The following is a 51,828-nucleotide window of genomic DNA, read 5'->3' as shown; positions in this document are numbered from 1 at the left end:
TTGAACCGCCTCGATATGTGAGCCATTACAGAAATGAATATCTGTCTTGCTCCCTAAACTATTGTTCATTGTTGGTTTAACCTCCTTAAACGTTCAACTTCAGCAACTAGCCATTCTGCTCACCTTGGTCGATTTAAATTGCCGAGACATTACTTCAACAAATTTCTTAACTTCTTCAAATTCAATTTCTTTCATTGAGTTTATCCCTTCTAAATGAAATCAACATTTTATTTAAACTATTCTCAAACAACCTAGCTCGTTTGTTCAGACTCCCTTTTAATCTTTACTGCTTTAGTTAGTTCATTTTTATGATCTTCTTTTTGTACATGCATACTTCTTACCAAATTCATAAATTCAGAGAACTCACCATACCCCTGACTTCCCCACTTAAAGTCATTTAATAAGCGTTCATTTGTTTTTGATAAATACTCATCTAGTTTACCCACGCTACCCCTCTTTTCTGAATAAAAATAGAATTTTAATTCCTCTTACCTTAAATTAATAACATCAACTTTTGGTATATCTCTTAACCTTGATACGCTATCGTGATAAACAACTCCAACAGTTTCATCTTGAAATTGCTTACCAATGAAATCTTCAACCTTCTTGAGTGCCACTCTAAAATTTCCTTTACGCAAAAAGCGGAATTCGATTTGTCTTGAACTTACAGTTAGAAATAAACCAATGTCTTCCTGTACCCCAGAGGAGAATTCCAATACTGGTTTACCCAATTGCATTTTGAAGTCAATTTCACAAAGTTTAATTAACATTCTTAAGGGAAGCTTCTTGTTAAGAATTAATGAAAATGAATGTGACAATATGTATCCCCCTATCTAAACCGATGATATAGTACGTGCAAATTTATGCTCCATGGCCAATAGACATTAAAATCACCCTCTCTTTGTTAAAAAGTGTATAATCCCTGAAAAAGTCTCCATAATATGATTCAAACAAGCTTGTTTTCATTACACTTTAGGAGATGAATAAGATGGCTCAACAAAGTAGATCAAGATCAAACAACAATAATGAGTTATTAATTCCTCAAGCAGCTTCAGCTATTGAACAAATGAAACTTGAAATAGCTTCTGAGTTTGGTGTTCAATTAGGCGCTGAGACTACTTCTCGTGCAAACGGTTCAGTTGGTGGAGAAATCACTAAGCGTTTAGTTCGCTTAGCACAACAAAACATGGGTGGTCAATTCCATTAATCACATGAGGGGTTCACTCCCCTCTCTTTTTATGCCCCTCTTCCAAATCCGTAAAGAAGTAATAGCAATGTATTCACCTCAGAAACTCTCATATAACCACCTCGATCATCAATCTAAAGCCTACAACATTCTTCTCTCAGCCATTTATAAATTTTTTCTCCGACCTCTGTGTCATTCCATCCCCATTCTTCTGCTAATAAATGAATATCTCTCGGCAGGTGTTTATGTATTTGAACCACAGATGTTGGGTCTGGTTTTTTGCCATAAAAATCATAATAACAGTCGTGAATCTGGTCATATATTTCTTCGTCTATCCACACATAATGACAAACTGCACACCCTGAAATTCCCTTTGGGCAAGGTATTTTAATTCTATACCTGCCATTGATTTTCTCCATAGCTCGTGACTCCTCTTCATAAAATACAGATTTCATTTAGAATATATCCAGCGCTCCGTCACAATAAGGACATTTGCCACTCCCCTCTTCACATGTACACATATATTTCACCTCCAATTTCGCTACCGTCAATTGACAACTCCTCATATCTCATTTAATTGTAGTTTCAATTCAAAGAATTCATCATGAAGAACTTTAAATTTATCCTTATTTATGTATGCTTTGTCATCATTAAGATCAAACAGATCTAAATACTTTCTTTTATTTCTTCTAATAATTTGTAAAGCAATCATGCAGCTTACCCATTCTTCATCTTGCAATTGGGTTAACACTTCGCTTAGCTCGAATAACAATTCAAGCTTTTCTTTGTTTTGCTGAGTTTCAAGTCTTAAAAGATCCCTCTGTTTTTCAAGTAACTTAGTTTCGATATGATATTTCTTTTGCTCTAAGGTTGATATTTGTTCGTTGGTGCTATGTATTCCATTTCCCTTAACCAATAAATCACCTCCTTAAAAGTTTAAAAAGAGAAATTTACACTTTGTTCAGAGACTTCACCATAATTTCACAACATTCACCATTTTTTTCAAGATTAACTGCTATAATAAAGAAGTATCATAATTTTCTAATAAAGGGAGATGTTTTTGGTGAAGAAAACAGCAATTGCTTTATTAGTTTCAACTATCGGTCTTACTGGTGCAGCTGCCTCAGCCGATGCAGCTACTAAAAGTGAGCCAACTTCCTTACCTCAAAATAATCTAGTGGCATCAGCAAGTACTGGTAGCTTCCATGCGCTAGGTTCAGCTACAGCAGTTAAAAATGGCATCGGTGAGGCTTATTTAGGATCATCTAAATCTGGCAGTTTGTCTTACAAGACAGTAGTAAATTCATTTACACCAAACAATGTTACTAAAATATCAATAATGGGATACCAATGGTCAGCAGGCAATGGAAGCAGTTCTGCTAACGTCACTTACATCTTACGCAAATCCAATGGAACTGAAGTTGCTCGAGTCACGCCAAGTGGTGGCAACTATATAAGTAGCCAGTTCTACAAAGTGTTTAGCGTTAACCTGTCTGATGTGTCAGGTAAATCACTTTACGTGGAAGCAAAAAATAACGATAGCAACGCTGGTGTAACAGTTAATGTGGATGTTTACTGGGACTACAATACTTAATGATCTGAGAGGGCTCCCCTCTCTTTTTTGTTTTCTGGATAAAATATTAGTTTTATTCAAATGCATATTTTTTGTTTTTGTAGTTTAAATAAAAAACTGTTATTTCTCCATCTTTCTATTATCATATTATACATATTATTTGTATTTGTCTATAGTTATTTTATTTTCACTCTTAAATCCATTTACTTAATCCCTCTGTTCATACGAAGATGTTTTAATAACCCGTTTAAAATATAAATTATTTTGACTTTTCTGTAATTTTATTCTATCCTTAACTTACACTATATATAGGAGGCTTTATTTATGAAAAAATCATTTTTATTCTTGTTCTCCTTTTTGTTGGTATCTTCAGTATCATTATCTGTCTCTACTGAAAATGCTCAAGCAGCAGATTTTTCAACCCAAAACAACAAGTGTAATTGTATACTTAACTAAAATAATTAAAGGTTGTTGAGAGAGTTTATTTCAACAACCTTTATTTATGAATACAAATTGGTTAAACCGCTACCTCAAATAAAAGCTTGTCGCCATGCTTATAGTTGATTAACTTGAAATCATCAATTGTAAAGTCATAAAAATCTTTGACTTCGGGATTGATCCATAATTCAGGTGCTTCAAACTGTTCTCTTTCGATTTGAATTTTCAAATTGTCTATATGACGTGTGTACACATGGCAATCCCCAATGTTAAAGATATATTCACCAAGCTCATAGCCTGTGACTTGAGCAATCATGCGCTGCAACACATTATACTGAAATACATTGAATGGATTTCCCAACGCCATATCATTGCTCCGTGCTCTTACCTCCAGATGGAGTTTCCCTTGTTTAACGTACCATTGCGTCTCGTATACACATGGTGTTAAGGCCATTGAGTCTAATTCATCAGGATTCCAAAGCATTGTAATGTGTCTCCGTGAAGATGGGTTGTTCTTTAATTGATGCAGAAGATAATCAACCTGATCCACTTTTTCTCCATTTAGATTTCTGTTTTTCTTCCCTAACTGAAATCCATATGCATTCCCGATGGTGCCGTCTTCTTGTTTCCATTGATCCCAAATGCGTACGCCCATTTTGTTTAAATCATTAACATTGTTCGATTTCAGCTGCCAAATCCAGAGCAGCTCTTTAATCGCTGTCTTCCAGGCAACTTTTTTTGTCGTTAAAATCGGAACCTCTGCGTTATCGAATCTCATTTGCTTACTAATCACGCTTAGTGTATGAGCCGGTGTTCCATCTGAATCCCACTTTGTTCTTACTTGAAATTCTTCGTCTGAGATTCCATTATTTATAATGTCATTTATGATTGAGTTGTATTGTTTATCGAATTGAGTCATTTAAAATTAACTTCCTTTCATTTACACACTTTGGTAAGATATTCTTAGTTATAAATTGGAAAGGGATGGTCAGTTATGCCTGTTTATAAGTATAAGCCGGAGTTTGTTAGCAAAGTTATTGAGTGTAAAACTGAAAGATTAACAGATTCCATCGAAGCTAGGTACTATTTATCGATAAAGTTAAACAACTCTTTAGACTCCTCTTTTGTTTATATGATGTTAAATCCAAGTATAGCAGGCAGGGATGTTTCTGACCTAACCATAAATAAGCTTTGTAAATTCAGCCACACCCTTAACGAAGTAGGTACAATACATATTGCCAATCTGTATCCCTTTTATGAAACCAATTCTACAATGTTATCTTCTCTAATTAAAAACTTACAACACGAAAATACAAATTTATTTGATACAGTAATGGCAACTAATCGGCAGGTATTGAGCTCCCTTGTAAGAGACTCAAAAAAAGTCGTCTTGGCTTGGGGAGATTGCCCTGATTTATTTGATAAGCAATTCCATATAAAACAGTGTAATGACTTTATGTTGTTGCTTAAAGAAGCGAATCAGAATCAGGTTTATGTAATAAAAACTCATTTTGACAAGCTTCTAACTGTGAAAAACTCTCCAAGACATCCTTCAAGACCTATGCTAAAAGGGCTTGAGCCGTATAATGAGTGCAGCTAAACACAATTTCACATTATATGAAAAATAATACTCAAAGTAAATATAAGGTTCCCAAAGACATAAGCCAAATAAATATATCTACTATGGCTTACTGTTTCGCCCTCCAGCACGTCTAAAACCTTAAACATGCTTAGGACTGTGTATATAACTGAAAATGCTGTCCAACAGAGTATAAGGATATTTTCATGCATAATTAAACCGTTATATGCCAAGGGGATGATTAAAGAAATCCCCTTAAGCAAAATAAACAGGTAAATTAAATTCTTATTTCGTTTCACATCTTCTGGAGTTGAATTATCAAGTACACTCTTTACTTTTATATACATATTGCTTTCCCCTCGCATAATCAACCTGACCTCATTAATGTTTAATACAATTAGATAAGCTGCTAGAAATAAAGTTACATATGTTATAATAAACATCTCCTTATTTTATATTTGTGTTTGATTTAACTACTGCTCTATCAAGAGATAGCTAAGCATTTAGGCGAGTCATGGAAATCATAATCCCCTACTTTAAATAAATTAGTCGGTCTTAATTTATTCACTCGGCTAAGCTGTTCAAAGTTTCTCATTAATAATTCATCTTGCAGCATATTCTTATATCCCTGTAAATTGATCAATTCGTTTATTTCTTCGGGTGTACCTTCAAATTCAACACCATTAATATTTGCTTTCATTCGAATAGCTCCCCTTTAATATCATTCACTTGATCAGCAATACTTTCTCTAATTGTATGTGGCAACTGATCAATCCCTTTTCCAATTCGTTTCTGACCAGTGTTCCTGATTTTTGTAGTCATATCTTTAAAACAATCTAAAGCATTATCTGCGATTTCATCATATAGCCCTTGAATTTTCACTAATACACTTAAATACTCTTCATCACCTTCTTCAAATAGTGCCAACGCTTCTTCAAGTTTATTGATCTTTTCAATACTCTTTATTATTTTATTTTTATCCTTAAACAATTAATCACCCGCCCAGTTTATTTTGGTCATGTATCTTAATGAAGTTAGCCGCTGCCTTTTTGTATCTCAGATCTTTCTCGTACTTAGCGACTTGTCTCATATGTTCAATAAATTCATCTTCAAGTCCTTGCAACTGAAGAAATCCAAGGCAAAGACCGTTCCTATAAAGCATGTCGTCATATTTTGCTTGTAAAGCTCTTTCTTTGTTGTTAATGATCTCTTTCCTCCTTATTGTTTTTTAGATAAAAGTATTCTTTTATTTAAATGCTTAATCCATCGACACCTGTATCCTAAATGTGGTAAAATCGATGTCAATTATTAAATCTGTAAAAATAAAGAAAGGAAGTATTGATATGTATTTGAGTATTATAATTTTAGCATCCATGCTTTTATGGGGTGCAGTTATCCATGAACTAAGTAAACCTTCAAAAAAGCAAAGCACAAGAAAAATTGTTTCTTTGACATCTTTAGGTTCTTTATCGACTTTAGTTATTACTATTTCACTTTTTCAAAACTTCCCTTTTTAAAATTTGTTTTTAATTAAATCCTTCGTATTAAAATACTCATTTTAAACATAATATTTATATGTACCTTGGCTGAAACCTCCATTGTTCAGATCACAGCATGAAAACAGCCAAGGTTTTTAAATTTGCTTATTTCGTTCCCGTAGAACCGTGCCCTCCTCGGTCATCGTTACCTAGATGATCCACCTCTACCAACTCAATGGCCGGCATTTTCTTCATAATTCTAAACTGGCAGATCCGATCTCCCTTTTTAATCTTTGTATCACGCAATGCATAAGCAGGAAAGAACCAGAAATCGTTGTCTCCTTTGTATGACTCATCGATAACACCCATTGAATTTGTTTGAATAACACCAAAGTTCTTATATGTGCTTGAACGAGGAACGACATGTGCTTCATAACCTTCAGGCAATTCCATGGCCACTCCTAATGGAACAAGTTTAAATTCATCTTTTTTGATCGCTACATCTTCAGCTGCACGAAGGTCAATCCAATCACCTTGTTCAATTTTGCTGATTCTTGTTTGTGTTTCATCTAAATATTTGATTTTAATTTGCATTATGTATTAGCTCCTTTTGTTTTTAATGTATGTACGTTCTTTTATTGTCATCTTCAGTTAAACAAACAACTCATTAATGTTCGAACTTTGCTCTCAACTCTTCATATAGTTTACGATCACTCTCTTTTTTCTCTTTGAGATACTTTTCTCTTTCAGCATCTTGCTTCTTTTTTAGCTCATTTTCATACTCTTCCCACTCTGTTTCATTGATCACTCCTTTTTCATGTAACTCTCTTTTCAGAGGGTGTAAGATCTTCTTTGCTTCATGTGGGTATAAAATTCTTGTCTCATAGCCTTCATCCCAGTCAGCTTGTTGACAAGCCATAAACACGCCTCCATCCTTAGTAATAATTGTTGTTTGCTCACAAAACTGATTTGCCCAAACATAAGCAACTTCTTTTCCGATTAACCCTTCCTGATTTTCAATGAAATACATTTATTAGCTCCTTTAAATTTAAGTTTGTTTAAAATTACCCTTTTATTGACTATTCAAGATCAATTTTATATTCCTTGGTCACAGTATTTTTCGGTAAAAAGAAATCATATGAGCTATCCTTAAACAGCGGAGATTCCCCAAACATGAACCTTACAAATTTATTAGTATATTCATAACCGTACTTTTTCACATATGGAGTTTTATAGTCTCCTTCTTTTACTCTAGAAGCTTCTGCTTTAACTTTATGTACTGATTTGAACCCTTCCTTTTCGCTTACGAAATAGAAATATTGGGTATCGTCAATTATTCCTGAACCCAGTACAAAATTACCGCTGACATTCGAGGAGTCTTTAATTGAATAAACATTTACCTTTTCTTGTAATACTGCGTGGTTATCAAAGGGGAAAAACACCGCAATTAGCCCAGCAAAAAATAGTACAACAAATGCAGCAACGAATCCACAGATTATAGATAAAATCAATTCCCCGTATGTATCTATTAAAACAACTATTGTTGTTATAACAAGCACAATTCCGGCCAATATCAATAATCCCATTATTGACCCCTTAAATCATTTATTAAGGCATCTAACTCATCAGGCTTAAAGCCAATACTTCGTTTTACTTCCTCTCCTTGATCACTCAGCAGAATGGTTACCGGCACTCCCATAACACCAAATCTAGATGCTACTTCTGGTTCCTGTGTAACGTCCACTGTCTCAAATTGAATATCTGCTTGTTCTAAGTAATTGGACACCATTTTACATGGATTGCAATTAGGCTGCTCTAATTTAATCAATCTCATTGAATACATCCTTTCTCGGTAAAAATGAAATCTGAATCCTTTAATGGTTCAACCGTTGCTTTTTTGTACCCATTCCCTTTAGTTGAAAAGAAGTCATGGGATTTGGTCTTTGTGCTTAACCCGTTGATAACAATTGGGTTAACATCTTCTTCCTCAAACCAATGATCAAAACCCAGGTTGTTTAAAGCTTTATTTGCGTTGTATCTGATGAATTTCTTCACATCTGGAGCTAAGCCAACCTGATCGTAAACATCTTCTGTATATTCCAATTCGTTTTCATAAAGCTCTTGGAGCAAATTTAAAGCCCATTCGTGCATTTCCTTTTGCTTCTCTGGTGTTTGCTTCTTATAAATCTCCTGAGCTAACAATCCAACATAAGTTCCGTGAATCGCTTCGTCACGGATAATTAAATTTATGATCTCTCCACTTTGCATTAATTTTCCCTGTCCATAAAAATAAAGTGGGTAATAAAATCCAGAGTAGAAAAGGAAACTCTCTAGAAACACAGAAGCAACCATTCCTTTAAATAAAGAGATTTCGTCTTTTTTCTCAATTGCTTTATAAATTGAAACAATTAGTCGCGCTTTCTTTTGAAGAAACTTATTGTTTTTTACCCATTCAAATACTTCATTGATCTGCTCGGTCGGAGCCAATGTTAGAAAGATGTTGCTGTATGACTTTGCATGGACAGCGTTCTCCATCATCGCCATAAAGTTCAGCACCGCTTTCCGCTGATGTCCATCTACATGTTCAGCAATGATTGGCATGCCAGTGTTACCTTGTTCTGTATCCAACAACGTCAAACCAGCTAAAACTTTCATATAAGTGTCTTGCTCGTTTTTTCCGAGGTACTTCCAAGTGAGGAGATCGCCGTTTAAAGCAATCTCTTCCGGAAGCCAGAACTGTTTCACGTTTTGGTTATAGAACATTTGGGTAAAATCATCTTCATGCTTTGACCAGTTTGCTGCGGTATACAGCTTATTTTTGTTTAGTTGTGACAAAAATGTGACCTCCTGAATATTTTTCCTCCCTCGCAACATGTAAAAAGAAGGAAATATTTTATAGATGTTGTAAATTTTATAATGCAACATATTCACTATTAAGGGAGGATTATAAAATGAAAAAGAAACTAATTATTGGTGCTTTAGCTTTAGGGCTAATACCTGCTATTGGTAGTCCTACTGTTTCAGCTAAGCCGCTTCAAAATCCTGAGAAAGTCGTAAATCCTTTAGCAGATCCAAGATGTAAAGGCGGTGGCACTTTAATTTGTGAAACTGGTAATTTTTCAGCTAAAGGAACCTTTTTCTTCGATTATTATGGAAGTGAAGACGACCAAATCAGAATTTATATTGCAAATGATGGGGCCTACCCTTTTGAGTACAGAATTACGAACCCTGATGGCAAGAGAATAGCAGACGGTATTACAGTGAAACCAGGAAAGTTCACAGAATCAACCTTTTACGTAAAAGATATAGAAGGTACTTATAAAGTCCGTGTAACAAATGATGATGGTGAAGATATCAAAGCGTTTGTTAAAGCAAGAGGACTTTAATTTAGAACCCAGGAGTCAGGCAGCATTAAAGAGTGCCGACTCCTCTCCTGTTTAAACAACGCAAGACAAGCAACCTTCTTGGCCTGTATCTTTTGTCCTCGCATAGTACAAGGTCTTTATCCCTTTATGATGAGCGTAGATATCTATTCTGTTTAAGTCTCTCGTTGTCATTGTATCCTTCAAGTACAGGGTGAATGAAATTCCTTGATCGACATGCTGCTGAATCGTTGCAATTAAATCAACTACGTTAAACATATCCATGTCATACGCTTCCTTATAGAAGAACCAATTCTGAGCCGATAAACCAGGCATCGGATAATAAGTCTTACTGTTTCCGTATGTACGTTCCTCAATTCTCTCCATAATTGGCATTACACCGGCTGTAGAAGATTGAACATATGAAATACTTCCGGTAGGTGCAATAGCCTGCCTATACGAATGGTACAGACCATATTTCATCACATCTTCTTTAAGCCTCACCCAATCTTCAATATTAGGGATATGTTGATCTCCAAATAGCTTTTTAACCTTTTCATACTGAGGGCTATAATCATTTGTTATGTACTTTTCGAAATACTCACCTGATTTGTAAGTTGAACCATCAGACTTGTAGTATGTCTCCCCTGTTTCTCTTGCAATTTCCATTGAACGCTGCAGGGAGTAGAAGTTAACCATCATAAAGTATGTATTAACAAAATCCTTAGCTTCTTCACTTTCATAAGCAATATTATTTTGAGCTAGGAAACCATGAAGGTTCATTTGGCCTAAACCAATTGATTTCATTAATGTGTTTGCTCTAGCAACTGCTGGTGCATTTGCGATGTTTGTTTTCCTTGTCACAGTTGTCAACGAGTCAACTGCTGTTTTGACTGTAGCAGCAATTGATTGATTACTCATTACATTTACAATGTTCATTGAGCCAAGATTGCAAGAGATATCTAATCCAATTTCATCTTCTTGATCGTAATCTGTATAGACTGATACTTGTGATGATTGTAGGACTTCAGAACACAAATTCGAAAATTTCACTTTTGAAATATGTTCATTAGCATGAACCTTGTTTACATTGTCAGCGAACATAATATACGGATATCCAGATTCATAACGAAGAATTGCTAGCTTCTCTAATAGCTTTCGAGCGTTTCCTTTTGCTTTTCTAACCCTAGGGTTTTCAATAAGCTCGTCATACATTTCATCGATGCTCATCTCATCAAGATACTGTCCATATTCCTTGTATACTGAATGCGGATAGAACATGTAATAATCCTTGTCTTCCCTTGCCAGTTCAATGAACTTATCAGGAATAACTACACCAATAGATAGTGTTTTAACTCGGACATCTTCATCAGCACTTATTTTTTTGGTATCCAGGAAGTCTGTAATGTCTGGATGGAATACACTTAGATAAGCTGCTCCTGATCCTTGTCTTTGTCCCATCTGGTCTGCATATCTAAAAGCATTATCCAATAGCTTCATAACACCTACGACACCCTTAGTCGCATTCTCTACGTCTTTAATCGCTTCACCTTTGGCTCTTAGTTTGTTTAGATTTAATGCTACTCCTCCTCCTAGCTTAGAAAGCTGCATAGAGATATCAATAGCTCTAGAGATAGCATTCAAACTGTCATCCACTTCAAGTAAAAAGCAGCTTACCATTTCTCCTCTTCGCTTACGTCCAGCATTAAGGAAAGTAGGTGTTGCCGGCTGATACTCTTGTTTCATCATAGTATGTACTTCCTCAACTGCTTTCTCGTAATCACCGTCAGCGCAATACAAAGCTACAATTGAGACACGATCCTCATATCTTTCCAGAATCTTTGTTTTATCATTTGTCTTCAATGCATAGTCATTGTAGAACTTAAACGCACTCATAAAAGATGGGAATCTAAATTTGTAACTGTAAGCAATCTTATAGATTGACTTAATCTGTACAAATGTATATTGATCTAAGAATTCTTCTTCGTAATAATCATTTTTAATCAAGTAGTCCAGCTTCTCTTTTAGATCATGGAAAAAGACTGTGTTTTGATTAATGTAATCAACAAAGTAACTATGTACGGCCTCCTTATCCTTTTCGAATTGATACTTCCCATCTTTCTGAATCATGATCTCATTATTGAGCTTGATCCACTTTGGTATTGTGTTTGTCAATAATTTGTACCTCCTGAATGATCTTCTGTAAGTCTTGTTTCGTTCCACTAAGTTCAAACTTTAATAACAATGGTGTTTGGAACTTAGCTGAAAGCTTGTCTCCAGCTAAACCATAGTTATCACCCCAAACCTTGTTACCACTAACAGCAACTCCTCTTATTTTATTTTTATTCTTATTGATAAAACTCAAAGTCCTTTCAGGTACTTCCCCAAAGCCTATCGTATATGTAATATGTATGAACTCTTGATTGATGATCGTATCATCAGTTATTTCAATGGTCTCAATATCTAATTTGTGTTGCAACGCTTTTACAAACCTTCTTACATTGCCAGTTTTACTCTCATATGTAATGATCACTTATTGTTATATACACCTGATAGTAAATCTGTAGTCACTGTTTCAGATTCATTTTCAACATGGTAAAATGCTTCTGATATTTCACGATTAATGTCGCCCATTTCCATGTAGCCCTGTGCCATACTTTCATATAAGGAACTCTTCTTTTTTTCAGCAACAGGAACGTAATCATCTAGATTCTTTTCTAATTCAACAAATTGATTTCCCTGTTGGTCAGTTGCAATAATCTCTCCTTTTAATACAGGAAAAGATTGCCCATCAGCTAAATGAATATGTGTGTTCTCAGTGGCTATTGTAAAGTTAATAATGTTCTTCTTTTTTACATATGGTTGAGTTGGATCAATACGTCTAGCTGCCCCCATTTTACATCTCCTTATTTTTTGTTTTTTTATTTAAAATAAAACTGTGATTTTATCTAGAATCGAGCCGTATCTATTCTTGGATCGTCCATCCGTTCAATCTTGCGTACTTTAATTTCCTTGAATACCTACGTTTCCACTCATCCCAGTCCTTCTTCTCTTGACCTGACGTTAGTGAGCCTCTGTACTGATTTTGTCTTCTTTTCTTGTCTAACTCTAGTATATCGCCAACCCATCTAGGAACTGACGGCCTATAGTTATTTTCCGACATCTATTCGTCCTCCAATTGTTTCTGAATAAATTTCTGTATCTTCCTTTGTTATTGTTTAGGACAGCCTTCGCCAAGAAGCTTTTTAGCCTCTTCAACATCAGTAAATCTTTCAATCTTGTGTCTATAATCATCGATCCATCGGTAACACATACTGCATTTTCTTCAACTTTCATGACAGTGTACTGCTGCATAGGATCTTCTAAAAGGTGAAGTTTCTGATCTTTATAAAATCCTAGAATCATATAATATCCTCCTCTTATTTTTATTGAATTTCTCTTACTTCATGCGGTACTCCGCTTTCTTCTTGAGCATATACAGCATCATTATGAGCCTCAATTGCATCATCATAAGTATTAACAAGTGATCCCATACAATAAAGTCCATATTTCATTTTCATCATCCTCTTAATTTATTTTTATTCTTTAAAGTAAACTTCCGTCCATAATCAAAACTCTTTTTTCATTACTTTGAAGCTCTTCGAGAACATCAGATATTGGGGGCAGCTCTTGATCCTCGGTTACTGTTCGACTGTGTTTAACAGCAGCATATAACATGCCTACTTCTTTGATCTCATCACTTAAGTGTCCATCATCATCTGCAACTTCTTCTGTGTATAGCTTTATTGCCTTTTCCTTTATGTTTGCTTTAATTAATGCGTAATATGGGTCACACACTTCAAAATACTTCATACAGGGTTTTTCAACTTCCAACTCCTCAATGTAATCGCCTTTAATTTTCACATCATCAACACCGTTTTCGAGCAAATGATCTACTATGTCCTTGCCTAGTTGTTCTAACGCAGCCCCTTGAACAGATGGACTTTCGTTATTAAATCCCTCATGAGCGTAACAAGTTGCTTTTATTTCAAAAACTGCTGCTTTAATTCCCATAGCACAAAGCTCCTTTTAATTTACTTATATTTTTGAATCTCTAATTCTCGTTAAAATCATCCTTTTAACTTAATACTTCATCTAACATTAAAGAGTTATTTAAGTACAAAACTTTCATAATCTTGATTTCCTTGTTCATTACAATGTCAATTTGTTCATCTTTTAGCGAAAGAAACAAATCAAATATTTCCACGTTGTTCTTTCTGTCTTGAAAGCAATATCGCTTAGTTTCAAGAACTTTCTTTCCAGAATGATAGCTCCAACTAGTAAACTCATAAAGGAATTTAACAACCCCTTCAAATCCATTCATTTTCAAATAATATGTTATTTCCTCCATTAGCCTTTCATTCAAATAAAACTTTTATTTAAACTTATTGTCGTTTTGCAAAATGATGTCAGCAGGTAAAGTTGTAACTTTCATTTCGCCGACTATTTCACCAGTTGATTTCTTTTTGAAAATAATCTTTGCAGCATTATCATTACTCATCTTGAGTGCCTCCTTAGATAAACAATGTGCTAATATACAGGACAATCAATGCGAATGCTGAATGAAATAAAGACTTACCGGCTTTCTTGAAAATGTTCTCATCTTTTTCCTGATCTGACCGTTTTACACCTTTGACAAATACGTTGAGTAAAACACCAATAACAAATGCATGAGGTAAAATGACATGGACATTTTGAATATTGTATGTATCAATAAGTAAAGGGTTTAACACGTGATTCAATCCGTAGTAAACAACCAATGACATTGTCAGAGCTTCAACAAAAATAAGTAATCCAACTACAATTAACGAACCTGACCCAATAAAGAAACCGCTCCAAATATCTTTTGTATCCTTATTTAATAAAAATCTCTCCTTTAATTTTTAGTAATTAGTCTCTTCCACCAGGAAGTTTTGCGATTGCCATTTTGTTCTTTAACACATTGATTCTCTCGTCTGACATGTTGCTGCCATTCTTCTTCAAGTTTCGTTTGCTCTTGAATGGCTCTTTCAAGGCTTTCTTTGTCTTCAATTGTTTTAATGATCTTATCAGTCTGATACGTCCATTCATTATTGGTGTTCCGTTGCCTATCAGTAACAACTACATATTCATTAAAACCAGGGATGTATACTTTGCCCCCAACTTCAATTGGATCTAAGTCAATGATTCCTTCGAAGAAACAGTTGTACTCCACTTTTTCCTTTTCAGAAAAACGACCGAGTGCGTCCAATCCATATGATTTATTGATTATCTTGCCTTCAAACTTAGCTTGATGCCTCCCCACTTATTCACCTCCTTAAATGTAGCTCCCCATTTCATATTCTGTTATGATTCCTTGTTCAATAAAATTAGCCATAATTTCTTGCACTTTATCATTAGTAACATATGCGAATTCAAGTTCCTCTCTTGTGCAAGCTTTCATATAGTATTGATAATCATATGGCTGTAAGTATCTTTCATCTAATACGTCAATTTCACCCTTGAGACTCTTTTTATGTATTGTTAAATTAAATGTGATGTTAGGTTGAATTGATTTTATGAAGTACCACTTTGATTTCACGTGATCCGTAAAACCAATATCCCTCATTTGTTTATCTTCAAGAATATGAAACTTCATTATCTTCCCTCATTGATGATTTTCTTTAATGCTTTTAGAAGCATATTTAGTGATTTCTTGTCACCCATTTCATCCCGATTGACTTCAATAAAGTGAACTGCTGACGTTAATTTATCCTGCATTTCAGTTGCTCCCTTCACGATAAAAATTGAATTTTATTTAGACATTACTGATAATCAATAAAACCAAGCCGGCTATGAATGACATTCCAGCTATAACTAATAATCCAAAAGCAATTTGAGGTTTTATTCTCCTTTTCGATCCATATGTATCTATTGATACAAGCCCAATCAACAAAAGACCGATGATTTCAAGGACATTAATTGCAAATTGCACTGTGCCACTCCTTATTATTTGTTTTGATTTGTCACATCCTGCGCTTACCCGGGAAATTATGAATATTTTCTTCTGACTATTTCCTCTTTTATAAGTCCACCAACAGCAACCCGTCTAACCCATACACTCTATCTCTTTCAGTTAACTTTCCGTTTTTTCTCATTGTCTTCAATGCATTTTCTGCTTGTTTTCGATTTGAGTAAATATGTGGGTGGTAACCATAGAGATATTTCCCTTCACTCTTTGCAGCAATTACGAACATGTTCATTGCTCATCTCTCCATTCTGGATAAAAGGAATATTTTATCCACTTATTTTGTATTTGTTGTTTAGCCTTAAATATTCTAATGTCTTTTTAACGCTTAAATTGCTGCATTCCTTCTTCACTTTCTCGGAATAACCCTTTGCACAACCTTCACAACAGTTGAAGTCTACATAAGTTTTATCATCGCTGATTCTAAGACAAATTGTTTTTCCGTTTATGTACTCTTTACAGATGTCACATATATGATTCATTAACCCTCTCCCTTCGCTCTAAGTTATTTTAATTATATACATATTATTTGTATTTGTCTATTGTTTTTTTTTATCTTTTTTTCAAGAGTAGGAGAGTTTCCTCCCCTACTGTACAATACGGCTGCTGCTAATGGTCTTCAGTTCGTTTATGAAATACACGAACAATTATTGCCGCTATGAAGAATAAGGCAAACAATCCAAAAGCAATTGATCCATTCTTTAAAATTATCCCAAAGATCAACAATGCACAACCAGACAAAATAAATAGTATTTTACTTAAGATATTGATCATTTACACTTCTCCATACAATCAAAGAATGCATTTACACCAATAATACCAGCAGTATTTACACAAGCATAGCAAGCAGTTCCTGCTGTTGCTGGAACACCAGCTGTGCATGCAGCTCCACATAAAATAGCTAAACCAGTGATTGCCCATTGGCTAATATTCTTATCACCTAAGCAATCTGATACACATCCAGTCCAACTCTGAGTACTCATCATGTTAGATGAGCTTGTTTGATCTTCTGAAGATTTTTCTGTTTCAAAGACACCAGACTTGTCTTCATCCTTAACACCATTAACCCAATAGGTCATTTCGTTTTGAGTGCTGCTGATTTTCTTCATATCAACTTCATAGTATTCTTCAATATTCATATCGCTATCAAATGAAACATTGAATGAACTAACTCTATCTACTTTTTCAGTGTCCACGTATAAATAAGAAACTGAATAAGTTACTATACCATCATCATACTTGATAGCCCTAACTGATGCATTATCAAATACTTTTTCGTTTGATTTATGATACTTAATGTCTCCGTCTTCAATTGCCTTATTTGCCTTTGAAAGAAGTTTTTCCTTAGTTTTTTTGCTCACATCAATAGTGTGATCTGCAATAAATTCTGCTTCTGATTTTACCTTACCCTTGTCAATATTATCTGTTGAGATTGTACTCTTTGCATCACTATTTTGAGGAAATGTTGCAAAGGCCAGCACAAATACGGCAACTAATGCTAGTATCGTTCGATAAAAAGACTTGTTCATTAAAATAACCCCTTTGTAAAAATAAAATTCTCATCTGGCACCAATACTTATCAAACAGACAATCTCATAAATCACCTTCTTTCTTTAATAAATGCTACCAATCATATAAATAATTGTTAAGAAACAAAGGCGATTTTGAATAATAAGTATCACAGATGTCATTAACTCAAAGGGATATTGCTCACCTTTATAAACAACTTATGTAATTTTGTAATTCGTTAGATTTAGTAAAAACCTCACCGAATTTTTTGTCTATAGTTTTCCATTGACTTTCAGATGTTGAAGGCAACTCATTTTCAAGGTAAATGAACAACTCATCGATTCTGCTGCTAAGTTGGTCCATATTTTGCACAAGTGTTTCTTTTATTGGATCAGATATATACATGGAGCCGTCCTCCCTTATGAAAAGATGATAATAGCCTTGCCGTTGTCATTTTTTATGTATGGGGAATATTTTCGCTCTAGGTAATTCCTTGACGTGCCTTCTCCCAGGCTTACATTATAAATATCTCTTACCTTATGTAATTCATATGCTTGTTCTTTTGCCTGTTCAGGTGATAGCGCCTCTATAACCAGAGACGCGTTTTCACCTTTGCCATCTTTACATCTTACATAGTACTTTTTCAATAAACATCCCTTTATCCTTTCATTTTTCTTGAAACAACTTAATGAATCAAACCTCGATATGTATTTGGTTTAATATTATGAAGATCGACTAGGTGTGTTAATCGCTCGATTTCCTTACTCATCGCATAACACTGATCAACATAAAATTTCTTTGGCATAATAACAAACTGTCCATCTTTAAACCCTTCCGCACCGGCTTCTTGCATTGCAGCAGGAAATATATCGATCAGATTCCCTTTTTTAAAGCTCTCAATATACTCATCTACTGAAATAGTGTGCAAAACCTTAGCTAATACTCCATTGGTCTTTTCATCGTTATGTACGTAAATGCTTTGTGTATGTGGTTCAATAACTACAAAATCAAGAGCGTTTACCAAGTCAATTTTTTCTTGATCAGTTAGCATATTCACTCTCCTTTTAAATACGACTTGAAAAACTCACTTAAGTTATCAGACATAGCTGCAGCAACTTCAGAAAAGTATTTATGTCTTTTCTCCTCTGATTTCAAAAACTCAACTGCCGTTTCTGCAATTTCTTTAATCCTGTCTTCTTTGATATTTCCATTCCTAACACGCTCTTTAATCTCCTCTGCCTCTCTTTTTAAGGACTCTGGGTAACTTTCCAATCACTACACTCCTCTTATTTTACATTTGTATAAAAGACAAATTTTAGACAGAAATCAATCTATAATGCCCTTGCTCCACGTCCGAAACAGGAACGTAGTCAATCATTCCATCACTTTCAAAACGAACCTTATAACACAGTCTAGATTTATGGTTTTTAGGCTTATATCCAACAAAACCAATGACAATTCCTAACTCATTCTTTCTTTTGTAAGCATAAGACGAAATTGGATTTATAAACACTTTACTTTCCATAAGCCACCTCCATCTTTAAATAAAATTGATCTTTTATTTTGATTCCAAACACTCTATTATGATTAGCTTTACTATGTATACCCAATAGTTAGATCAAACAGTGCACTTTAGCTTTTAATATCGTTAAAGTTATAATTAGAGATTAGCAACTCCTTGAAATCCGCTCTACCATTATCTGTTTTGCAAACACTGTACCAAACATTGTGATCAACTATGTGAAAATCTTTAAACAATTCTTTAATATAGGGATCATTGTTGATTGTTAGCAACCATTTGCCTTCAGCATTAAAACAACAATCCCTTAGCATTCTGTATTGGCCGTCTGTGAATTTTCCAGTTGCATATTGTTTTGTATTTCTATAAGGGGGATCTAGATAAAAGAATGTGTTTTCACTGTCATAAATTTTAAAAATGTATTCAAAGGATTTATTTTCAACGGTAACTCCTACAAATCTATTGTAAACAGCTTCAATATCATCTTCGATCTTATCAATTCTTAATCTATTTCTGTCTTTAGAAGCCCCGAACACTGGATTTTTCATATCGCTTGCAAAGCAAGAACGAACTAAGTAATAAAATATTTTTGCCCTTTCAATCGCATCTTCAAAATCGTTATTCTGATATTTAGTTTTGTACTCATTAAACCTTTCTCTACTTACGATTTCATATTCAAAACTTCTCAAAAATTGCTCTTTTGCATTTTGAATTACTGACCAGAAATTAGCTAGATTGCTATCATAATCATTTAAAACTTCCCATTTCGATTGTTCTTTGTTCAATAGCACAACAGCCGAACCTCCGAAAACTTCAACAAATCCTTTGTGCTCAGGAATAAGAGGTATTATTTTATTTAATAACTTGCTTTTTCCACCTACCCACCGCAGTGGGCTCTTAATTTTATTCGCCAAATCTTTACACCTTCTCAATTTTGTTTTTTAATTTTCTATAAAAGAGATATTTTAATCAGTTTCACAAACACTTCACACATTTCAAATATTTAACATGCTAGACTAGAGTTGTATTACAATCAAAACCTGGGAGGTAATTTTTATGAAAAAGTTTTACAAAGGATTGATTGTTTCTGCTTTATCCCTTACAACACTAGCTCTCCCTGCATTCACATCACAAGCTTCTGCTCTAGAACCTATTAAATCTAACCAAGTTGTACAACAAGGAGATCCTATAGCTACAGTTGATTACCATATGCTAAGGAATTCTAATGTCTCCCTGTTAAAAGGTTATACACGTTGGGAAATAGTATCTGGCAGCAACCTCATTAGTATTAGTTCCAGTGGTGTTGTTTCTTCTCATTCAACATTGGGCACAGCAGTGGTTTACGCATATGACATTAACGACAATTATGTTATTTATAAAATTACAGTAGAAGCACGTTAGTTTACTGAGGAGTGTTAGTTCACTCCTTCCCTTTTTGTTTACTCAAACAGTTGGATTAAATCTTCAACAATCTCATCGCTGCCCCATTGTCCTGTATCCCATGAATATGTATGTAATCCAGCAATGCTCATAACTTCTCTGTATACCTCCAAAATTGAATCAATGTCTTTTCCTTCTATGTACTCATCTCCCCGTACGCTTAACCGTTCCTTAATAATGATTGGATCAGCATGTAAGTATACAACCTTCGCTTTTTCTTTAATTTTATCCTCAATAAATCTAAGCTGTTGCTCTGTGAGGATAGAGTAATCTTTGAATTTCTTTGCATATACCAAGTTAGAATAAACAAAGCGATCAATAATAACATTGTCTTCATCAGCTAGTTTGTTGAAGTGTTCAAATAACTTTTCATTACCACTTGTGGCCAACTCAAAGCTTGAACCTTTGATAATTGGATACTTCAGTTCTTTGCTTAGCTTTGCTGCAACTGTTGATTTAAAGCAGCAATCAGGCCCCTCCAAGATAATTAATGTCATTAATCCTCCACCTTTCTTATTTTATGAAATCCAACAACCTGGTAAGTTCCATCGGGATACTTTACTTCCACCTGGTTGTAGCGATAATCAACTTTCGCAACAGCTCCAATCTCATCTGTGAAATCAACAATTACCTTTTGATCTTTTTTAAACATAAGTTAATCCTCCCTTTAGTGGCGTTAATTCATGTTCTTTAAAGTAAGTAATGTCTCCTGTTTCATCGCTAACTACATAGTCATATGTAGCTGAATGCAAATGCTCGATAATCTTTCCTTTTCTCCCCACATGATGTGGGCATCCATATCGTGCATTATTGTTAATTTCTACAGTTAGTCCAACAGGATAACTCCAGTATTTAGGCAATTTAATACCACCTCCCCTCAATAAAAAACCTCTTAATCTTCTGTTACTATTCTAGAAACCTGTTTTTCATTAAACCCAAGGGACGACAAGAACCTCTTAAAATCATCTAACAACAATCCAGGGATTTCCCCTTTATGTTCTTCAATAATCGATGGTTTATAAGTCTTGTTTAATTTGGTTACCTGTCCATATTCGTCTGTAAATGACATTTCGATTTGAATACACTTCAATTATCTCACCCTATTTTTTAATTTTGTCTTGGAATTTTAACTACTTGTTGCCATAACAACATCATCAAAACTCCTTTCATCATAAGTTCCATCATAATAACAAAGTTCCACTGTCTTTGTTTCAGGGTAGATGGCTTCAATAACCCCGCACTCCCCAGTTGATTTGACCCTGGCCTCTTTATCTAAAATGAACATCCTCTTCACTCTCTCTATGTAATAGTTTTCCTTGGGATAAATTTCATGTTATGTATTGCATCGAACGAATTGTTGAAATGTTTATACCTTTCAGTCATTTGGATCGATTTACCAGCTTACTCTTACATTTTTACGACCAAATGCATTTGCTTCTTGCTCACTGTCCATCAGAATATCAATACGATTGTTTTTAATATCTCCTCCTGTATCTATTGCATATGCTTGAAAGCTATTCCCTTCATATGAAACTTGAACTAATGAATACAAAGGAATTATTTCTGGATCAACAGCGATTATTCTTTTTCCATTGTAATAGGATGTGTTTGATACATCATAGCCGGTTCTTGTTTTCCCTGTGCAACCTGTAGAACAAAACGCTGTGTAAGCAGTGGCAACAACTTCATGACTCTTCGCTGCCTTTGCATTATTACTTTTTGAAGCTGCTTTATCTTCCCTTCTCTTTCTGTTTGATTCTTTCACTTTTTTTGTTTTTGTATGTTTTGCTGCTTTTTTATTTTCTTCTGTTAGATATGTAATCGTCGCATTAAGATACTTTTTTCTACTTTCATCCTGCTTTTCTTCCTTACTCTTTAGCCCGGGAAGGATTCTTGGAACGTCAATTTCATGAATAAGTTTTTGCCTCACCTCTTTTTTATTTAGATAAAATGACTCTTTTATTGAGACTTGACTGTCTTGATGTGTATACAAGTTTTTAGCGCTATATACGAGCCCTACTCCTAACAAACCAATTGTAGCAAAAAGTGTCATTTCATTAATTATATGATATACATATTTTTTATGTTTGTCTATAAGTTTTTTGAAAATTTTCATCTCTCCTAGCTATTTCAATTTACGCCGCTTTAATTTGGACTTCTTTTTTATCAGCCCATGTAGTTTCTGTAATCTCTAAATCCACTACTACAGGCACTTGCATCCACTCAACGTCTTCCATAATTCGTTTAATATGAGGAAAAATCCATTCCTCACCCTTGTACACTAAAAACTGCAATTCATCATGAATATTAGCTAAGGGAAGAGTTTTACAATTGTTTTCTCTTAAAAATTCCCCAATCCTAATAACATATCCTTTTAACATATCTGCGCATGAGCCTTGTACAAGATAGTTCCCTACTTTGTATGCTTTATCAGTATTTGAAAGGAAATAAACTCTCCCATACATATTTGTTGCATAGCTATTCTTTTGTACTTTAGCTGCAACTTGTTTCTGATAATAAGAAACCTCTGGAAAGGTATTTGACCAACCTGAGACAAGGGCATTCGCAATTTCCATTGAGACTTCGAGTGCTTCCGATGCTTTTTTAGCACCGCCGCCATAGTTACGCATGAAGTTAAACATCTTTCCTATGTATCTCCAAAACTTTTTAAAAGATTTTTCATCAACTGGAGATTCTTTTTCATGTTCGTATTGCTTATACTTGTCTACACATTTAAATGCCAATGCCATTAATGTATTATGTGATGTTTCGCTATGGACATCAGTGGGAGTCCAGCTCTCTCCGTTTTCAAGAAGCCAAACTGAAGTTCCGTCTTCTTTCTTTTCATACCACCTTGCTCTTTCTTCTTTCGTATCAAAACGAAACTCTTCACCAGTTATGTAATGAGTACATTTAAAAGGCATATATGCTCGGCATAGGTTTAAATCAGGCTTCTTCAACAGAACTGTATAGTTTGCCTGCGCTCTTAACTCTATTTGTGATAAATCAAAGTATGCAATTTTGTTGTAATTTCCTCCTTCAACTATAAATGCTCGCCTCGGAGAGAAAATTTCATATTCAATCGGTGCCTTACCTTCTCCATTTTCTTTCTCGTAGAGCTCTCCTTCCTCTGTTAGAATTCTTTCTTTAGGGAATTGCTGCGCATCTGATCCCAGCCTTCCAGACACAGTGTTAAACTGCCCATACTGAGTATAAAAATGATTATCATATTGCGCCACTTCAATAATCCTTGAGATATAAGTCGATTGCCACTTTTCAAGTCGTCTAAGTCTTGTAATTAATTGGGATACACGATCATCTTTGTGTTTTTTAAGAAAAGATTTATCAGTTGTTTCTGGTCTCTCTCCAAGCTTTTTCTCAAAGTAATCAGCAATTACTGTCCCTTGAGAAACGGTGAAATATTCTCCAACAATTCCCCATAGTTCTTCATACAGTTTTTGAATTTCGTCCTCACATTTTTTAAAGCAGCTGTGCAGATAAGGCATATCTACTTTCATACCAACACGTTCCATTTTTAATAATTCGATTATCAGTTTATTTTCTTGTTCAAGAATGGCTTTTTGTTTTCTTTTTAATACTGTAGGGTAAGTAAATTCAACTAACTCTAATGTATAGATACCATCACTATGGACATATTCCATCATTATATCTCGGTCTACTTCAGAGTAATCTGCAAAAGGATTTTCTTCCATCCATTTAAAATACACATTTTCGATTTCTTCAGGCACCTTCAGCCACCGTTGCTTTTTCTCTTTTGTAAAGTAGTCCATTTCGTTTCGCTTTTTTACTTTGTACGCTTCTTTAATTTTTCCAAGTCCCCATCCTTTATAGGGCTTTAATAATTCTTTTAATATATTTCGCTTAGCATCATTTATTTTTCGTAGTTCTTTCTTTACCTCCTTCTCAAACTCGCCAGCCTTAGGATCAATATATTTTTCTGATACTTTTTTAAGCCCTAAAACATCTCCACCATCTCGTGCAGATACAGCATCAAAGGAAAACCTACAAAGGCCCATTGTATCTGTAATATTTTTCAACCCGTATACAACTTTTTCAGAAATACCACCGTTTATTAACATGTGCAAATCGTATTTCACATTGTGACCAACAGTCATTACACACTTTTTTGTTAGGGCAATTACTTGTAAAAGAATTTCGGCTTTAGAGTCAAAAGCAAATACCCTTCCTTTAATTTCATCTGTTCTTTTTTCATTTGGGAGCATCCAGCCAAAAACCCACATAAACGGTTTGTCTTTAATGATATGTAAACCTGTAGTCTCTGAGTCAAGAACACAGAGTTTCGGCTTATCTTTATGAAATAGTGTATTTATCTCATCAAAGTCATTTACCCAATGTTTTTCGTATAGTTTTGTTATATCCGTTTCTAACTTTGGTTTTATAATCACGGCATCACCTCATCCCGTTAAAATAAGAAGCTATCTGTTACTTCAATATCCACTATCTCTACTGCAGGAGCTGATTTATTTTCATATTTATTAACCTTACATTTACCAACAACGTCTAAATAAAATGTTTCGTCTCCATTATCAAACAATTCATCAAAATCGCCTTTATAGTACGGTTTAGTCAATTTGTATTCTCCAACATTAATAACAAACGTTGATGTTCTGTTTTTGTATACTCTTACATCAGTATTATTTATTTGTATACCTTCAATTGCTATTAGGGGTTCTTCAACTGTTGATCCCCAGTCGTCCCTATATTTATGTATAGATTTAATTAAAGTAGCATCCATGTCTGCAGCGGGGACAATGAAGTCTACTTCATAAACATCTTCTAATAATACATCTGCTTCAATAATGCTGTTTAATTGAGTACTCAAGTTTTCAAAGTATTCAGCTTCTATTTCAAAACCAAATGCATTTGCATGCCCTTCGCAAAAGTTAAAAAGGCCTGTTTCAGTAAGTAATTGTTTAAAGTCTTTAATTCCACTTTTTTCATATCCCCTTGCAGACCCTCCAAATTTCCCTTCCTTTGTTTTCCTGCCTAACAATACTGGTCTCTTAAACTTCTTAGCTAATTGGGTAGCTACAAGCCCTGTAAATGAGGATTTTAATTCATCGGAAACATCTAAAACTATTACTTTATCATTCGTTTTATTTTCTTTGATAAGCTGCTCAATTAATGCATTAACTGGTTTTTCAAGTGATTTTTTCTGCCTATTCTTCGTATTTGCAATTCTTCTGGCAACTGACTTTACTATGGGCTCGTATATTTTCTTCCTCGGATAATAAACAGATTCTTGACTGCCTAATAATGCCTTCATCATATCTGTCTTTTCCTCCATTGTTGCGTAGCGTATAGCTGCATTTATGAATGGAACAATAGAGAATGCCGTAAAATGTATATTTATATTTCCTTCTAAGAAAAATGATTGTCTACCCACGATTTCTTTTATCAGCGGGTTTTTAATTTGCTTTAAGCCCTTCTTTACATAATAGCGTGTTTCTGGTTCCCGTAAGTCAATTACATCGCCAATATTCCCAATTGCAACTAAATCTAAGAAGCTGTCAGCCGAGTCTAAACCAAGTTTGTCATCTAAAGCTTTACAAAATTTATAAACAATACCCACACCCGAAAGTCTTTTGTTCTGATACTCATTTGAGAGCTGATTATTTATAATGATAGCAGCATTTGATTCTTTTTCACACTCATGGTGATCAAGTACTAACGTATCTATTCCCCGCTCTTTTAGCTCTCGGTGTAACTCATATTGGTTACTTCCTGCATCTGGAATAATCAACAAATGCGTATCTTCTGGTATTGTTTCCAATGAGGCCCCATGATCTTTTTTATCATGAAGCCTCCATTTTACTTTAGTACCAGGAAAGGCTTGATTTAGGTAATTAATTAGGATTGCGCTTGATAGATACCCGTCGCAATCAGAATCAACTTGGATAAATATATTGTTCTTTAATTCAATATGTTTCAATAAACAATTAATGCCCTTATCCATATTATTTAAAAGGGAATAATGATTTATAACTGATGAATTTAAATTAAAGAACGTATCAGCATTAATTTCTCTATTCTTAATTATTGTATAAATAGGATTTTTATAATCATTCTCCCCTATAAGTTTATAAATCAATATCATTCATCCTATCTATTTATTTTAAATTTGTTCTCGTATAAGGAAGTCCAAACATCGTATCCTTTATCTGTAGGCGAATCTTTATCAGATAAAAGGTTTTCCTTGTCATAAATTCCGTAACGTAATCTGCCTGTGAGCCTGGATACCTCATTAACAATGAATTTGGCATCTTTGTCTTTGTCATATGCAAATACAAATTTAATCCCAATTCCTAAATTTTTAAGTATCCTTATTTGCTCATCAGACATACTGTCACCTTCAATCGAAATACAGTTTTTAAACCCCCATTGAGTTAAATACCAGGTGGTTTTGCCACCTTCGACCACTATTGCTTCTTTTAGTCTCTTAATGTGAGGGAGAGCTCTATGTAAATTATAAAATTCAATTGACTTATTACAGGGCTGTATATAGAGATACTTATATTTATCATTAACCACTGGGTCATTTCCAATATATCGCCCTTTAACACCAATTAATTGACCACTCTTATTATGTACCGGAAAAGTTACGCGTTCAGATCTTACATCAATTCCTACACCAAAAAGCTTTTGTGTCCTAAGTGACAATCCTTCATTATACCATCCTAAATACGGAATATTTCCGTACTGATCCAAAACACTTTCGGGCAATATTTCGTTTTCATCGGTTATTCCATCTTCCTTATTACGATTTTTCTGAAGCTTGTGCAGCCATCTATTCGGTTGTGGTTTTTCTTTTTCTTTTGTTAATTTATAAAATCCATCTATGTACTCTAAATAATTTAATTTATTGCATAACCAAAATTTGCTCTTTGAAAGGCATGCTTTTTTGTCATCTTCAGATTTAGCTTCATAAAGTATGTAGGATATGACATCAAATATTGATCCTGATATTCCCTTGCTCCTGATATTTGAAGTTAAAGAGGGTGTGTTTTTGACTTGAACACTTCGTTCATTATCACCGTCAGGAAGTCCAGCAACAAACAACTTACCTCCTTGTTCGGTGCTGATGCCCCAACATCCAAGAGCTTCTAAAACATCTTGTATTTTTTCTTCCTTATAAATTCTTTCCCTAATGGTTTGTAGATCGGACATTAATCGCCACCTTCTTAGAATGATCCTCCTATTCTTGGAACCTTAACATATGCAACTTCTTCGAACGAGTTAATACTGTAATTCACTTCATATATAATCTGCTCTTCTTCACTTCCGAAACGGTTCTTTGCTAGAAAAAGAACTAAGTATGTTTTCTTAGGATCTAACTTATACTCTTCTTCATACCAGTTTCCTAATCCATCTTTTTTATAGTTGTACGGTTTTAACTCGTATTTGCTTTTAGAACCTGTGTATTCATCTGCAAAAAGCAATCTACCCATCATTACAACCGCAGCTACCTCGTTGATTTCCATACTCTTACCTGTTGAGTCCAAATCCAAAAACCTTGTTTCCTTACCTAATTTCAGCTGCACAGTAGCTAACGTCCCAACATTTTGATTATCTTCTTTTATTAAATCGTGCAATTCTTGTGCTGAATTTGAAAAGGCTTCCCACCGAGCCATATCTTTTTGTGATCTATCAGGTTTAAAAGTATCGATTATAAGTTTGTTGTATCCTTTTGGTCTATATAGCTCTACACGACTAAGGATATCCTCTACTCGATACTTCTTTAACTCCAGTGTTTTAATTAGTCCTTGTCCTCGCTCCCATGCCCAGTCTTTTGCTGCATTTAATTTATTTAACATCTCTTGTTTAAAATTACCTTCGTATAATTTTTCTCTGTTAATCGGTTTCTTTAATACCTTAGATGAAATAGTCGCAAGCAGTAGCGAACGCCATTTCTTTACACTTTCTTCGTTTATAGCTAAAATCGCCTTCTCTTGGTTTTCAAAAAGACTTAAAATGAATTTTTCCATTGCAATTGAACTTTTCCCAACACCTGAGGATAGGACTAAATAATAAAGAGAACCGTCTTTCCAACCTTTAATTTTCCTATTTAATCGAGGTGAATCATGCAATGGTGATCCCATAGACTCCCCTGAATCTAAATCCTCAATTGTTTCATCTAGCCCATCCACAAGGTCATGTTCAATTACATCACCAGAATTAATGTGAGCAAAGGTTTCTTTATGTTTATACTGCATAAACAGTTGTAATTGTTTTAAAGTCATCGCAGTCAGTTTATGGATTAACTCGCAGTTCGTAATATCAATTAGTGAGGCCTGCTGCAGTTTTCTTAAACTCTCATACTTTTGAATTTCATTAAAATGATATTCCTCATTATGGCTGTCTTTTTTGCATTCGTTCATTAACTCTTCTATTGATTCAAAACCACCAAAGTCATTATAAGCGTCGATATAACTTTTTTTATTTTTTTCTTTGGGTCTAGATACTAGAAATGAATATACTGTTTTATCATCAAAGTCTCTAATGCCATTTTCGAACATCTGAGACCCTACTGTGTAATAGAAGTACCAAATGGACTCTGTGAACGTCTCACTTGAGACTTTATGGGTTCTGTATCTTTGATAAAGCATTGGATTCGACCATAAATAACCTACAAACAGAGCTTCATGAATATGTGAGGGTTCAACAAATTCTTCTATATATTTTTGTTTTGTCATTGCTTACTCCCTATAATAAACTTGAAATATCTAATTCATCCTTCTTGTTTTTATTCCTTTTAACCTCAAGACCAATTTCATCCTGAAGCTGAATTTGTTTTTTTATAACGCTTGTACGAATTGAGTCTTGTTGTTCTAAGCGTCTGTTCCTTTCTTTTACTTCATTTATGTTACTAACTACAATACTCAAGAAATACGCAAATTCGTGCCAAGGTGATTCGAACTGTTTGTAATCCCTTGCTTTATGTAATTGCTGTTCTGAATACTTATAGGTGTCTAAAATGTCTCTAAACGGAACTCCTTTTTTATATCTTTTAACTTTTTGACTTTGATATTTAACCGTTCCATTTCTAAGATCCTGTAACCTTTCAATCATTCTCTTACTTAATCCTTCTAGTCTATGTAGATCTTTAAGGTATAGGTAGAGTTCATCAAATTCATTTGCTTCTTTTTCTTTAAACGCTTTATCCTTCTCATATTGAACATAACACTTATCGTGAAAATATTTCCTTATGTACTTTTCAGTGCCGTTTTTATTGTATTTCCCAGTTGGTTTTGCTTCACAGAGCATTTCTTTTTTTACCCCTTTAGATACGCACCACTGGCATTTAACTTCCCTCATATCCGCTCTCCTTTTATAAACTAAGGGGAGAAAAACTCCCCTTTATTAAACTGCATTAAGTACAGATTTAGTGATTATTAAAGCTTCTTTAAGATCTTCTACCGAATTAAGTTGTTTATAATTCTTTTGCCCATCAAACTTTGTTGCATAGGCATCAGCTAGCTGGCGTTTCACTGCAGGTGGTTGGTCAGACACTAAAAACGTGATCTCATCTAAATAGGTCTGAGGATCATTTGCAGCTTTTTCAGCTGCCTCTTGGACTTTTTCCTCTCTGAGTTGTTCTTCCTCTTTTTTTATCTCATGTACAGTTCGATTAGTCTTTTTAATTTGGCCAAGCACCGCATTCTCGAATGTCTTTAAAAAGTTTTCAGCGCTATATTCAACTTTTTCAGGTAGTTCAGTATAACGTCCGCCTGCAATTTCAACATACTCAGATGGTCTAAAATACATCATAACTTTTGTGTCATGGAAGTTACTTGCCTTATCACGTCCTTTTTTATCTTTAATGTTATCTTCTAGTTCATTGCCTTGTTTATCTAATACAGAAACCTCATTATGTAAGCAGCAGATTAGACTTGCCTGTGATTCAAAAACTTTTCTTCCAGAGTTGGGCATCATTAATTGAACGGAATTATATTTCATTCCATCATATAGGGTGGTTTCTTTTTCTTTTGTCCAGGCCAGAAACATCAGTCCGTAACCTGCATTTTTTAATGTGTCAAAAGGCTTTTTTAGTTCTTCATAAAGAGCAGTCCATCCGTTTTCTTTGCCGTTAGTTGACTCAGAAATATCTTGAAGTGACTCAAAAGTTTTCCCATAGCGTTTATTTCTATCGTACAGAATCCAAGCTGTACAAGCATCGATCGCTCTATCTGCTGTATCTACTCCAATAAGCTTAACGATTCTCCCTGTCTTTGCCTCTTGAACTAATTCAGGGACAACTGTTTTTTTAAAGTAATCCCACACTTTCCAAAGGTTTTTATCTGTTCCCTCATCATGGAGAGGAACGATGTTGTCTAGCTGCCATGTCTCGTACCCGTCCTCAAAAGACAATAATAAAGCTTCTTCGGGGTTTGAATAGTGTAATTCAGTTACCTCTTTCCACAGACGTGTCTTACCTGTCTTATATCCTCCTGCTACTAGTGTCATGATCGATTGTAGTTCAACCTTTGGTGTGTTATTTTTAATTTTCTTACGGAAACTCATTCAATCTCTCCTTATAATTTAATTATTATTAAATCGCAAATCGCAACTTATCTTAGAAAGGCAGGTCATCATCGTCTACAGTTACTTCAGCGAAAGGATCTTCATTAGGTTTTTTCTCATTAGAAATCTCTTCCTCCGATAAGAATTCACTCTTCCAAGTACCGCCAATGTATCTCAATACTTCTAGACCCTTTCGAGTTCCAGTTGAGACTGTCTCAAAAGAAGCAACTTTTTCCCCTACATCTTCAAAAGGATTCTCTTCCTCTGATTCTGCAACTTCGACTTGTGTAAATTGTGCTCTATTATTGTCTATCCCTTCAACAACCAGAAAATCGCCTCTCTTTAAACCAACAAATGCATCTGCAAAAGGTTTTTTGCCTTCTTCTGGTTCTTTATAATAAACAATAAGCTCAACATCTTTTGGAACACTTTTTTCTTTTCCATGATCAAGATAAACTCCATTTACCTTTGTATCCTTTGTTTCTTCGTCTTGGTATGTACTCTTAATCCCTAGCTGCATTTCAAATTTGTTATGTTCTTTAAAATCTTCAGAAGCAAAGTCTCTTACATAAGGCACATAATTGTATTTGCCATCTGCTTCTACTACTCTAACTTCACTTTGAATGTTATTCGACACCTTAATCTTATCCGTTTCAACAACATCATCAGTGTAACTTACTTTAAAACGTTTCCCCTCACCATCGTCAGTAATTTTGGTGATGAATAAATCTCCACCATCCGGGTTTAACCAACCCACCTTAACTTTTGCAACACCTTCTTTTGCTTTGCCACTACCGAGCCAGATTCCATCTTCCTCTGAGTCGTACACTTTAAATTGATCCCCATCTTTCACACCTTTAATTTCAACTTCTCCATTTTTCAATGGATAAACTCTTTTAATAATTCGTTTCACTAATTTGATTTCTTCTCCGTTGTTGTTTTCAAAAGAATCAAATTCGTACTGGCCTTGAACTTCTACCCACATACCTGGCTTCACGATTTTAGCTAATTGTTCAGTTACATCCCATTCTGGCGTAATGACATGATATGTTTCATCAGGTAGTTTGGTCTTATCGTTTCGGTCAGCCCATGGAAGTGGAACTGTTTTTTTATGTACAGAACTATAAGCATAAACTAAATCACGTTCCATGCCAGAAAGCTCCACTTTTAATTCATTATAAGGTGCAGTTTCGATATTAAACTGAAGCACCCTTCTGTTTTTCTTTGTTTGTGTAACAGTTGTTTCAAAAATTTCAGCATCATACCAACTGTCTGTTTCTGGATCTTTTTTTCTAACAGGTTTAACTAAACCAACAAACCTAAAATTGTTTGTGAATTCTTTCCCCCCGTGTTTTTTGTTAATTTTAATATCATCTTTTTTCTTATATGCCATATACAATTATCATCCTCTATTTTTATTTTTGTCTATTATGATTTTTTCGAATATGTAATTTTACTAATCTTACAATCTTTGATTCCAAGTTCTTTACTAAGTTCTATGTACCTTCTTTTTGGGAACTTCCAATCATTTTGGTCAGAAAAGCATCCTGACTTATTTACAATTTCAAATACCTGCTTTTTTCTGTTAACTTTGATTATCATATTTCCGTAAGCGTACTCTGTGCAAAATAAACGTTTTTTAACTCGCTCAGGATGAGTTTCTTTGACAAGTGAGACATTCCTTATCATCTTTAACAGTGCCTGATCAGGAGTAATTGTCTTGTTGCCTTTAACGTTTTCTCTGTAATAGCTTAATGCCTTTTCTGTTATCCCAAGTACCTCCAAGTAATTCGCCTCCTTCCCTTTAACTTGATTTTATTATATACATATTTTTTGTCTTTGTCTACATGTTTTATAAACTTTTATATTTTTTATTTTTGTGTTATATTCACAATCTTTCTAATTCGAATAAAATTATCATTTTATTGGGTTATAAGGTCAAAGAGCCACCTAATGGCAGCTCCTAGAGCTGATCAGCCTCCGCCTCTAACTTCTCTAGTAGCTCATCCTCCAATAATATTAATCACTTTTTTAACCCCCAAAACCCATTTTATTTAATACTCTCCATTAGGATTAAAGAGAATTATATCATGGATTTATAATATTTAAACAATTTCACTCCATAACCATACATCCATTGTTTGCATTGTAAATCCGTCGGGTAGCTGCTTCATTTTCACATTTACATTGTATCTTCTGCCGGTTGTTTTATGTACAACAGCTAGTTCTTCACCATTAAAGAAACGTACAATGGCCTCATCAAATTCAATAGGTTGATTAACCACATAACCTTCCTTTAATGCTCTAATAAACAAATAAGGATCATTTTTATACAGCTCGTAAAGAACATTGGCATATTGTTCGTTCTTGTCTCTAAGTAGTTCAAAATTAATCAACGGTATGTATAAGTCTTTGTCAGATAAATTTAACTTGTTTCTAAAGTATTTAATTGCTTCATCTTGCTCTTTAGAAATGATGTTTGGCATTCAGTTAACCCCTTTATTCGTATGATAAACTGGGCTATTCTTAGAGACTAGCCCAGCATTGTCTTATAAGTATTCTACTAGACCATCATCTTTAGCCCCTTCTGCTATTAAACTATAAGCAGCCAGAAGATGCTCTTTAATTTTCTCTTTTGTTTCTTCCCCGAAAGCATCAAAACCAATTTTAACATCGCTTGAGTAATTAATTTTCCTATTCCCTACTTGCACTACATTTTCCTTTTTAATTTCAGCAATAAAATAAGCATTTGCTAGGTTTTTTCCTAAATACTCCTCTGTAAATGGATCATAATCATCAAAAACCTCATACCGTATTTCTCCGATTCTAAGCTTTTGCTCACTCATATACTCATCCCCTGTTTTGAAATTTTTGGCACTGCTAAATTATATACCAAAACACATAAAGGGAACAAGTGTTCTCGTCTAGTTTTTTTATTTATAATCGATTACTGTATCATCTAAGGCTAATCTAGGTGTGCCGCTGTCGTATGTATTATGTATTAAAGTTGTACTGGAAGCATTAAACGTTGCATATGGATGTGAAAGCACTCTTGTGCCAATACCTTGAACATCATTCCTAATTAATCGAACCTTTTTTGTCCCGTTTAAATATATCCCATAGCCTTGATCTGAATCTCTGTTAAACATGATTTCATTTCCTCTAACCATATGCTCAGAACCGCCTATTAAGTGGATGGCAATAATTGATTTGCAATTATATATCTGGTTATCACTTATTCTGATATTGTATATATCAGCTGCGCCCATAATTGCAACATTTCTTGGTTCAAATATCTCGTTCCTTGTTAGGAAGACTTCTGAATCTTTATCCCAATATATCCCGTAACCTTTTCCACTCAATAAGAAATCGTTTAGCTTAATTCTGATGGATTGAGACCTTTCACAATATATACCTCCATATAGATTGGAGAACTTATTGTTTATAAAGGTGACATCATTAGAATCCATCACTTTAATCGCATATGCTGAGGTTGTTCCTTTCCCTTTATTATTGCTTACTTTAATATCTGATGAATTCCTCACCTGGATCTGAATACAATCGCTGTCCTGTATTCTGTTGTTTGAAATGGAAACATCTTCGGCCATATGTGTTGCTATTGCACAATTTGAAGCGTTCTTTACGGTATTATTATCAATCGATACCCCTTTCCCTCTAATCATCATGCCTATTTTAAACCCTTGAATATTGTTATCAGTTATTTGAATTCTGTTGCCAGTCTCAGTGCTCGAAACGCCTACAGAGTCTATTCCATACTCCTTAGAGTCCCCTTCATTTATTATCTTGTTACCCTTTATACTCACATCTGTACTGTAGCCATATGAAATTACATTGTCACAGTAATTATCTTTGATGGAAACTTTACCGCTTGTATGAGCAGTAACCGAACCTCGACCATTTTTTCTAAACCTGCAATCAGCAATCGTTAACTCATAAGGATGATCATATTTCTTTCCGTTTTCTCCGTATCCCTCTAAATCAATACCTAGTTGAGGGCCAATTGTATCCCCTCCAGCTTCTTCTATGTCACAGTCTTCAACCAATAATCCTTCGCAACCATTAGTAGCTAAATTGTTCCGTCTCCCTCTTTTCAGTTCGCATTTTCTTACGGTCACACTTTTGGAAGGTGTATAAATCATCCCTGAGTAATTCATCATTCCGTGTGCTGCGATCCAAATGTTGTCTCCAATACAATCTGAGATTTTAACATTTTCAATCAAAACATTTTTGCTCCCATGAACATGTATCCCAAATCCCCATTCATGTGTTTTTCTATCGGTATCAATTAAAGAATAGTCATGTTGATATCGGTCACCTATAATACGACCTCCTCTAATTATTACGTTCTCTGCAAGCCCAATATAAAAACAAGAATAACCTTGACACCCATTGGGATTAACTTGAAATACTGCTTCTGGATCTAAAAGAAGCTCCATATTTGATGGAATTATAATTCCTCCGCCAATTTCAGGATTGCGTTGATTTAATGTATTTACTGAATCAATAATAAAATTCCCTTTTGGAATTTCAACAATAGGAAAGTTATTCTTTGATGCATATATAAGAGCTTCATTAAATCCTTTTGTTGTTTCAATTGAATTGGAGTTAGCTGCATTTATTCCCCACTGATCAAAGTCAATATAGTATCGTATGGATTTATTCAACAATGTCATGGTGCTATACCAGCCATATAATACACATTTTCATTAATGAATTTAGTTAGAACAGCAATATAGTCATAAAAAAATCGATTCTTTGTTCCATCCCGTCCAGCCAGTGTAAAAGTATTAAACATTTCTCTCCGTTGTTCAGTGCTAATTTCAAGTTGAATGCTCATACCAGTACTATTTTTATTAGCAATGTTCTGTTCATTTGTACCGGCTAAACGAGAGCCTTCAGGCAACAATTCTGCAGAAAAGCCTGAATCAGTAAGTAATGATGTAATCTTTGCTGCTTTTACTCTGTCTGTCCCACCTACTAAAGTGTGTTTTTCACTTGATGCGTACCCATGAATTGAGATTGTTAAATCATGCTTGTTTAATAAGTCTAAAGCTCTGGGCTCATCAAAATTTGTACTTGTAATATGCAACTCAGAAGCTCCTGGTATCCTTAAACCTTCAAATAGATAGGTAGAGTAAGACTTACTTAATTCTCTTGCAAGCTCACTAGTCCCTCCTTCAATACCTCCGCCATGTGGAGCAAGAATAACCACACGTCTATCAATATCAGTAGTTAAAATGTTATAGCTCAAAGGTGACTCATTTGCTTTTAACTCTTCAAAATTACCATACTTATCTGCAGCTAGAACTGAATTGGGATTAAACAATGCAAACAATGAAGTAACTAGGATTGGAAAAGACTTCTTGTCTGTGATATACTTATATAGCTTCGTAACCTTGCGAAGTGTCAGGTAGAGAAGGTTAGGCCCGCCAAAGCTCGCCTTCTCTGCCCCCTTAACCTCTTTTTCCTCTATTCTGTTTTTAAACTTCAACAATTAACAACTCTCCTTATATAATTTTTTATTTTTATTCTTTATTTTCATCTTATAATTAATCACATTAGTACCACCCCCTTATCCGAATAACAAATTACTTTAACTAATCTGCCTTAATTGTTCACTCATATAATCAACCCATTCAATAAAAGCGCCAATTAAAGGTTGTCTGTTCCCTGAATCTGCCCAACCTGCAAAACCAATAAAACCATCTGGATTAAAACTAATTGCTTCTCTTTGTGTAAAATAGTGACTGTTTATGTATAGATAACAACTGATTAAAGTTCCATTTGTTTTGTATTTGCTTTTTATTTTCTGACTCATTCTCATTGTATCAACAGACATTGTATGTGCTTTAGCTGCCTGTTTAACATGCTTATTCAGTAGCATAACTAAGACACAAATGTCTCCCTCCGTAATGTCTTCATAACTAAGTCCCTTTTGTACAAAATAATTTCTTGCTTCTTCTGAAGTCATTTAAACATCTCCCTATCTGGTTAAAATATCGTTTTTATTTAGAGTTATTGGCACTTATGTATTCTTTCCACTCGTCTTTTGAAACTTCTCTAATTACTTGACATGCTGTGGCCTCAACTTTACCACTATCCGCATCTACAAAATCCTTTTCTTTAATCTTCACCTCAATAAGTACTCCGTCTTCCTTTCCATAGTAAGTTGATTGTTCGATCGCTGCCTTTTCATTAAAAAATAACCTTCCGCAGTTCGACCAACTATCTATTACTCCTTCCGCTTTAGCTTCTTCTCCTATCACATACTCAAAGTTCTTGTCATAGAAGCTCGTTAATTTTCCGTTCTGTTTTCTTACAAATTTATAGAAATTAGTTTTATCAAAGAAATCCTTTGTATCTAATTTAATTTCAGTACATGGCGCTGATACAGATTCTTTTAGAAACCCATCAAGACCAATTCTATACTGATCATCATTAATCTTCAGCGTCATAACTGGACTCTTATTAATGTCATTTAAAAGATCATCTAAGTCATTAAACTCTAAATTAACCGGCTCTTTAAAGTAGTCTTCGTCTAAAACCATGTCAGCAATTTTGTCTACAGCTTCTCGTAGGTTAAAGTCTTCATCTTTTTCGTCTTCGAACAATTTGTCATAGTTTATCCCATACATACCTCCCATTTGATCTTTCAATTCTTCATATGTATTAATGGTTAAGTCCATGCATGTTAGCACAATACGAATGAATTCTGGCTTAGAAATTGTGTATTCTTTATCTGTGTATTTTTGCACTCTTAACAATGAGACAATTGGAAAAGCAGTTTGGCTATTAAACTTTAAAATTCTCTGCGAGTTATGTTTCAAAAAATCTTCATGTAGAGTAAAAGCTTCGGTCTTAAAATCAAAAGCTCCCATGCAGACTGTAAAATCAAATGTATTGAAAATTGACTCAGCATCAGAGAAAAATTTAAAGTGGATCATTTGTAGCTTTAGTCCTTTTTTGATAAACAGCGTGGCTTTTTTAGTGTGTGAAGTTACATAGACATTGCTATTCCAACACTCTTCTAAGAATGAACATGCTTTTTTATCACTTCTAAAATAGATATCCACATCATTTATCTCTTTATTATTAAATAGACTTGTAATTGTCCCACCTGCAATAATAACTTCATTCCTTTTAAGTGCTTCAACTAACTCTTCACCTAAATATGCGTACAGTTTATTCTTTTCAAATTGATAACTCATCAAAATTCCCCTTTTTTAATTTTATTTTTATCTTTATAACATCTCTGTTTTATCTAGATTTCTGTTCACTTACTTCTTCTAATTTTATTTTTATCCAACAAATCAATTATGTAAGTATCATACATATCATCCCAATAAGGATCTGTTCTTGCTATGAACTTCTTTGTTCTTCCGTTTTCCTCAATCTTAAAGGTTTGTCCCTTTTGAATATCAGTGAACTTTTTCTTTCTCCATATTCCTCTGATCAACACATCAACTTCTTTAACCTCAACTGTTTGCTGCAGCATCACATACCTCCTTTTTGATTTTCGTGTATCAAGCCTGTACAATATTCAAAAACCCTAAAGGATGATGAACATGTGTGGCAGGTTCACTTTATTCTCTGAGTTTGATGACATCATTGAGCAATTCAATATAGATCAATTCTTACCCGAAGAAGAATATCACCCAAGCTATAATGTCGCTCCTTCACAAAACATCCTTACAATCATTAACGATGGATCAAACAACCGTCTGGGCAAACTTAGATGGGGTCTTATTCCTCCTTGGGCTAAAGACGAAAAGATCGGTTATAAAATGATTAATGCTCGTGCTGAAACATTGGCCGAGAAACCCAGCTTTCGAAAACCGCTCGTAAGCAAACGTTGTATTATACCGGCTGACAGTTTTTATGAATGGAAACGCCTTGATCCAAAGACTAAGATTCCTATGCGGATTAAGCTTAAATCATCTAATCTCTTCGCTTTTGCCGGCTTATATGAAAAGTGGAACACACCAGAAGGCAATCCGTTGTACACTTGCACAATCATCACTACAAAGCCTAATGAACTTATGGAAGACATTCATGATCGGATGCCGGTTATCCTTACTGATGAGAACGAAAAGGAATGGCTCAACCCTAAAAATACTGATCCTGATTATCTACAAAGCTTACTGAAGCCATATGATGCTGATGATATGGAAGCATATCAGGTTTCATCTTTAGTGAATTCACCTAAAAACAATTCACCTGAGCTCATTGAATCCCATTAAGTACCACTGCCATATCGCTTTATATATCACCTTCGCTTAGCTATTATGTTCTAAGTAGGAGGTGATATTTTGTTTGTATCGCCAATGCTATTGCATTCAATAAAAGAGCCATTTGACGACGAGAACTATATCACTGAGCTCAAATTTGATGGAATCAGACTCATCCTTTCTAAATTTGATAATCAGATTAAGCTATACACTCGCCACAACAACGAAGTAACAAGCAAGTTTCCAGAACTCTTGGACTTAGATATTCCAGATGGAACAGTACTCGATGGTGAAGTTATTGTAGCTGCCCCAGGCGGTGCTCCTGACTTTGAAGCTGTAATGGAACGTTTCATGTCCAAAAAGTCAGCTCATAAGATTGTTTACTGTGTTTTTGATGTTATCTATAAAGACGGTCAGTCAATAGCAGCTAAGCCAATCACTGAGCGTAAGATAACTCTAAACTCACTTGAGCTAAATCATCCTAATGTCTTTGTAATCGAAGGAATTCAAGGTAACGGACTAGCTTACTTCAACCTGGCCAAAGAAAAGAACTTAGAGGGAATCGTACTCAAGAAAGCTGACTCCCCTTATGAGATCAATAAACGTTCACATAATTGGCTCAAAGTGATCAATTACGATTACACCGAAGTTCTTATTACCGGCTACACCAAAAAGGATATAAAATTCCTTCTGTCTTATCCTGATGGAACTGCAGCTGGATTTATGGAATTCATGCCCCATGCAGAACGCGGCAAATTTCATTCTATGAAACAAGTACAGTCTGAATCTGAAGAATATGTATTTATTGAGCCTATATTATGTAAGGTTAAGCACAAATTTAAGACTAAGCACGGTAAACTCCGCATTCCTTCCTTCGAATCCTGGAGAGTGTAATCTCTCCGTTACATAGCTCCTTAGAGCCTAGCTTTTAAAATCCGAGTGAAAATTTAGTACATTGATCAATAAGTTATCATCCAATCATCGAAGCTATAAGCATAATCAACACTCTCTATAAACCCTATTTCTTTTGCCTTCTGACGGATTTTCATACATCCTTCATAGCTGTAAGCCCATATTTCTTTATAATCCCTCAGTTCGCCGTATTTCCCTGTTATGATGAACTTTCTAAAGCTGTTGACCAGTTGCCACATGTTGCCTCCATGCGAAAAACCGTTTGGACTACCGTATCCCATTTCATACGGGTAAACGTCATCCCCCGTGTAATCATCAACGAAGAACAGTTTTTTCTTAAAACTGAAATACGCTATGCGATCCTTTGACTTGCGGTAGAATGTACGATGATCAATGCTTGCGATAAGCTTTATCAAGTCATTAATATCATTCATGCGTTTTATTTGCTCTTGATTTGGCACTTTGGTGCCTCCTTTCATTAAAATAAATATTTTAAATGATATTTTTCTTTAAACCTTTTTAAATTTCCAAGCTTCATTTCACCTTTATTACTGCAAGCAGGTTGTCATACGCTTGCCATATAAAAGGGACTGGACATTTTTGTCTCGGAGGTGAAATAAATGGATTTAATCTTAGATTGTTTCGTGAATTGGTCATTTGACAAAATCATGGACTACATCTTAATTGCAGGACTTTATTTTGTGTTCAAATCGAAATCTAAACAGAATTATCCTGATCACTTCGAAGAAAAACGCCGGCATAGAAATTAATTCTTTATGATCGTTATCGATACGTGTGCTTTTTCGATAACGATCCATCCTTATATGTTTAGTTAAAAACTATCTTTTATCTAAACTCTAATGGCTCATTCAACTCAAATGCCAATCTACACCCATTGATAAACTGTTTTGCAGTCTCTATGTATCTATTAGGTAGCATATAATTCTGAGGCACTTCCACTTTTGCCAACTCTTCTGCATAGGGTAAGATGGCTTCTAATTCCTCTGCAACAACTTTACACATTTCAAGTGTAATTACTCCATCACAATCTGAATGGCCGAAAAACTCTGTTAGCCCCTTATGGGTTTTTGTTGAATAACCTTTACCAAAATACCAATAGACATCCTTAAATTTTTGGTTATCATGTGGCGGCCAACTACCTCCAATTGATTTTAATAAAAACCTTCTAAGATTATTGAATGACGAGTATGCCCCATCGAATGCTCCGTGTGTTACATATAAGCCCATGTATCAATGCCTCCTATTCTGTTTAAAATCACGATTTTAACTATTTATGATCCATTATTCACTTCCGAAGCAACTTCCATTTACCTCATAATTAATGTATAAAATGTTAATGGAGTTGATATAATTGAACCCTCGAAAAATTTTATTAAGTTCTGCTTTAACATTCGGCATGCTAATATCCGCTGTTCCTGCCTTGGCAACAAGTTCTTCGTCTGAAGTGGTAGTAAAAAGTGATGAATATGATTATGACACCATATATCAGATTAGCCCAATACCAAACTTCAAACCTTCTATTGAATACAACGGATATACTTATACTCTTACAAGATATTATTTCGATTACTCAATTCAGTTTTATACGGCTATTTATACAAAAGTTGTTTAAACTTAAAGGTAGGGGCTTTTTAGCTCCTTTTTTCTTGTTTTAAGAAAGGCATTTCTTTTTATGCTGTCTTCTATGTACAAAATCAAATGCAATATCGACTTTTTCTTGTTTCTGTTCTTTAGCTGCTCGCTCCGTAATAACAATGAGTTGGCCATTCTCCTGACGGTCAATTTTCTGGACTGAATATCCTTTAGCAGCGTAATATTCACCAATAATCTCATCAACGTGGTTACTAAGCAGATTCCTCTTTATCACCCTTATAACCTCCATTTATTTTATTTTTATTCTTTAAATATTTATATGTATTCCATCCGCAGCCGTCAAATACGCTTATGTCCGCTCCAAGATGCCATCTAAACCAAACTAAGTTAAACCAGGCTGTATCAATTATGTGCTTTAAATAACCTATGTGCCTTCCTCCTTACAATGAAATAATCCTTTTATTCAATTATTCAAAAGCTTAAGGTTTTCGTATGTATTCCCGATAACTTCGCCATGTTTGACTTCTTCCCACTGCTGAGCAAACTCATCGATACCCAATACAGGAGCATCTTTATCTCCTACTACAAAGGGATCAAACAAGTACCCTCCGAACTCTGTTGAAAAAACACATCTATATGCGTAGCCTTCTCTTTTCATGAAAGGTGTTTGGATTATATCCTCTTCATAAATTTCCTGCCCTTTCTTATCCTTAAGCCCCGTGTATTGCATAAGGATGTTTTTCTTACAATGGCTTACCGTTGGCTGCTTTAAGGTAAATTCATAAAGCATCTCTTTTTTGTCTTTAATCCATGAACGAAATTTAATTTCCTTCATTCTGCCGCCCCCAAAAGCTCAGGTTCTTCATAAACGTTTCCACACACTGTCGAAAATTTTGAAGCTATATTTAGTCCTTGACATTTATACCCGATCATTGGGCCTTTACCGTTATTCTCAATGACTTCGTATCCCCAACCATCGTCAATCCAAATCACTTTAATGTACGAAGTATGGAACTTTCCTGTAGGTGTTTTCCCAAAGTTGGTGTATAACTCAGAAGTTTTTTCTAAAATGTCTCCTTCGTAAATCTCTCGCCCATTTTTATCTTTTAATCCAGTGTATTGCATCCAAGAACTGTATTTTTCATTTTCATCATTATCATCAAGTGCTGCCATCTGGAACTGTTTTATATGATCCCAATAGTGCATTACTTTTTTCTTTTTTGAATACATCCGAAATTTTATTTCTCTCAATTTAATCCTCCTATTCTTGTTTTAAGCAATGTAAGTAATATCTAATTCAAAATTAAAATCAGGATGAAGTCTCCATAATTGATGTCCTAAGTAAGTTTTCCTTGCATAATTTAAGCAGTTCCTTGTACCACTTTTAGTTCCATCATAAACAGCTACTATTGCTTCACTGTGATCAATCATGTATTCATCATTTCGTTTTTGCATCTTAGCCGGTGAAAACTCTCCTTGTTCACCTTCACTAACTTTATATTTATCTAACTCTTCAACATTAATAATCTCATCTGCTACATCAAGCATACGTTTGTACCACATTTTTTGGTCTGCAGACCATACTTTATCTTGTTCCTTGAAAGGTGTAGCAATTATGTTTTTGATATGGGGATATTTCTTCTTTAGAATATGTACACACCAGCAAGCAGCCTGATCAGTTCCTAACGCTCCTCCAGTTAAAAACCTGGACTTCTCTTCTTTTGTGATTAACTCTTCAATTACTTCAAGCAGCTTATCTTTGAGTTGGAGCATTGTGGGGTTTTTCATATCATAGCCACCCAATTTATTTGGCCTGTGACCGGTAAAGCAAACTGTCTTCTTTCTCAGTGTTTCTTGTTCTTCTAAAAGCCGCTCACGTTCTTTTCTTTCATCAGCCCACTGCTTTTTCCATTCTGGATCATTTAACTTAGCAAAATCAATTGTCATAGTTCAGCTCCTTTCTCTTTAAAACAGTCTTTTTATTTAGATTTAATCTCAACAATTAAACTGTCTGGATAATTCTTCAGATCAAGTGCGTTTACATGGCAGTGGCCTATATACCCTTCTTTATCAATAAAATTATAGAAGAACTTTTCCCCTTTATTGATGATAACTTCGCCATTATGTGTGTACTCCATCTCTGTTCCTTTATACCAAGTAACTTGAACTTTGGTTCCAGGTTTGATTTTATTTAAATCAAATATTGTTATTTCTTTTAGCAAGTTCATTTCAACCCTCCGATTCTCATTAAAGCTTCAATTTTATTTAGTTTTCTAATGCTGCAATAATTTCTTCTAATTGATCCCTGCTGATCCGGTAATATCTAGTGCCATCTGTTCCCCTTTGTGAAATGTTATTTTCAATCATTTCTTTTAAATCAACAATCAGTACTTTATTTTTCATTATTGAGACCCCCTATCTGATCGTCAGAAAGCTCCTTAATTAACAACTGTCCGAGTTCATCACTAATATATCTCCAGTCAGCTCCTTCGGGCGTTCTAATACCAAGAGAAAAACCGCCACACAGTGTATCCTCAGCCAACCTTAAAACACCATCACTTGTCTTAAGTAGCTCATGTTTAACCAAACCATCCCCTTTAATCATTTCTTCTCTTCCTTTCTCTTTAAAATTTTACTTTTATCCAAACTGCATTCTCCAATGGACGTTGCCCACAACACTGTGATCAAGCATTTCTTCGCAACTTTTACACAGAGTTGATTTAGTTATCGTCATATGGAATGAGTCCCACTTACCACAACAATGACACGTCTTTTCAAAGGCTGCTGTCTCCTTTTGTTTTCCCCTTTCAGAACCATTGCCAGTTAACAATAAGCTGCTACTATAAAGGTCGTTCTGCCTTACTTCTGCTTCTACACTCCAGGGGTATATTCGCTTCTTTAAGTACCTTTGCAATAATGACTTGCTTTGGTTACTTCCAATCTTCATGAACTCTCTATTTACAGTAAGGTCAACTGTTCTTTTCATCACTTCGCCCTTTTGAACAGCTTTTTAAACCAATTTTTCTTTTCGTTAACCACTGTAAATCTGGGATTATTCGTCCTAAACCCATTTGCTATCTTGTCCATGTTGTTTAACTGCTTCTTCAATTGCTCGATATCTTGGGGTGTATTGATGGTCATTGCAATATTGGATTCTTTTGCTTCCTGTACTTCGGAAATCATCTTATCTAAAGTGAGATCGCAATATTCATCTTCCCAGTCACCTATGAAATAAAAACGTTCAATCAAAGTACCGCTCGATTCATCTTGAAAAGTGCCAAATAAAATTGGATCTTTATCTCTTCGTTCTTTTTCGATTTGCCTTTCAACCTTCCCCGTATAATCTGTAAACACCACGTAAAACCGATCCAATTTGTCTTTTACTTTGTTATATTTCATGATGACATCGTCAGGGATTTCACGTTCGTAATTTTCAAGCTCAATAATTTTGACTGTATCTTTTGCAATGTTATCTATGTATTCTTCAATGTCATCTCGATAAACAAACGTATCAATACCAAGCTTTACAATCTCCCGTTCTTTTTCAATTGACTCTAAGTGGAATATCAGTTTCTTTGCAGCTTTAATTTGATTGGTTTGCTTATACTTATTGAGTAACACCAAGCAATTGTCGTAATACCTTTGAAGTTCTTTGTCTGTAACCTTATTTTTCTTTGATTTAATCATGTCAAAATATTGATTTGGTTGTAACACTTCCATCTTTTCACTCCTTTACTTAATCTAATTCCCTCATGTCTTCTCTCTGCTCAATATAACTTTTAAAGTCCTCCCACTCTCTATCGATCTCTTTAATATTCCTAGCAATATAGGCTTCTGCAATGTCTGGATCAACCAACTTTTGAAGAGACAGCTGATACATAAATTCAATCTTTGACACTGTTTCTAGAAATGACTGGGCATAACTTTTTGCTCTATTTAAGCGATATTGACTCATTCCATGTTTTGATTCCATTATTATTCTCACTCCTTTTAATCACATTAAAATGCATTTTTTATCACTTCTTTGCAGCATAGCTCTCAAAGAATTCTTCAACTGATCTTAGATAACGGTATTTATTTGGATCTTCTGGGTTTCTGAATCTCTTCGATAACACCAATGACCAATTAAACATCAATGGGGAAAATCTTGCCCATTTGCTAAAGCTTAACTGTAGGCCTTTCCATTCCCTACCCGCTAGTTCTGCTAATTCTAGAATCTGATCTTCTTTTATGTTCACTTCGTCTTCAAACATCACTTGAATTTCTTCGTATGGTTTATGCCCAAAACAACAGTGGCGTGTTTTTAATCCAATTTTGAAATTTAAAATATCAATTAAATTAATCATTTGTGTATCAAGTTCATCATATGGGATACCATTTCGGATGAATTTTTCTCTTTGGTTTAGTTTCATATTATCTTCAAATAGCAGATCAAAAGAATTCATACTCACTCCGCGCCCTCCAATAACTCAGGATTTTCATAAACGTTGCCGCCGATCTCGCATTCTTCCCAATCAATACAATCATCAATATGGTAATCACAATCAGCAGGATATTTAAGACCGAATTTACCACTTGCTCGAGCAACGATCATGGGTTCACTGTCTGTCATATCAATATCTTTTTCATAAATCATTTTTTCGTTCTTATCCTTCAACCCTGTGCCCCACATGAGAGCCGCATTTTTTTGTGTGCTAGACGCAATACGGATGGGATAAAGAGCTCCTACGATATTGCGATACAGTCCCCATTCTCCACCTGAGATAATAAGACTCAGCTCACCATCATCCCAATAATGCATCTGCTCGCCGTCCCAAACTCTGTAAGCTGTACTCATCAATACCCCTCCTGCTGCCGCTGATGATTGACGGCGTTTTTGTCCATGTATGCGGATTCGATCTGTTCAGGCGTGAACCCAAGCATTTTACCCAAATTCAAAAAGCGTTCAAAAGACCTTACATAAGTCCCCTCATCCTCAATCGAAAAATAAAAACCGAACACAAGTGTCATTAAATGTGAAAATGCTTTTCCAATACCGATATTTGTTTCTAAATCCCTTTCTTTTGAACGTTTTATGATCTGCTGAATCGTGGCATCGTTATTAAATCCAATTCGATTGCCAATGCTCAAGATAAAATGTAAGCAGTCCACGTATTCTTCAAGCAATGGATTCGATTCACCTATCTTTCCAGAGCCGTTGCAATCTTGGCATTTGGAATATGGTTCAGCTGCATGCCCTTCTTCGAGATATTGCAAATTAATATCGTGATTTTCATCCCCAGTGCCATCACATGTTGGACAAAAATGTTCTATTTTCGTACGTGGCTCCCTGTTATTTCTCCAATGCTTAAAGCCGCGCCATTCATTTGCACACTCGGCCAGCTCCACCTGTAAAGCGAGAATAAGGTTTGGCAGCAAGTCCTGACCTTCCAGCCCCTTCTCTTTGATAATCCGTTCATCAAGCGCCTTTTGCATTTCGAACATTTTTTGTAGATTCAAGCTATTCCCTCCTAAAATATAAGTCTGAATAAAACTTACATTTTATTCACTAATTTTAATTTTGTTATCTGAATGAAAATTTACCATTCAATATGTACCCACTTCTTTACTCTTACTCTCTTCTTCTCTTAACATATCTTCAGCTATATACATCCCTTCGTAAGCATAATCAATTATTGAATGAAATTCTCCGATTACCCTTCGTAAATTTTCTTCTTCTTTGTATGCTTTTAATTGCAAAAGTGTTTTCATTAGTTTTTCGAGCTTTTCCTCAAGCAACATAGCCCTCTTTACCAACTCCTATATACATATTATTTGTATTTGTATAAACTATAACCCATCAATTAATATCTGTCAATTAGATTCGGCCAATTTATGTGACCGAATCTAATTTTAGTCTGAGAACATAAAGATCAATTCATTGATGTCATCCCTAAGCTTAACGAGGCTTTGAGGTGTAACTGAAATTGTAATATCTAATTTCTCTCCCTTGAAACCAAGTAGGAATTGATAATGTTCTGAAGTCAGCACTTTTTTTGTAAGTCTTAGACTAACCTCTTTGTAATTATCTTGATCAACAAATATATTCAAAACAATACCTTCATTCTCCTCTTGCTGCTGATTATTACATTATGTTTAACGGAGTCTTTCTTTTTTTTATTTTTACTCAGGCAATTCTTCTGTATTTGTTATTTCATATTCCATATCATTTAATTTAAAATTTTCAACTGATCCATCAGCTTTTAAAAACGAGACTTCTTTAGATAAAAGTAAATTTTCGCAAATCCTGGTTACCAATGTTTCAGAGACTTCTGGACTATCTGCTTTGTTTTTGAGTACAATCTCCAGATTCAGTGCAATATTGTTTAAATAACCTGCCATCCTCATTCTCCTATGTTCAATTTTCTGTGATAAGCCCTTAAGATATTAAGGGAACGTGCGTTCTGTTTTGTATAATCATTATACATAGAAAGTAGGTGTTATGCTAGTGGTTATTTATCGGCTTCGTATGGTATGATATGTATTATGTCTTTCCATAACAGAACGCAGGAGGATGTCCGATTATGATTAAAGTTGAGATCGGGCAATGCTTGATACCTGAACTATGTAGAAAGAAAGACATTACAATCAATGAACTTTCAGAGATAACTGGGATCAAGAAACAGCAGCTGAGCGACTATAATCGGTTGGTTAAAGTAGACATGTCTATTAGAACTGCAAAAAGAATTGCTGCTGCTTTAGATTGTAATGTCGAAGACCTCTATGAATTCAAGGTTGAAAGGCATTGCAACGACTAAGACTTTGGTCTTGGTCTCCTCCTTAGTAAACCATATGGTTTACATGACCATCTTACTACATTTAAACATGTATTTAAAGTGATTATTTTGTCTATTTTTGTCGAAATGCGAATTTTTTCACAATTTTTGAGATAAAGAAAAATCCATTTAACCAAAATAGTCAAATGGATTTCATATTTAAATGGTCGTCTCTTTTAAACCTAGTTCTTCTGCGTAATATTTATTAACTTCTTCCTCATTAATATAATCTTGCATTGAATAAACTGCTCGATATTTGGATTTTACTCTTAAATTAAAGTCATCTATAATCTGATACCTTACAGAGTTATCAATAACCCCTTTCTCTTTATAAAGCTGATATGCTCTATACAAATGACCAGATCTAACAATAGTGTTTGGTGTTAAAAAGTTAATTTTAAAGAACTCAGATATATCAGTAATTAGATTAGTTATGACAAATTTGCTTGCTTGGCCGTCTCCTTTGTTGGACGTTCTTTTTGTTTTAACTACATAATCATTTTCAACTAAAAAGACTTCTTTTGTTTGGCCTTTTGCCTTCCCATTCTTTAATTTATATTTAGTTTCCTGAGCTGCATTTAAGGCAATAACAAGACATTCACTACTTACTTTTAGTTTTCGTTCACCGTGTTTTGAATCATGCAGGGTTAAAACGTTACCGTTTAGCATCGCATCCTCAACTTGCTTTTTCGTTAAACTTAGCAATTCAGAATGAGCTAAACCTGAAACCCCTTCAAACAACAGCCTTAATACAGCCTTTGATTGATAGTTAACTAATTGACTTTCCATTTCTTCTAATTCACTATAAGTAATATATAATTTTTTATCCCCAAGACACTCATAAAGCTCTTCTTCTGAAATAGTTCTTGCTAAATTGGTTAATCCTTTACTTAACTTATATGAAATTGCCCAATCAATATACAATGACAATAATGCTAAGGTTCTCCGAACACTACCGATAGTGGTTTGATCGAATGATCGTATTAGCTCTAAAATTTGCATTGATGTGAAATCATAAATGTCTTTATTATATAAAGTCTCAGTAATCTCTGCTTTAGCAAAAATAGGCCTCATCTGCAAAACCATACCCTCAGATAAGGTATCTAAATATTTTTCCTTAATCTCACTATTGAACATTGCAGCAAACAACTCCTAAGTAATTACTCGTCTATTTTTAAATTGTTAAAGAAATTCCATATCTTTTGTGGTGACTTAGCGTTCCCATTCTTGTCTACTACACCTAGTTCATCCCACAACTTATTTTTCTTACTAAAGTCTATAGAGCCTAAAACATCAGTAATCTTACTTTCCAAATCCTCCAGACTTACCCCATCTAATTGCAATTTCTTAGCTAATCCCACATATCCATTAAAGAACAAATAGTTGTTTACAAAACTCCTCTTCCGTTCTTTTGCTATATCACCTAAGAACTCATCTACAAATTGTGTAGCTAAAGCATCAAAGAAAGATGTAAGGTATCTTGCAGTTTTTAATATGTCTGCCTGAGTAGAAAAATCTTTTTTAGAATAGCTTCTTTCAATTGCCTTTTTGAAGTCAGAAAAAGTTATAAGCAAGTTCTGATTTTGATTTATCCAGTCTCCATTTGTCTTTATATAATCACCAATTATGCTATTATCCTGAATAAACTTAACAATTTTGTTTGAATAAACATTTTGGCTCATCTCGGCAACTTTAGATTTTTTGACTGGGTTTATTGTGTTTTGTTGCCCAAAATGCTCTCTCGCCCTTTTTTGAGTGTAGTTATAGATGTCTACTTTAAAGGTTTCTTCAAAAAAATGATCTAACTCAGGGTGCTGTCTTATAGCCATAGTAATACCTATTAGCCGGTGATACCCGTCTAAAACGTCTAGAATGGTGTCTTCAGTCACTGTAAGCGACATAGTATCGTCATCATATATTAATTCTTCGCCACCACTTGCGCTTCCAACACGTGCATTAAACGTAAAAACTGATTTAATTAATTTCCCCTCTAAGAACAGTTCCTTTATTTCTTCAACCGATTGTTTATTGAGCTGCGGTACAGGTATCTCAATATCTGATCCCTCTAGTTTTTTCGTTTTGTTTGTTCTTTGAGCATTAGGATTATAGTGCAATAACTTATTTTCAAATAGCATAAACAACTCTTTAGCAGTGATTGGGAAGAAATAATTATCATCCGAGTACTTTACAACTTGTTTGAATGTATACGGAAATTTTATATCTTCCTCCACAGATCCTTCCCATAAAGTTTCAATTTCTCTCATATCCGTTTCTGTGAAGTAATTTCGTGGATTAAACCTTTCACTTTCAAGAACTGAGTATAGTGACTTGGCTAAAAAGTACATATATTCTTTAGAAATTTCGACTTCTGGATTTTCTATATCGTAAATTAATTTTTGTGTTGTCCCTGGAGCAATTTTATTTTTAGCCATCTCTAATTGAATATCGTTAATAAATGATCTTATGTGTTTATTTTTCGAGATAGCATCTTTCATTTCTGAAAGCAGTTTCTCATTTGCAGACTGATCAAAGATCACTGTCATATAGCCTTTCACCTCGTGTCATGTTGCTAAATTTAAAGTTACCAAAGGCAATCTGGTTAATCAAGAAGAATTATCATTTGAACTGAGTAATATGCCGAAAAAATGATTATCGCTCATTTACATGCTTTATAAATTTTTTTAATGTAACAAGATCAGCGTTTTCAAAAAAACTAATAAAATCCTCTTGGGTTGCTTCATATAGTGGATTTAAATCGATTTTTTCATCCATTGTTACACCAGCAGAGTTCGCTATGTTAATCTTTCTGCTCATATATCTCTCTGTTGTTAATGTGTTTTTATGATTTCCTTGTTCTTTTGCTGCAAGTAAATCATGCCCAGAATTCTCATAGACATAGTCAATTCCTACACCCTTAAATGAGTGTAAGACTAATTCTCTTTCAGGAGGTATACCTAACCTTTTTTTCGACCTTTTCAATGAGTGTCGCAAAGATTGTTCCGAAAGTCCCTGAAAAACCAATTCAGTTTCGCTGACATCCTCTTCCTTCAGCTGCAACAATTCCTCATAAAATACCTGGTTAATGCCTGTAGACACAACCTGAGATCCTTTATCAATAACTGTTACTATATAATGGCCTGTACTTTCATCAAGCTTTATGTCTTTCCATCTTACACGCAAAATGGCACTTACACGAAAAGATGTTCTGATGGCGAATTTAACAAAAAGCTTTTTCATTAAAGGCTTTTGCCTTTCATTTATATACATATCCTGGGCAATTCTTTCCGCTTCTGTCTGGGTTGTTTTATCCCAGTTTTTAGTTACTGTTTTAAGCCTTTCGACAGTATTAAACACCGACAAATCAATATAGTCCTTATAATCATGCTCCAAATATGTATAGAGCATCTTCAAGGAGGTCATTTTTCTGTTAATACTATTATTAACTAATCCCTTTTCCTGAAGATACTTAACATAGTTGCTTAATTCGCTTTTAGTTACAACTAAATCATGGGGAACTAAACTTTTGACATCTTTCCCTTTAATCACACTAAAGAACTGCTTAATAT

General features: G+C 34.6%; 88 protein-coding genes and 4 pseudogenes (2 of these 92 running past the window's edge). 13 read left to right on the top strand and 79 right to left on the bottom strand.

Annotated features, from left to right (window positions below):
* Positions 1-69, bottom strand: the 5' portion of a protein-coding gene (locus tag NST56_RS10645) for a hypothetical protein (RefSeq protein ID WP_339181896.1). Its footprint begins 477 nt before the window's first position; the window shows 69 of its 546 coding nt (coding positions 1-69); it begins with the start codon at positions 67-69; its stop codon lies off the left edge, out of view.
* Positions 66-186 (bottom strand): annotated as a pseudogene (locus tag NST56_RS10640) (hypothetical protein). The gene NST56_RS10645 and the pseudogene NST56_RS10640 overlap by 4 nt, the downstream one beginning before the upstream one ends.
* Here NST56_RS10640 and NST56_RS10635 point away from each other — a divergent pair.
* Positions 149-230, top strand: a pseudogene (locus NST56_RS10635) (hypothetical protein); the annotation flags it as partial. The pseudogenes NST56_RS10640 and NST56_RS10635 overlap by 38 nt on opposite strands.
* A gap of 21 nt (positions 231-251) precedes the next feature.
* Here the strand turns inward: NST56_RS10635 and NST56_RS10630 are convergent.
* Positions 252-446 (bottom strand): hypothetical protein, encoded by a 195-nt coding sequence (locus NST56_RS10630; protein WP_339182355.1) that lies wholly within the window; start codon positions 444-446, stop codon positions 252-254.
* Positions 447-488: 42 nt separating this feature from the next.
* The gene (locus tag NST56_RS10625) at positions 489-818 is read right to left on the bottom strand and encodes a hypothetical protein (protein ID WP_339181894.1); all 330 of its coding nucleotides are present in this window, start codon (positions 816-818) and stop codon (positions 489-491) included.
* 170 nt (positions 819-988) lie between these two features.
* Here NST56_RS10625 and sspC point away from each other — a divergent pair, with 170 nt between their 5' ends.
* The gene (sspC, locus tag NST56_RS10620) at positions 989-1,207 is read left to right on the top strand and encodes an acid-soluble spore protein SspC (protein ID WP_017474724.1); all 219 of its coding nucleotides are present in this window, start codon (positions 989-991) and stop codon (positions 1,205-1,207) included.
* 113 nt (positions 1,208-1,320) lie between these two features.
* Here sspC and NST56_RS10615 read toward each other — a convergent pair whose 3' ends face one another.
* Together NST56_RS10615 and NST56_RS10610 are read right to left on the bottom strand one after the other, a co-directional pair.
* Entirely contained in the window at positions 1,321-1,605 is a 285-nt protein-coding gene (locus NST56_RS10615) for a hypothetical protein (protein WP_339181891.1), read from the bottom strand.
* A 143-nt stretch (positions 1,606-1,748) separates the two neighbouring features.
* Positions 1,749-2,102, bottom strand: coding sequence for a hypothetical protein (locus NST56_RS10610; protein ID WP_339181889.1), 354 nt, complete (start codon positions 2,100-2,102; stop codon positions 1,749-1,751).
* 147 nt (positions 2,103-2,249) lie between these two features.
* On the opposite strand from NST56_RS10610, the gene NST56_RS10605 reads away from it, so the two are divergent.
* Both NST56_RS10605 and NST56_RS10600 read left to right on the top strand, forming a co-directional pair.
* On the top strand, positions 2,250-2,780 hold the full coding sequence (locus NST56_RS10605; protein WP_213417560.1) for a hypothetical protein: 531 nt from the start codon (positions 2,250-2,252) through the stop codon (positions 2,778-2,780).
* A 303-nt stretch (positions 2,781-3,083) separates the two neighbouring features.
* Positions 3,084-3,215: a hypothetical protein gene (locus NST56_RS10600; protein ID WP_268440581.1), complete on the top strand. Its 132-nt coding sequence runs from the start codon at positions 3,084-3,086 to the stop codon at positions 3,213-3,215.
* Positions 3,216-3,276: 61 nt separating this feature from the next.
* Here the strand turns inward: NST56_RS10600 and NST56_RS10595 are convergent, their stop codons facing one another.
* Positions 3,277-4,116: a thymidylate synthase gene (locus NST56_RS10595; protein ID WP_339181884.1), complete on the bottom strand. Its 840-nt coding sequence runs from the start codon at positions 4,114-4,116 to the stop codon at positions 3,277-3,279.
* A gap of 75 nt (positions 4,117-4,191) precedes the next feature.
* Here NST56_RS10595 and NST56_RS10590 point away from each other — a divergent pair, with 75 nt between their 5' ends.
* A complete protein-coding gene (locus NST56_RS10590; RefSeq protein WP_339181880.1) occupies positions 4,192-4,797 on the top strand; it encodes a DUF1643 domain-containing protein in 606 nt (201 codons plus the stop codon).
* An 8-nt stretch (positions 4,798-4,805) separates the two neighbouring features.
* On the opposite strand, the gene NST56_RS10585 is transcribed toward NST56_RS10590, so the two are convergent.
* The 4 genes from NST56_RS10585 to NST56_RS10570 form a co-directional block, all read right to left on the bottom strand.
* Positions 4,806-5,147: a hypothetical protein gene (locus tag NST56_RS10585; protein ID WP_339181877.1), complete on the bottom strand. Its 342-nt coding sequence runs from the start codon at positions 5,145-5,147 to the stop codon at positions 4,806-4,808.
* A 113-nt stretch (positions 5,148-5,260) separates the two neighbouring features.
* Entirely contained in the window at positions 5,261-5,476 is a 216-nt protein-coding gene (locus tag NST56_RS10580; RefSeq protein ID WP_339181874.1) for a hypothetical protein, read from the bottom strand.
* Positions 5,473-5,766 carry a hypothetical protein gene (locus NST56_RS10575; RefSeq protein ID WP_339181870.1) on the bottom strand — a complete coding sequence of 98 codons (294 nt, stop codon included), beginning with the start codon at positions 5,764-5,766 and terminating at the stop codon, positions 5,473-5,475. Before NST56_RS10575 ends, NST56_RS10580 begins: the two co-directional genes overlap by 4 nt.
* 4 nt (positions 5,767-5,770) lie before the next feature.
* The gene (locus NST56_RS10570; protein ID WP_339181867.1) at positions 5,771-5,938 is read right to left on the bottom strand and encodes a hypothetical protein; all 168 of its coding nucleotides are present in this window, start codon (positions 5,936-5,938) and stop codon (positions 5,771-5,773) included.
* 136 nt (positions 5,939-6,074) lie between these two features.
* On the opposite strand from NST56_RS10570, the gene NST56_RS10565 reads away from it, so the two are divergent.
* The gene (locus tag NST56_RS10565; RefSeq protein WP_268279482.1) at positions 6,075-6,293 is read left to right on the top strand and encodes a hypothetical protein; all 219 of its coding nucleotides are present in this window, start codon (positions 6,075-6,077) and stop codon (positions 6,291-6,293) included.
* Positions 6,294-6,419: 126 nt separating this feature from the next.
* Here the strand turns inward: NST56_RS10565 and dutB are convergent, their stop codons facing one another.
* From dutB to nrdF, 5 genes are all read right to left on the bottom strand, one after another.
* Entirely contained in the window at positions 6,420-6,848 is a 429-nt protein-coding gene (dutB, locus tag NST56_RS10560; RefSeq protein WP_268418374.1) for a dUTP diphosphatase DutB, read from the bottom strand.
* A 73-nt stretch (positions 6,849-6,921) separates the two neighbouring features.
* Entirely contained in the window at positions 6,922-7,284 is a 363-nt protein-coding gene (locus tag NST56_RS10555; protein WP_339181865.1) for a hypothetical protein, read from the bottom strand.
* A 49-nt stretch (positions 7,285-7,333) separates the two neighbouring features.
* Positions 7,334-7,840 (bottom strand): hypothetical protein, encoded by a 507-nt coding sequence (locus NST56_RS10550; protein ID WP_268418372.1) that lies wholly within the window; start codon positions 7,838-7,840, stop codon positions 7,334-7,336.
* Positions 7,840-8,088: a thioredoxin domain-containing protein gene (locus tag NST56_RS10545; protein WP_268418371.1), complete on the bottom strand. Its 249-nt coding sequence runs from the start codon at positions 8,086-8,088 to the stop codon at positions 7,840-7,842. Before NST56_RS10545 ends, NST56_RS10550 begins: the two co-directional genes overlap by 1 nt.
* Complete coding sequence (gene nrdF / locus NST56_RS10540) at positions 8,085-9,128, bottom strand: class 1b ribonucleoside-diphosphate reductase subunit beta (RefSeq protein ID WP_339182164.1); 1,044 nt, start codon at positions 9,126-9,128, stop codon at positions 8,085-8,087. The genes NST56_RS10545 and nrdF overlap by 4 nt, the downstream gene beginning before the upstream one ends.
* 77 nt (positions 9,129-9,205) lie before the next feature.
* Here nrdF and NST56_RS10535 point away from each other — a divergent pair, with 77 nt between their 5' ends.
* Positions 9,206-9,640 (top strand): hypothetical protein, encoded by a 435-nt coding sequence (locus tag NST56_RS10535; protein ID WP_268303054.1) that lies wholly within the window; start codon positions 9,206-9,208, stop codon positions 9,638-9,640.
* Positions 9,641-9,691: 51 nt separating this feature from the next.
* On the opposite strand, the gene nrdE is transcribed toward NST56_RS10535, so the two are convergent.
* The 22 genes and pseudogenes from nrdE to NST56_RS10425 all read right to left on the bottom strand — a co-directional run bounded on the left by nrdE (position 9,692) and on the right by NST56_RS10425 (position 19,583).
* Complete coding sequence (gene nrdE / locus NST56_RS10530) at positions 9,692-11,791, bottom strand: class 1b ribonucleoside-diphosphate reductase subunit alpha (protein WP_339181861.1); 2,100 nt, start codon at positions 11,789-11,791, stop codon at positions 9,692-9,694.
* Complete coding sequence (nrdI, locus tag NST56_RS10525; protein WP_339181858.1) at positions 11,754-12,149, bottom strand: class Ib ribonucleoside-diphosphate reductase assembly flavoprotein NrdI; 396 nt, start codon at positions 12,147-12,149, stop codon at positions 11,754-11,756. Before nrdI ends, nrdE begins: the two co-directional genes overlap by 38 nt.
* On the bottom strand, positions 12,146-12,511 hold the full coding sequence (locus NST56_RS10520; RefSeq protein ID WP_268418366.1) for a hypothetical protein: 366 nt from the start codon (positions 12,509-12,511) through the stop codon (positions 12,146-12,148). The genes nrdI and NST56_RS10520 overlap by 4 nt, the downstream gene beginning before the upstream one ends.
* Before the next feature lie 70 nt (positions 12,512-12,581).
* Entirely contained in the window at positions 12,582-12,779 is a 198-nt protein-coding gene (locus NST56_RS10515) for a hypothetical protein (protein WP_339181855.1), read from the bottom strand.
* Positions 12,780-12,827: 48 nt separating this feature from the next.
* Positions 12,828-13,021, bottom strand: a pseudogene (locus NST56_RS10510) (hypothetical protein).
* A 20-nt stretch (positions 13,022-13,041) separates the two neighbouring features.
* On the bottom strand, positions 13,042-13,176 hold the full coding sequence (locus NST56_RS10505) for a hypothetical protein (protein WP_004399476.1): 135 nt from the start codon (positions 13,174-13,176) through the stop codon (positions 13,042-13,044).
* A 25-nt stretch (positions 13,177-13,201) separates the two neighbouring features.
* A complete protein-coding gene (locus NST56_RS10500; protein ID WP_339181852.1) occupies positions 13,202-13,669 on the bottom strand; it encodes a hypothetical protein in 468 nt (155 codons plus the stop codon).
* A gap of 361 nt (positions 13,670-14,030) precedes the next feature.
* The gene (locus NST56_RS10495; protein WP_339181850.1) at positions 14,031-14,156 is read right to left on the bottom strand and encodes a hypothetical protein; all 126 of its coding nucleotides are present in this window, start codon (positions 14,154-14,156) and stop codon (positions 14,031-14,033) included.
* Positions 14,157-14,169: 13 nt separating this feature from the next.
* Complete coding sequence (locus NST56_RS10490) at positions 14,170-14,496, bottom strand: hypothetical protein (protein WP_339182161.1); 327 nt, start codon at positions 14,494-14,496, stop codon at positions 14,170-14,172.
* A gap of 35 nt (positions 14,497-14,531) precedes the next feature.
* On the bottom strand, positions 14,532-14,939 hold the full coding sequence (locus tag NST56_RS10485) for a hypothetical protein (RefSeq protein ID WP_339181847.1): 408 nt from the start codon (positions 14,937-14,939) through the stop codon (positions 14,532-14,534).
* A 12-nt stretch (positions 14,940-14,951) separates the two neighbouring features.
* Positions 14,952-15,272 (bottom strand): hypothetical protein, encoded by a 321-nt coding sequence (locus NST56_RS10480; RefSeq protein ID WP_213408220.1) that lies wholly within the window; start codon positions 15,270-15,272, stop codon positions 14,952-14,954.
* Complete coding sequence (locus NST56_RS10475) at positions 15,272-15,394, bottom strand: hypothetical protein (protein ID WP_017697092.1); 123 nt, start codon at positions 15,392-15,394, stop codon at positions 15,272-15,274. Before NST56_RS10475 ends, NST56_RS10480 begins: the two co-directional genes overlap by 1 nt.
* A 37-nt stretch (positions 15,395-15,431) precedes the next feature.
* Positions 15,432-15,608, bottom strand: coding sequence for a hypothetical protein (locus tag NST56_RS10470; RefSeq protein WP_154817146.1), 177 nt, complete (start codon positions 15,606-15,608; stop codon positions 15,432-15,434).
* Between the two features lie 88 nt (positions 15,609-15,696).
* Positions 15,697-15,876 carry a hypothetical protein gene (locus NST56_RS10465; protein ID WP_087960927.1) on the bottom strand — a complete coding sequence of 60 codons (180 nt, stop codon included), beginning with the start codon at positions 15,874-15,876 and terminating at the stop codon, positions 15,697-15,699.
* A 34-nt stretch (positions 15,877-15,910) separates the two neighbouring features.
* Complete coding sequence (locus NST56_RS10460; RefSeq protein ID WP_019712334.1) at positions 15,911-16,123, bottom strand: hypothetical protein; 213 nt, start codon at positions 16,121-16,123, stop codon at positions 15,911-15,913.
* 288 nt (positions 16,124-16,411) lie between these two features.
* Positions 16,412-17,170 carry a hypothetical protein gene (locus NST56_RS10455; RefSeq protein ID WP_339181843.1) on the bottom strand — a complete coding sequence of 253 codons (759 nt, stop codon included), beginning with the start codon at positions 17,168-17,170 and terminating at the stop codon, positions 16,412-16,414.
* A gap of 187 nt (positions 17,171-17,357) precedes the next feature.
* Positions 17,358-17,555: a hypothetical protein gene (locus NST56_RS10450; protein WP_339181841.1), complete on the bottom strand. Its 198-nt coding sequence runs from the start codon at positions 17,553-17,555 to the stop codon at positions 17,358-17,360.
* A 14-nt stretch (positions 17,556-17,569) separates the two neighbouring features.
* Complete coding sequence (locus tag NST56_RS10445; protein WP_339181838.1) at positions 17,570-17,797, bottom strand: hypothetical protein; 228 nt, start codon at positions 17,795-17,797, stop codon at positions 17,570-17,572.
* 38 nt (positions 17,798-17,835) lie between these two features.
* On the bottom strand, positions 17,836-18,201 hold the full coding sequence (locus tag NST56_RS10440; protein WP_268279406.1) for a hypothetical protein: 366 nt from the start codon (positions 18,199-18,201) through the stop codon (positions 17,836-17,838).
* A gap of 2 nt (positions 18,202-18,203) precedes the next feature.
* Positions 18,204-18,422 carry a hypothetical protein gene (locus tag NST56_RS10435; RefSeq protein ID WP_339181833.1) on the bottom strand — a complete coding sequence of 73 codons (219 nt, stop codon included), beginning with the start codon at positions 18,420-18,422 and terminating at the stop codon, positions 18,204-18,206.
* 43 nt (positions 18,423-18,465) lie between these two features.
* Positions 18,466-18,675, bottom strand: a complete 210-nt coding sequence (locus NST56_RS10430; RefSeq protein WP_217002392.1) for a hypothetical protein — start codon at positions 18,673-18,675, stop codon at positions 18,466-18,468.
* Between the two features lie 107 nt (positions 18,676-18,782).
* Complete coding sequence (locus tag NST56_RS10425; RefSeq protein ID WP_339181828.1) at positions 18,783-19,583, bottom strand: DNA adenine methylase; 801 nt, start codon at positions 19,581-19,583, stop codon at positions 18,783-18,785.
* 142 nt (positions 19,584-19,725) lie between these two features.
* On the opposite strand from NST56_RS10425, the gene NST56_RS10420 reads away from it, so the two are divergent.
* The gene (locus NST56_RS10420) at positions 19,726-20,070 is read left to right on the top strand and encodes a hypothetical protein (RefSeq protein WP_217002394.1); all 345 of its coding nucleotides are present in this window, start codon (positions 19,726-19,728) and stop codon (positions 20,068-20,070) included.
* 38 nt (positions 20,071-20,108) lie between these two features.
* Here NST56_RS10420 and NST56_RS10415 read toward each other — a convergent pair whose 3' ends face one another.
* The 21 genes and pseudogenes from NST56_RS10415 to NST56_RS10315 all read right to left on the bottom strand — a co-directional run bounded on the left by NST56_RS10415 (position 20,109) and on the right by NST56_RS10315 (position 38,188).
* A complete protein-coding gene (locus tag NST56_RS10415; protein WP_339181823.1) occupies positions 20,109-20,606 on the bottom strand; it encodes a hypothetical protein in 498 nt (165 codons plus the stop codon).
* Entirely contained in the window at positions 20,606-20,761 is a 156-nt protein-coding gene (locus tag NST56_RS10410; protein WP_339181820.1) for a hypothetical protein, read from the bottom strand. The genes NST56_RS10415 and NST56_RS10410 overlap by 1 nt, the downstream gene beginning before the upstream one ends.
* The gene (locus tag NST56_RS10405; protein ID WP_339181817.1) at positions 20,754-20,969 is read right to left on the bottom strand and encodes a YorP family protein; all 216 of its coding nucleotides are present in this window, start codon (positions 20,967-20,969) and stop codon (positions 20,754-20,756) included. Before NST56_RS10405 ends, NST56_RS10410 begins: the two co-directional genes overlap by 8 nt.
* A gap of 32 nt (positions 20,970-21,001) precedes the next feature.
* Positions 21,002-21,199, bottom strand: coding sequence for a hypothetical protein (locus NST56_RS10400; protein WP_041336515.1), 198 nt, complete (start codon positions 21,197-21,199; stop codon positions 21,002-21,004).
* Positions 21,200-21,235: 36 nt separating this feature from the next.
* A complete protein-coding gene (locus NST56_RS10395; protein ID WP_033885423.1) occupies positions 21,236-21,394 on the bottom strand; it encodes a hypothetical protein in 159 nt (52 codons plus the stop codon).
* Between the two features lie 108 nt (positions 21,395-21,502).
* Complete coding sequence (locus tag NST56_RS10390) at positions 21,503-22,219, bottom strand: 3D domain-containing protein (RefSeq protein WP_339182158.1); 717 nt, start codon at positions 22,217-22,219, stop codon at positions 21,503-21,505.
* Between the two features lie 25 nt (positions 22,220-22,244).
* Entirely contained in the window at positions 22,245-24,536 is a 2,292-nt protein-coding gene (locus tag NST56_RS10385; RefSeq protein WP_339181813.1) for a DNA polymerase, read from the bottom strand.
* 17 nt (positions 24,537-24,553) lie between these two features.
* Positions 24,554-26,248 (bottom strand): DHH family phosphoesterase, encoded by a 1,695-nt coding sequence (locus NST56_RS10380; protein WP_339181810.1) that lies wholly within the window; start codon positions 26,246-26,248, stop codon positions 24,554-24,556.
* A 5-nt stretch (positions 26,249-26,253) separates the two neighbouring features.
* Complete coding sequence (locus NST56_RS10375) at positions 26,254-27,318, bottom strand: DNA primase (RefSeq protein WP_339181807.1); 1,065 nt, start codon at positions 27,316-27,318, stop codon at positions 26,254-26,256.
* Positions 27,319-27,332: 14 nt separating this feature from the next.
* Positions 27,333-28,844 (bottom strand): replication protein, encoded by a 1,512-nt coding sequence (locus tag NST56_RS10370; protein WP_339181804.1) that lies wholly within the window; start codon positions 28,842-28,844, stop codon positions 27,333-27,335.
* Positions 28,845-28,854: 10 nt separating this feature from the next.
* Entirely contained in the window at positions 28,855-29,466 is a 612-nt protein-coding gene (locus NST56_RS10365; protein ID WP_339181801.1) for a hypothetical protein, read from the bottom strand.
* A 45-nt stretch (positions 29,467-29,511) separates the two neighbouring features.
* Complete coding sequence (locus tag NST56_RS10360; protein ID WP_003231073.1) at positions 29,512-30,672, bottom strand: AAA family ATPase; 1,161 nt, start codon at positions 30,670-30,672, stop codon at positions 29,512-29,514.
* 52 nt (positions 30,673-30,724) lie between these two features.
* Complete coding sequence (locus NST56_RS10355) at positions 30,725-32,065, bottom strand: hypothetical protein (RefSeq protein WP_339181798.1); 1,341 nt, start codon at positions 32,063-32,065, stop codon at positions 30,725-30,727.
* A gap of 22 nt (positions 32,066-32,087) precedes the next feature.
* Positions 32,088-32,457, bottom strand: a pseudogene (locus NST56_RS10350) (hypothetical protein).
* A gap of 320 nt (positions 32,458-32,777) precedes the next feature.
* Entirely contained in the window at positions 32,778-33,158 is a 381-nt protein-coding gene (locus NST56_RS10345) for a hypothetical protein (protein ID WP_213417595.1), read from the bottom strand.
* A 63-nt stretch (positions 33,159-33,221) separates the two neighbouring features.
* Positions 33,222-33,518, bottom strand: a complete 297-nt coding sequence (locus NST56_RS10340) for a hypothetical protein (RefSeq protein WP_268289536.1) — start codon at positions 33,516-33,518, stop codon at positions 33,222-33,224.
* Between the two features lie 87 nt (positions 33,519-33,605).
* Complete coding sequence (locus tag NST56_RS10335; protein ID WP_339181790.1) at positions 33,606-35,366, bottom strand: right-handed parallel beta-helix repeat-containing protein; 1,761 nt, start codon at positions 35,364-35,366, stop codon at positions 33,606-33,608.
* The gene (locus tag NST56_RS10330) at positions 35,363-36,187 is read right to left on the bottom strand and encodes a poly-gamma-glutamate hydrolase family protein (protein ID WP_339181787.1); all 825 of its coding nucleotides are present in this window, start codon (positions 36,185-36,187) and stop codon (positions 35,363-35,365) included. Before NST56_RS10330 ends, NST56_RS10335 begins: the two co-directional genes overlap by 4 nt.
* A gap of 99 nt (positions 36,188-36,286) precedes the next feature.
* Positions 36,287-36,664, bottom strand: coding sequence for a hypothetical protein (locus NST56_RS10325; RefSeq protein ID WP_268449091.1), 378 nt, complete (start codon positions 36,662-36,664; stop codon positions 36,287-36,289).
* Between the two features lie 34 nt (positions 36,665-36,698).
* On the bottom strand, positions 36,699-37,901 hold the full coding sequence (locus NST56_RS10320; protein WP_339181784.1) for a hypothetical protein: 1,203 nt from the start codon (positions 37,899-37,901) through the stop codon (positions 36,699-36,701).
* Positions 37,902-37,966: 65 nt separating this feature from the next.
* Entirely contained in the window at positions 37,967-38,188 is a 222-nt protein-coding gene (locus NST56_RS10315; RefSeq protein WP_339181781.1) for a hypothetical protein, read from the bottom strand.
* Positions 38,189-38,258: 70 nt separating this feature from the next.
* On the opposite strand from NST56_RS10315, the gene NST56_RS10310 reads away from it, so the two are divergent.
* Together NST56_RS10310 and NST56_RS10305 are read left to right on the top strand one after the other, a co-directional pair.
* The gene (locus tag NST56_RS10310) at positions 38,259-38,933 is read left to right on the top strand and encodes an SOS response-associated peptidase (protein ID WP_339181778.1); all 675 of its coding nucleotides are present in this window, start codon (positions 38,259-38,261) and stop codon (positions 38,931-38,933) included.
* A gap of 69 nt (positions 38,934-39,002) precedes the next feature.
* On the top strand, positions 39,003-39,815 hold the full coding sequence (locus NST56_RS10305; RefSeq protein WP_339181774.1) for an ATP-dependent DNA ligase: 813 nt from the start codon (positions 39,003-39,005) through the stop codon (positions 39,813-39,815).
* Between the two features lie 65 nt (positions 39,816-39,880).
* Here the strand turns inward: NST56_RS10305 and NST56_RS10300 are convergent, their stop codons facing one another.
* The gene (locus tag NST56_RS10300) at positions 39,881-40,294 is read right to left on the bottom strand and encodes a hypothetical protein (protein WP_339181772.1); all 414 of its coding nucleotides are present in this window, start codon (positions 40,292-40,294) and stop codon (positions 39,881-39,883) included.
* Positions 40,295-40,453: 159 nt separating this feature from the next.
* Between NST56_RS10300 and NST56_RS10295 the strand changes: the two genes are divergently transcribed.
* Positions 40,454-40,603 carry a hypothetical protein gene (locus NST56_RS10295; protein ID WP_339181770.1) on the top strand — a complete coding sequence of 50 codons (150 nt, stop codon included), beginning with the start codon at positions 40,454-40,456 and terminating at the stop codon, positions 40,601-40,603.
* A 76-nt stretch (positions 40,604-40,679) separates the two neighbouring features.
* On the opposite strand, the gene NST56_RS10290 is transcribed toward NST56_RS10295, so the two are convergent.
* Positions 40,680-41,081 carry a hypothetical protein gene (locus tag NST56_RS10290; RefSeq protein WP_339181767.1) on the bottom strand — a complete coding sequence of 134 codons (402 nt, stop codon included), beginning with the start codon at positions 41,079-41,081 and terminating at the stop codon, positions 40,680-40,682.
* Positions 41,082-41,205: 124 nt separating this feature from the next.
* Between NST56_RS10290 and NST56_RS10285 the strand changes: the two genes are divergently transcribed.
* On the top strand, positions 41,206-41,466 hold the full coding sequence (locus NST56_RS10285; protein ID WP_217002409.1) for a hypothetical protein: 261 nt from the start codon (positions 41,206-41,208) through the stop codon (positions 41,464-41,466).
* A gap of 39 nt (positions 41,467-41,505) precedes the next feature.
* Here the strand turns inward: NST56_RS10285 and NST56_RS10280 are convergent, their stop codons facing one another.
* The 15 genes from NST56_RS10280 to NST56_RS10210 form a co-directional block, all read right to left on the bottom strand.
* Positions 41,506-41,736, bottom strand: a complete 231-nt coding sequence (locus tag NST56_RS10280; protein WP_205164328.1) for a hypothetical protein — start codon at positions 41,734-41,736, stop codon at positions 41,506-41,508.
* A 174-nt stretch (positions 41,737-41,910) separates the two neighbouring features.
* Positions 41,911-42,282, bottom strand: a complete 372-nt coding sequence (locus tag NST56_RS10275; RefSeq protein ID WP_339181763.1) for a YopX family protein — start codon at positions 42,280-42,282, stop codon at positions 41,911-41,913.
* Complete coding sequence (locus NST56_RS10270) at positions 42,279-42,698, bottom strand: YopX family protein (protein WP_339181760.1); 420 nt, start codon at positions 42,696-42,698, stop codon at positions 42,279-42,281. The genes NST56_RS10275 and NST56_RS10270 overlap by 4 nt, the downstream gene beginning before the upstream one ends.
* Positions 42,699-42,719: 21 nt before the next feature.
* Positions 42,720-43,394 carry an SLOG family protein gene (locus NST56_RS10265; protein ID WP_339181757.1) on the bottom strand — a complete coding sequence of 225 codons (675 nt, stop codon included), beginning with the start codon at positions 43,392-43,394 and terminating at the stop codon, positions 42,720-42,722.
* A 32-nt stretch (positions 43,395-43,426) separates the two neighbouring features.
* Positions 43,427-43,675, bottom strand: coding sequence for a hypothetical protein (locus tag NST56_RS10260; protein ID WP_339181755.1), 249 nt, complete (start codon positions 43,673-43,675; stop codon positions 43,427-43,429).
* A gap of 37 nt (positions 43,676-43,712) precedes the next feature.
* The gene (locus tag NST56_RS10255; RefSeq protein WP_166851892.1) at positions 43,713-43,850 is read right to left on the bottom strand and encodes a hypothetical protein; all 138 of its coding nucleotides are present in this window, start codon (positions 43,848-43,850) and stop codon (positions 43,713-43,715) included.
* The gene (locus NST56_RS10250; RefSeq protein WP_339181751.1) at positions 43,840-44,052 is read right to left on the bottom strand and encodes a hypothetical protein; all 213 of its coding nucleotides are present in this window, start codon (positions 44,050-44,052) and stop codon (positions 43,840-43,842) included. The genes NST56_RS10255 and NST56_RS10250 overlap by 11 nt, the downstream gene beginning before the upstream one ends.
* 380 nt (positions 44,053-44,432) lie before the next feature.
* Positions 44,433-45,167 (bottom strand): hypothetical protein, encoded by a 735-nt coding sequence (locus NST56_RS10245; RefSeq protein ID WP_339181748.1) that lies wholly within the window; start codon positions 45,165-45,167, stop codon positions 44,433-44,435.
* A 16-nt stretch (positions 45,168-45,183) separates the two neighbouring features.
* Positions 45,184-45,420: a hypothetical protein gene (locus NST56_RS10240; protein WP_339181745.1), complete on the bottom strand. Its 237-nt coding sequence runs from the start codon at positions 45,418-45,420 to the stop codon at positions 45,184-45,186.
* 43 nt (positions 45,421-45,463) lie between these two features.
* Entirely contained in the window at positions 45,464-45,892 is a 429-nt protein-coding gene (locus NST56_RS10235; protein WP_339182155.1) for a hypothetical protein, read from the bottom strand.
* A 2-nt stretch (positions 45,893-45,894) separates the two neighbouring features.
* Positions 45,895-46,284: a YopX family protein gene (locus tag NST56_RS10230; protein WP_339181743.1), complete on the bottom strand. Its 390-nt coding sequence runs from the start codon at positions 46,282-46,284 to the stop codon at positions 45,895-45,897.
* Complete coding sequence (locus NST56_RS10225; RefSeq protein WP_339181740.1) at positions 46,284-46,946, bottom strand: dUTP diphosphatase; 663 nt, start codon at positions 46,944-46,946, stop codon at positions 46,284-46,286. Before NST56_RS10225 ends, NST56_RS10230 begins: the two co-directional genes overlap by 1 nt.
* Positions 46,947-47,033: 87 nt before the next feature.
* The gene (locus tag NST56_RS10220; RefSeq protein ID WP_128740448.1) at positions 47,034-47,228 is read right to left on the bottom strand and encodes a hypothetical protein; all 195 of its coding nucleotides are present in this window, start codon (positions 47,226-47,228) and stop codon (positions 47,034-47,036) included.
* A gap of 111 nt (positions 47,229-47,339) precedes the next feature.
* Positions 47,340-47,537 carry a hypothetical protein gene (locus NST56_RS10215; RefSeq protein WP_339181737.1) on the bottom strand — a complete coding sequence of 66 codons (198 nt, stop codon included), beginning with the start codon at positions 47,535-47,537 and terminating at the stop codon, positions 47,340-47,342.
* Positions 47,538-47,609: 72 nt separating this feature from the next.
* Positions 47,610-47,828: a YopT family protein gene (locus tag NST56_RS10210; RefSeq protein WP_268286868.1), complete on the bottom strand. Its 219-nt coding sequence runs from the start codon at positions 47,826-47,828 to the stop codon at positions 47,610-47,612.
* 182 nt (positions 47,829-48,010) lie between these two features.
* Between NST56_RS10210 and NST56_RS10205 the strand changes: the two genes are divergently transcribed.
* Complete coding sequence (locus tag NST56_RS10205; RefSeq protein WP_339181735.1) at positions 48,011-48,244, top strand: helix-turn-helix transcriptional regulator; 234 nt, start codon at positions 48,011-48,013, stop codon at positions 48,242-48,244.
* A gap of 177 nt (positions 48,245-48,421) precedes the next feature.
* Here the strand turns inward: NST56_RS10205 and NST56_RS10200 are convergent, their stop codons facing one another.
* From NST56_RS10200 to NST56_RS10190, 3 genes are all read right to left on the bottom strand, one after another.
* Entirely contained in the window at positions 48,422-49,399 is a 978-nt protein-coding gene (locus NST56_RS10200; protein WP_283912357.1) for a hypothetical protein, read from the bottom strand.
* A gap of 23 nt (positions 49,400-49,422) precedes the next feature.
* Entirely contained in the window at positions 49,423-50,805 is a 1,383-nt protein-coding gene (locus tag NST56_RS10195) for a DNA sulfur modification protein DndB (protein WP_339181731.1), read from the bottom strand.
* Positions 50,806-50,911: 106 nt separating this feature from the next.
* Positions 50,912-51,828 carry the 3' portion of a site-specific integrase gene (locus NST56_RS10190; protein ID WP_339181727.1) on the bottom strand. Its footprint extends 160 nt past the window's final position, so 917 of the gene's 1,077 nt are visible here — the last part of the coding sequence; its start codon lies off the right edge, out of view; the stop codon is at positions 50,912-50,914.

This window comes from Bacillus sp. FSL R5-0560, assembly GCF_037966305.1.
GTDB lineage: Bacteria > Bacillota > Bacilli > Bacillales > Bacillaceae > Bacillus > Bacillus mojavensis.
Note: the sequence above shows the minus strand (reverse complement) of the source record. Positions and strands in the feature narration are given on the sequence as shown.

What these genes read in the sequence shown, in the direction of transcription:
- NST56_RS10380 (WP_339181810.1), bottom strand. Translation starts at nt 26,248, where the DNA reads ATGATATTGATTTATAAACTTATAGGGGAGAATGATTATAAAAATCCT.
- NST56_RS10245 (WP_339181748.1), bottom strand. Translation starts at nt 45,167, where the DNA reads ATGGAAGTGTTACAACCAAATCAATATTTTGACATGATTAAATCAAAG.
- NST56_RS10195 (WP_339181731.1), bottom strand. Translation starts at nt 50,805, where the DNA reads ATGACAGTGATCTTTGATCAGTCTGCAAATGAGAAACTGCTTTCAGAA.
- NST56_RS10355 (WP_339181798.1), bottom strand. Translation starts at nt 32,065, where the DNA reads ATGGCATATAAGAAAAAAGATGATATTAAAATTAACAAAAAACACGGG.
- NST56_RS10220 (WP_128740448.1), bottom strand. Translation starts at nt 47,228, where the DNA reads ATGTTGCTTGAGGAAAAGCTCGAAAAACTAATGAAAACACTTTTGCAA.
- NST56_RS10460 (WP_019712334.1), bottom strand. Translation starts at nt 16,123, where the DNA reads ATGAATCATATATGTGACATCTGTAAAGAGTACATAAACGGAAAAACA.
- NST56_RS10275 (WP_339181763.1), bottom strand. Translation starts at nt 42,282, where the DNA reads ATGAAGGAAATTAAATTTCGTTCATGGATTAAAGACAAAAAAGAGATG.
- NST56_RS10590 (WP_339181880.1), top strand. Translation starts at nt 4,192, where the DNA reads ATGCCTGTTTATAAGTATAAGCCGGAGTTTGTTAGCAAAGTTATTGAG.
- NST56_RS10260 (WP_339181755.1), bottom strand. Translation starts at nt 43,675, where the DNA reads ATGAACTTGCTAAAAGAAATAACAATATTTGATTTAAATAAAATCAAA.
- dutB (WP_268418374.1), bottom strand. Translation starts at nt 6,848, where the DNA reads ATGCAAATTAAAATCAAATATTTAGATGAAACACAAACAAGAATCAGC.
- NST56_RS10230 (WP_339181743.1), bottom strand. Translation starts at nt 46,284, where the DNA reads ATGAGTACAGCTTACAGAGTTTGGGACGGCGAGCAGATGCATTATTGG.
- NST56_RS10345 (WP_213417595.1), bottom strand. Translation starts at nt 33,158, where the DNA reads ATGCCAAACATCATTTCTAAAGAGCAAGATGAAGCAATTAAATACTTT.
- NST56_RS10495 (WP_339181850.1), bottom strand. Translation starts at nt 14,156, where the DNA reads ATGAGTAATGATAATGCTGCAAAGATTATTTTCAAAAAGAAATCAACT.
- sspC (WP_017474724.1), top strand. Translation starts at nt 989, where the DNA reads ATGGCTCAACAAAGTAGATCAAGATCAAACAACAATAATGAGTTATTA.
- NST56_RS10360 (WP_003231073.1), bottom strand. Translation starts at nt 30,672, where the DNA reads ATGAGTTTCCGTAAGAAAATTAAAAATAACACACCAAAGGTTGAACTA.
- NST56_RS10600 (WP_268440581.1), top strand. Translation starts at nt 3,084, where the DNA reads ATGAAAAAATCATTTTTATTCTTGTTCTCCTTTTTGTTGGTATCTTCA.
- NST56_RS10505 (WP_004399476.1), bottom strand. Translation starts at nt 13,176, where the DNA reads ATGAAAATGAAATATGGACTTTATTGTATGGGATCACTTGTTAATACT.
- NST56_RS10440 (WP_268279406.1), bottom strand. Translation starts at nt 18,201, where the DNA reads ATGCTAACTGATCAAGAAAAAATTGACTTGGTAAACGCTCTTGATTTT.
- NST56_RS10310 (WP_339181778.1), top strand. Translation starts at nt 38,259, where the DNA reads ATGTGTGGCAGGTTCACTTTATTCTCTGAGTTTGATGACATCATTGAG.
- NST56_RS10340 (WP_268289536.1), bottom strand. Translation starts at nt 33,518, where the DNA reads ATGAGTGAGCAAAAGCTTAGAATCGGAGAAATACGGTATGAGGTTTTT.
- NST56_RS10515 (WP_339181855.1), bottom strand. Translation starts at nt 12,779, where the DNA reads ATGTCGGAAAATAACTATAGGCCGTCAGTTCCTAGATGGGTTGGCGAT.
- NST56_RS10320 (WP_339181784.1), bottom strand. Translation starts at nt 37,901, where the DNA reads ATGAGTTATCAATTTGAAAAGAATAAACTGTACGCATATTTAGGTGAA.
- NST56_RS10595 (WP_339181884.1), bottom strand. Translation starts at nt 4,116, where the DNA reads ATGACTCAATTCGATAAACAATACAACTCAATCATAAATGACATTATA.
- NST56_RS10465 (WP_087960927.1), bottom strand. Translation starts at nt 15,876, where the DNA reads ATGAACATGTTCGTAATTGCTGCAAAGAGTGAAGGGAAATATCTCTAT.
- NST56_RS10430 (WP_217002392.1), bottom strand. Translation starts at nt 18,675, where the DNA reads ATGGAAAGTAAAGTGTTTATAAATCCAATTTCGTCTTATGCTTACAAA.
- NST56_RS10325 (WP_268449091.1), bottom strand. Translation starts at nt 36,664, where the DNA reads ATGACTTCAGAAGAAGCAAGAAATTATTTTGTACAAAAGGGACTTAGT.
- NST56_RS10450 (WP_339181841.1), bottom strand. Translation starts at nt 17,555, where the DNA reads ATGTATATATCTGATCCAATAAAAGAAACACTTGTGCAAAATATGGAC.
- NST56_RS10375 (WP_339181807.1), bottom strand. Translation starts at nt 27,318, where the DNA reads ATGTCCGATCTACAAACCATTAGGGAAAGAATTTATAAGGAAGAAAAA.
- nrdF (WP_339182164.1), bottom strand. Translation starts at nt 9,128, where the DNA reads ATGTTGCGAGGGAGGAAAAATATTCAGGAGGTCACATTTTTGTCACAA.
- NST56_RS10295 (WP_339181770.1), top strand. Translation starts at nt 40,454, where the DNA reads ATGGATTTAATCTTAGATTGTTTCGTGAATTGGTCATTTGACAAAATC.
- NST56_RS10455 (WP_339181843.1), bottom strand. Translation starts at nt 17,170, where the DNA reads ATGAACAAGTCTTTTTATCGAACGATACTAGCATTAGTTGCCGTATTT.
- NST56_RS10520 (WP_268418366.1), bottom strand. Translation starts at nt 12,511, where the DNA reads ATGGGGGCAGCTAGACGTATTGATCCAACTCAACCATATGTAAAAAAG.
- NST56_RS10410 (WP_339181820.1), bottom strand. Translation starts at nt 20,761, where the DNA reads ATGTTTAAAAAAGATCAAAAGGTAATTGTTGATTTCACAGATGAGATT.
- NST56_RS10265 (WP_339181757.1), bottom strand. Translation starts at nt 43,394, where the DNA reads ATGACAATTGATTTTGCTAAGTTAAATGATCCAGAATGGAAAAAGCAG.
- NST56_RS10555 (WP_339181865.1), bottom strand. Translation starts at nt 7,284, where the DNA reads ATGTATTTCATTGAAAATCAGGAAGGGTTAATCGGAAAAGAAGTTGCT.
- NST56_RS10615 (WP_339181891.1), bottom strand. Translation starts at nt 1,605, where the DNA reads ATGGAGAAAATCAATGGCAGGTATAGAATTAAAATACCTTGCCCAAAG.
- NST56_RS10210 (WP_268286868.1), bottom strand. Translation starts at nt 47,828, where the DNA reads ATGGCAGGTTATTTAAACAATATTGCACTGAATCTGGAGATTGTACTC.
- NST56_RS10545 (WP_268418371.1), bottom strand. Translation starts at nt 8,088, where the DNA reads ATGAGATTGATTAAATTAGAGCAGCCTAATTGCAATCCATGTAAAATG.
- NST56_RS10580 (WP_339181874.1), bottom strand. Translation starts at nt 5,476, where the DNA reads ATGAAAGCAAATATTAATGGTGTTGAATTTGAAGGTACACCCGAAGAA.
- NST56_RS10500 (WP_339181852.1), bottom strand. Translation starts at nt 13,669, where the DNA reads ATGGGAATTAAAGCAGCAGTTTTTGAAATAAAAGCAACTTGTTACGCT.
- NST56_RS10395 (WP_033885423.1), bottom strand. Translation starts at nt 21,394, where the DNA reads ATGTTCATTTTAGATAAAGAGGCCAGGGTCAAATCAACTGGGGAGTGC.
- NST56_RS10370 (WP_339181804.1), bottom strand. Translation starts at nt 28,844, where the DNA reads ATGACAAAACAAAAATATATAGAAGAATTTGTTGAACCCTCACATATT.
- NST56_RS10250 (WP_339181751.1), bottom strand. Translation starts at nt 44,052, where the DNA reads ATGATTAAAGGGGATGGTTTGGTTAAACATGAGCTACTTAAGACAAGT.
- NST56_RS10205 (WP_339181735.1), top strand. Translation starts at nt 48,011, where the DNA reads ATGATTAAAGTTGAGATCGGGCAATGCTTGATACCTGAACTATGTAGA.
- NST56_RS10200 (WP_283912357.1), bottom strand. Translation starts at nt 49,399, where the DNA reads ATGTTCAATAGTGAGATTAAGGAAAAATATTTAGATACCTTATCTGAG.
- NST56_RS10315 (WP_339181781.1), bottom strand. Translation starts at nt 38,188, where the DNA reads ATGCTGCAGCAAACAGTTGAGGTTAAAGAAGTTGATGTGTTGATCAGA.
- NST56_RS10290 (WP_339181767.1), bottom strand. Translation starts at nt 41,081, where the DNA reads ATGGGCTTATATGTAACACACGGAGCATTCGATGGGGCATACTCGTCA.
- NST56_RS10255 (WP_166851892.1), bottom strand. Translation starts at nt 43,850, where the DNA reads ATGAAAAATAAAGTACTGATTGTTGATTTAAAAGAAATGATTGAAAAT.
- NST56_RS10415 (WP_339181823.1), bottom strand. Translation starts at nt 20,606, where the DNA reads ATGACATTAATTATCTTGGAGGGGCCTGATTGCTGCTTTAAATCAACA.
- NST56_RS10565 (WP_268279482.1), top strand. Translation starts at nt 6,075, where the DNA reads ATGTCAATTATTAAATCTGTAAAAATAAAGAAAGGAAGTATTGATATG.
- NST56_RS10280 (WP_205164328.1), bottom strand. Translation starts at nt 41,736, where the DNA reads ATGGAGGTTATAAGGGTGATAAAGAGGAATCTGCTTAGTAACCACGTT.
- NST56_RS10420 (WP_217002394.1), top strand. Translation starts at nt 19,726, where the DNA reads ATGAAAAAGTTTTACAAAGGATTGATTGTTTCTGCTTTATCCCTTACA.
- NST56_RS10480 (WP_213408220.1), bottom strand. Translation starts at nt 15,272, where the DNA reads ATGAAGTTTCATATTCTTGAAGATAAACAAATGAGGGATATTGGTTTT.
- NST56_RS10535 (WP_268303054.1), top strand. Translation starts at nt 9,206, where the DNA reads ATGAAAAAGAAACTAATTATTGGTGCTTTAGCTTTAGGGCTAATACCT.
- NST56_RS10570 (WP_339181867.1), bottom strand. Translation starts at nt 5,938, where the DNA reads ATGCTTTATAGGAACGGTCTTTGCCTTGGATTTCTTCAGTTGCAAGGA.
- NST56_RS10240 (WP_339181745.1), bottom strand. Translation starts at nt 45,420, where the DNA reads ATGGAATCAAAACATGGAATGAGTCAATATCGCTTAAATAGAGCAAAA.
- NST56_RS10335 (WP_339181790.1), bottom strand. Translation starts at nt 35,366, where the DNA reads ATGACATTGTTGAATAAATCCATACGATACTATATTGACTTTGATCAG.
- NST56_RS10235 (WP_339182155.1), bottom strand. Translation starts at nt 45,892, where the DNA reads ATGAATTCTTTTGATCTGCTATTTGAAGATAATATGAAACTAAACCAA.
- NST56_RS10365 (WP_339181801.1), bottom strand. Translation starts at nt 29,466, where the DNA reads ATGAGGGAAGTTAAATGCCAGTGGTGCGTATCTAAAGGGGTAAAAAAA.
- NST56_RS10475 (WP_017697092.1), bottom strand. Translation starts at nt 15,394, where the DNA reads ATGCAGGATAAATTAACGTCAGCAGTTCACTTTATTGAAGTCAATCGG.
- NST56_RS10550 (WP_268418372.1), bottom strand. Translation starts at nt 7,840, where the DNA reads ATGGGATTATTGATATTGGCCGGAATTGTGCTTGTTATAACAACAATA.